General features: G+C 37.5%; 63 protein-coding genes (1 of these 63 cut by a window edge). 54 read left to right on the top strand and 9 right to left on the bottom strand.

The window, feature by feature from the left end; translation table 11 throughout:
• Positions 1–1080 precede the first annotated feature (1080 nt).
• The 5 genes from ACW2QC_RS07820 (at position 1081) to ACW2QC_RS07800 (ending at position 4779) form a co-directional block, all read left to right on the top strand.
• A complete protein-coding gene (locus tag ACW2QC_RS07820; RefSeq protein ID WP_457543418.1) occupies positions 1081–1728 on the top strand; it encodes a TetR/AcrR family transcriptional regulator in 648 nt (215 codons plus the stop codon).
• Between the two features lie 37 nt (positions 1729–1765).
• Positions 1766–2470, top strand: a complete 705-nt coding sequence (locus ACW2QC_RS07815) for a YqeB family protein (RefSeq protein ID WP_457543417.1) — start codon at positions 1766–1768, stop codon at positions 2468–2470.
• Positions 2471–2654: 184 nt separating this feature from the next.
• Positions 2655–3455, top strand: a complete 801-nt coding sequence (locus tag ACW2QC_RS07810) for an MBL fold metallo-hydrolase (protein ID WP_457543426.1) — start codon at positions 2655–2657, stop codon at positions 3453–3455.
• 374 nt (positions 3456–3829) lie between these two features.
• Positions 3830–3964 (top strand): PD-(D/E)XK nuclease family transposase, encoded by a 135-nt coding sequence (locus tag ACW2QC_RS07805; RefSeq protein ID WP_457543416.1) that lies wholly within the window; start codon positions 3830–3832, stop codon positions 3962–3964.
• Entirely contained in the window at positions 3904–4779 is an 876-nt protein-coding gene (locus tag ACW2QC_RS07800; RefSeq protein ID WP_457543425.1) for a PD-(D/E)XK nuclease family transposase, read from the top strand. Before ACW2QC_RS07805 ends, ACW2QC_RS07800 begins: the two co-directional genes overlap by 61 nt.
• Positions 4780–4919: 140 nt before the next feature.
• Here the strand turns inward: ACW2QC_RS07800 and ACW2QC_RS07795 are convergent, their stop codons facing one another.
• Entirely contained in the window at positions 4920–5819 is a 900-nt protein-coding gene (locus ACW2QC_RS07795) for a 3-hydroxyacyl-CoA dehydrogenase (RefSeq protein WP_457543415.1), read from the bottom strand.
• 365 nt (positions 5820–6184) lie between these two features.
• Here ACW2QC_RS07795 and ACW2QC_RS07790 point away from each other — a divergent pair, with 365 nt between their 5' ends.
• The 4 genes from ACW2QC_RS07790 (at position 6185) to ACW2QC_RS07775 (ending at position 9451) form a co-directional block, all read left to right on the top strand.
• On the top strand, positions 6185–6691 hold the full coding sequence (locus ACW2QC_RS07790; RefSeq protein ID WP_457543414.1) for a DnaA N-terminal domain-containing protein: 507 nt from the start codon (positions 6185–6187) through the stop codon (positions 6689–6691).
• A gap of 274 nt (positions 6692–6965) precedes the next feature.
• On the top strand, positions 6966–8072 hold the full coding sequence (locus ACW2QC_RS07785; RefSeq protein ID WP_457543413.1) for an AbrB family transcriptional regulator: 1107 nt from the start codon (positions 6966–6968) through the stop codon (positions 8070–8072).
• Between the two features lie 56 nt (positions 8073–8128).
• Positions 8129–8266 carry a hypothetical protein gene (locus ACW2QC_RS07780; protein ID WP_457543412.1) on the top strand — a complete coding sequence of 46 codons (138 nt, stop codon included), beginning with the start codon at positions 8129–8131 and terminating at the stop codon, positions 8264–8266.
• Positions 8267–8470: 204 nt separating this feature from the next.
• Complete coding sequence (locus ACW2QC_RS07775; protein ID WP_457543411.1) at positions 8471–9451, top strand: GGDEF domain-containing protein; 981 nt, start codon at positions 8471–8473, stop codon at positions 9449–9451.
• A 131-nt stretch (positions 9452–9582) separates the two neighbouring features.
• On the opposite strand, the gene ACW2QC_RS07770 is transcribed toward ACW2QC_RS07775, so the two are convergent.
• Positions 9583–10758, bottom strand: a complete 1176-nt coding sequence (locus ACW2QC_RS07770) for an N-acetylmuramoyl-L-alanine amidase (protein WP_457543410.1) — start codon at positions 10756–10758, stop codon at positions 9583–9585.
• Between the two features lie 266 nt (positions 10759–11024).
• Here ACW2QC_RS07770 and ACW2QC_RS07765 point away from each other — a divergent pair, with 266 nt between their 5' ends.
• The 3 genes from ACW2QC_RS07765 (at position 11025) to ACW2QC_RS07755 (ending at position 13541) form a co-directional block, all read left to right on the top strand.
• Positions 11025–12719, top strand: coding sequence for a methyl-accepting chemotaxis protein (locus ACW2QC_RS07765; RefSeq protein WP_457543409.1), 1695 nt, complete (start codon positions 11025–11027; stop codon positions 12717–12719).
• A 239-nt stretch (positions 12720–12958) separates the two neighbouring features.
• Positions 12959–13243: a type II toxin-antitoxin system Phd/YefM family antitoxin gene (locus ACW2QC_RS07760; RefSeq protein WP_457543408.1), complete on the top strand. Its 285-nt coding sequence runs from the start codon at positions 12959–12961 to the stop codon at positions 13241–13243.
• Positions 13227–13541 carry a type II toxin-antitoxin system RelE/ParE family toxin gene (locus ACW2QC_RS07755; protein WP_457543407.1) on the top strand — a complete coding sequence of 105 codons (315 nt, stop codon included), beginning with the start codon at positions 13227–13229 and terminating at the stop codon, positions 13539–13541. Before ACW2QC_RS07760 ends, ACW2QC_RS07755 begins: the two co-directional genes overlap by 17 nt.
• Positions 13542–13789: 248 nt before the next feature.
• Here ACW2QC_RS07755 and ACW2QC_RS07750 read toward each other — a convergent pair whose 3' ends face one another.
• Positions 13790–14272: a hypothetical protein gene (locus ACW2QC_RS07750; protein ID WP_457543406.1), complete on the bottom strand. Its 483-nt coding sequence runs from the start codon at positions 14270–14272 to the stop codon at positions 13790–13792.
• A gap of 167 nt (positions 14273–14439) precedes the next feature.
• Here ACW2QC_RS07750 and ACW2QC_RS07745 point away from each other — a divergent pair, with 167 nt between their 5' ends.
• Together ACW2QC_RS07745 and cyoE are read left to right on the top strand one after the other, a co-directional pair.
• Complete coding sequence (locus ACW2QC_RS07745) at positions 14440–14637, top strand: DUF4177 domain-containing protein (RefSeq protein ID WP_457543405.1); 198 nt, start codon at positions 14440–14442, stop codon at positions 14635–14637.
• A 169-nt stretch (positions 14638–14806) separates the two neighbouring features.
• Positions 14807–15736, top strand: coding sequence for a heme o synthase (gene cyoE, locus ACW2QC_RS07740; protein ID WP_457543404.1), 930 nt, complete (start codon positions 14807–14809; stop codon positions 15734–15736).
• Positions 15737–15795: 59 nt separating this feature from the next.
• On the opposite strand, the gene ACW2QC_RS07735 is transcribed toward cyoE, so the two are convergent.
• Positions 15796–15993: a hypothetical protein gene (locus ACW2QC_RS07735; protein WP_457543427.1), complete on the bottom strand. Its 198-nt coding sequence runs from the start codon at positions 15991–15993 to the stop codon at positions 15796–15798.
• Here ACW2QC_RS07735 and ACW2QC_RS07730 point away from each other — a divergent pair.
• The 6 genes from ACW2QC_RS07730 (at position 15949) to ACW2QC_RS07705 (ending at position 22154) form a co-directional block, all read left to right on the top strand.
• Positions 15949–16392 carry a GNAT family N-acetyltransferase gene (locus ACW2QC_RS07730; RefSeq protein ID WP_457543403.1) on the top strand — a complete coding sequence of 148 codons (444 nt, stop codon included), beginning with the start codon at positions 15949–15951 and terminating at the stop codon, positions 16390–16392. The genes ACW2QC_RS07735 and ACW2QC_RS07730 overlap by 45 nt on opposite strands.
• Before the next feature lie 282 nt (positions 16393–16674).
• The gene (locus ACW2QC_RS07725) at positions 16675–17286 is read left to right on the top strand and encodes a transporter (protein WP_457543402.1); all 612 of its coding nucleotides are present in this window, start codon (positions 16675–16677) and stop codon (positions 17284–17286) included.
• Between the two features lie 968 nt (positions 17287–18254).
• On the top strand, positions 18255–19805 hold the full coding sequence (locus tag ACW2QC_RS07720) for a BCCT family transporter (RefSeq protein ID WP_457543401.1): 1551 nt from the start codon (positions 18255–18257) through the stop codon (positions 19803–19805).
• A 639-nt stretch (positions 19806–20444) separates the two neighbouring features.
• Positions 20445–20675, top strand: a complete 231-nt coding sequence (locus ACW2QC_RS07715) for an excisionase family DNA-binding protein (protein WP_457543400.1) — start codon at positions 20445–20447, stop codon at positions 20673–20675.
• Positions 20676–20699: 24 nt separating this feature from the next.
• Positions 20700–21608: an RluA family pseudouridine synthase gene (locus ACW2QC_RS07710; protein ID WP_457543399.1), complete on the top strand. Its 909-nt coding sequence runs from the start codon at positions 20700–20702 to the stop codon at positions 21606–21608.
• Positions 21609–21647: 39 nt separating this feature from the next.
• Positions 21648–22154 (top strand): DUF6933 domain-containing protein, encoded by a 507-nt coding sequence (locus ACW2QC_RS07705; protein WP_457543424.1) that lies wholly within the window; start codon positions 21648–21650, stop codon positions 22152–22154.
• Positions 22155–22939: 785 nt separating this feature from the next.
• Here the strand turns inward: ACW2QC_RS07705 and ACW2QC_RS07700 are convergent.
• The 5 genes from ACW2QC_RS07700 to ACW2QC_RS07680 form a co-directional block, all read right to left on the bottom strand.
• Positions 22940–23938 (bottom strand): DmpA family aminopeptidase, encoded by a 999-nt coding sequence (locus tag ACW2QC_RS07700; RefSeq protein WP_457543398.1) that lies wholly within the window; start codon positions 23936–23938, stop codon positions 22940–22942.
• Positions 23939–24131: 193 nt separating this feature from the next.
• Positions 24132–25427: a tyrosine-type recombinase/integrase gene (locus ACW2QC_RS07695; protein WP_457543397.1), complete on the bottom strand. Its 1296-nt coding sequence runs from the start codon at positions 25425–25427 to the stop codon at positions 24132–24134.
• 72 nt (positions 25428–25499) lie between these two features.
• Positions 25500–26051, bottom strand: a complete 552-nt coding sequence (locus ACW2QC_RS07690; protein ID WP_457543396.1) for an ImmA/IrrE family metallo-endopeptidase — start codon at positions 26049–26051, stop codon at positions 25500–25502.
• Between the two features lie 79 nt (positions 26052–26130).
• Positions 26131–26856, bottom strand: coding sequence for a DUF5067 domain-containing protein (locus ACW2QC_RS07685; protein WP_457543395.1), 726 nt, complete (start codon positions 26854–26856; stop codon positions 26131–26133).
• Positions 26857–26914: 58 nt separating this feature from the next.
• Positions 26915–27313 (bottom strand): helix-turn-helix domain-containing protein, encoded by a 399-nt coding sequence (locus ACW2QC_RS07680; protein ID WP_457543394.1) that lies wholly within the window; start codon positions 27311–27313, stop codon positions 26915–26917.
• A gap of 155 nt (positions 27314–27468) precedes the next feature.
• On the opposite strand from ACW2QC_RS07680, the gene ACW2QC_RS07675 reads away from it, so the two are divergent.
• The 34 genes from ACW2QC_RS07675 to ACW2QC_RS07510 all read left to right on the top strand — a co-directional run.
• Positions 27469–27699 (top strand): helix-turn-helix transcriptional regulator, encoded by a 231-nt coding sequence (locus ACW2QC_RS07675; protein ID WP_457543393.1) that lies wholly within the window; start codon positions 27469–27471, stop codon positions 27697–27699.
• Positions 27699–28421: an ORF6C domain-containing protein gene (locus tag ACW2QC_RS07670; RefSeq protein WP_457543392.1), complete on the top strand. Its 723-nt coding sequence runs from the start codon at positions 27699–27701 to the stop codon at positions 28419–28421. The genes ACW2QC_RS07675 and ACW2QC_RS07670 overlap by 1 nt, the downstream gene beginning before the upstream one ends.
• Entirely contained in the window at positions 28421–28627 is a 207-nt protein-coding gene (locus ACW2QC_RS07665) for a helix-turn-helix domain-containing protein (protein ID WP_457543391.1), read from the top strand. The genes ACW2QC_RS07670 and ACW2QC_RS07665 overlap by 1 nt, the downstream gene beginning before the upstream one ends.
• Positions 28628–28676: 49 nt before the next feature.
• Positions 28677–29192, top strand: coding sequence for a hypothetical protein (locus tag ACW2QC_RS07660; protein ID WP_457543390.1), 516 nt, complete (start codon positions 28677–28679; stop codon positions 29190–29192).
• Positions 29189–29473: a hypothetical protein gene (locus tag ACW2QC_RS07655; protein WP_457543389.1), complete on the top strand. Its 285-nt coding sequence runs from the start codon at positions 29189–29191 to the stop codon at positions 29471–29473. Before ACW2QC_RS07660 ends, ACW2QC_RS07655 begins: the two co-directional genes overlap by 4 nt.
• Positions 29474–29562: 89 nt before the next feature.
• Positions 29563–29757 (top strand): hypothetical protein, encoded by a 195-nt coding sequence (locus ACW2QC_RS07650; protein ID WP_457543388.1) that lies wholly within the window; start codon positions 29563–29565, stop codon positions 29755–29757.
• Positions 29758–29938: 181 nt separating this feature from the next.
• Positions 29939–30208, top strand: coding sequence for a hypothetical protein (locus ACW2QC_RS07645; RefSeq protein ID WP_457543387.1), 270 nt, complete (start codon positions 29939–29941; stop codon positions 30206–30208).
• An 88-nt stretch (positions 30209–30296) separates the two neighbouring features.
• Positions 30297–32255, top strand: coding sequence for an AAA family ATPase (locus tag ACW2QC_RS07640; protein WP_457543386.1), 1959 nt, complete (start codon positions 30297–30299; stop codon positions 32253–32255).
• Complete coding sequence (locus tag ACW2QC_RS07635; RefSeq protein WP_457543385.1) at positions 32256–32501, top strand: hypothetical protein; 246 nt, start codon at positions 32256–32258, stop codon at positions 32499–32501.
• The gene (locus tag ACW2QC_RS07630) at positions 32494–33450 is read left to right on the top strand and encodes a recombinase RecT (RefSeq protein WP_457543384.1); all 957 of its coding nucleotides are present in this window, start codon (positions 32494–32496) and stop codon (positions 33448–33450) included. The genes ACW2QC_RS07635 and ACW2QC_RS07630 overlap by 8 nt, the downstream gene beginning before the upstream one ends.
• Positions 33451–34152, top strand: a complete 702-nt coding sequence (locus ACW2QC_RS07625; protein ID WP_457543383.1) for an MBL fold metallo-hydrolase — start codon at positions 33451–33453, stop codon at positions 34150–34152.
• A 23-nt stretch (positions 34153–34175) separates the two neighbouring features.
• Complete coding sequence (locus ACW2QC_RS07620) at positions 34176–34991, top strand: DnaD domain-containing protein (protein WP_457543382.1); 816 nt, start codon at positions 34176–34178, stop codon at positions 34989–34991.
• 12 nt (positions 34992–35003) lie between these two features.
• Positions 35004–35777 (top strand): ATP-binding protein, encoded by a 774-nt coding sequence (locus tag ACW2QC_RS07615; protein WP_457543381.1) that lies wholly within the window; start codon positions 35004–35006, stop codon positions 35775–35777.
• Between the two features lie 2 nt (positions 35778–35779).
• Positions 35780–36055, top strand: a complete 276-nt coding sequence (locus tag ACW2QC_RS07610; RefSeq protein WP_457543380.1) for a hypothetical protein — start codon at positions 35780–35782, stop codon at positions 36053–36055.
• 11 nt (positions 36056–36066) lie between these two features.
• Positions 36067–36222 carry a hypothetical protein gene (locus ACW2QC_RS07605; RefSeq protein ID WP_457543379.1) on the top strand — a complete coding sequence of 52 codons (156 nt, stop codon included), beginning with the start codon at positions 36067–36069 and terminating at the stop codon, positions 36220–36222.
• Positions 36219–36482: a hypothetical protein gene (locus ACW2QC_RS07600; RefSeq protein WP_457543378.1), complete on the top strand. Its 264-nt coding sequence runs from the start codon at positions 36219–36221 to the stop codon at positions 36480–36482. Before ACW2QC_RS07605 ends, ACW2QC_RS07600 begins: the two co-directional genes overlap by 4 nt.
• Before the next feature lie 40 nt (positions 36483–36522).
• Positions 36523–37212, top strand: coding sequence for a hypothetical protein (locus ACW2QC_RS07595; protein WP_457543377.1), 690 nt, complete (start codon positions 36523–36525; stop codon positions 37210–37212).
• Between the two features lie 49 nt (positions 37213–37261).
• Positions 37262–37666: a hypothetical protein gene (locus tag ACW2QC_RS07590; RefSeq protein WP_457543376.1), complete on the top strand. Its 405-nt coding sequence runs from the start codon at positions 37262–37264 to the stop codon at positions 37664–37666.
• Positions 37667–37702: 36 nt separating this feature from the next.
• Positions 37703–37900 (top strand): hypothetical protein, encoded by a 198-nt coding sequence (locus ACW2QC_RS07585; RefSeq protein WP_457543375.1) that lies wholly within the window; start codon positions 37703–37705, stop codon positions 37898–37900.
• Complete coding sequence (locus ACW2QC_RS07580; protein WP_457543374.1) at positions 37897–38106, top strand: hypothetical protein; 210 nt, start codon at positions 37897–37899, stop codon at positions 38104–38106. The genes ACW2QC_RS07585 and ACW2QC_RS07580 overlap by 4 nt, the downstream gene beginning before the upstream one ends.
• On the top strand, positions 38103–38630 hold the full coding sequence (locus ACW2QC_RS07575) for a dUTP diphosphatase (protein WP_457543373.1): 528 nt from the start codon (positions 38103–38105) through the stop codon (positions 38628–38630). Before ACW2QC_RS07580 ends, ACW2QC_RS07575 begins: the two co-directional genes overlap by 4 nt.
• Positions 38627–39001 (top strand): DUF7694 domain-containing protein, encoded by a 375-nt coding sequence (locus ACW2QC_RS07570; RefSeq protein WP_457543372.1) that lies wholly within the window; start codon positions 38627–38629, stop codon positions 38999–39001. Before ACW2QC_RS07575 ends, ACW2QC_RS07570 begins: the two co-directional genes overlap by 4 nt.
• 17 nt (positions 39002–39018) lie before the next feature.
• Positions 39019–39195: a DUF6011 domain-containing protein gene (locus tag ACW2QC_RS07565; protein WP_457543371.1), complete on the top strand. Its 177-nt coding sequence runs from the start codon at positions 39019–39021 to the stop codon at positions 39193–39195.
• Positions 39192–39758 (top strand): NUMOD4 domain-containing protein, encoded by a 567-nt coding sequence (locus ACW2QC_RS07560; RefSeq protein WP_457543370.1) that lies wholly within the window; start codon positions 39192–39194, stop codon positions 39756–39758. Before ACW2QC_RS07565 ends, ACW2QC_RS07560 begins: the two co-directional genes overlap by 4 nt.
• Positions 39740–40195: a RusA family crossover junction endodeoxyribonuclease gene (locus ACW2QC_RS07555; protein ID WP_457543369.1), complete on the top strand. Its 456-nt coding sequence runs from the start codon at positions 39740–39742 to the stop codon at positions 40193–40195. Before ACW2QC_RS07560 ends, ACW2QC_RS07555 begins: the two co-directional genes overlap by 19 nt.
• Positions 40196–40306: 111 nt before the next feature.
• Positions 40307–40507 (top strand): XtrA/YqaO family protein, encoded by a 201-nt coding sequence (locus tag ACW2QC_RS07550; protein ID WP_457543368.1) that lies wholly within the window; start codon positions 40307–40309, stop codon positions 40505–40507.
• A complete protein-coding gene (locus ACW2QC_RS07545; protein ID WP_457543367.1) occupies positions 40504–41040 on the top strand; it encodes a hypothetical protein in 537 nt (178 codons plus the stop codon). The genes ACW2QC_RS07550 and ACW2QC_RS07545 overlap by 4 nt, the downstream gene beginning before the upstream one ends.
• A gap of 95 nt (positions 41041–41135) precedes the next feature.
• Complete coding sequence (locus ACW2QC_RS07540) at positions 41136–41315, top strand: hypothetical protein (protein WP_457543366.1); 180 nt, start codon at positions 41136–41138, stop codon at positions 41313–41315.
• A complete protein-coding gene (locus ACW2QC_RS07535; protein WP_457543365.1) occupies positions 41308–41490 on the top strand; it encodes a hypothetical protein in 183 nt (60 codons plus the stop codon). Before ACW2QC_RS07540 ends, ACW2QC_RS07535 begins: the two co-directional genes overlap by 8 nt.
• 15 nt (positions 41491–41505) lie before the next feature.
• A complete protein-coding gene (locus tag ACW2QC_RS07530) occupies positions 41506–41991 on the top strand; it encodes a sigma-70 family RNA polymerase sigma factor (protein ID WP_457543364.1) in 486 nt (161 codons plus the stop codon).
• Between the two features lie 178 nt (positions 41992–42169).
• Positions 42170–42595, top strand: a complete 426-nt coding sequence (locus ACW2QC_RS07525) for a DUF3908 family protein (RefSeq protein ID WP_457543363.1) — start codon at positions 42170–42172, stop codon at positions 42593–42595.
• Positions 42596–42670: 75 nt separating this feature from the next.
• Positions 42671–43486 carry a phage terminase small subunit gene (gene terS, locus ACW2QC_RS07520; protein WP_457543362.1) on the top strand — a complete coding sequence of 272 codons (816 nt, stop codon included), beginning with the start codon at positions 42671–42673 and terminating at the stop codon, positions 43484–43486.
• The gene (locus tag ACW2QC_RS07515) at positions 43479–44900 is read left to right on the top strand and encodes a DEAD/DEAH box helicase family protein (protein WP_457543361.1); all 1422 of its coding nucleotides are present in this window, start codon (positions 43479–43481) and stop codon (positions 44898–44900) included. The genes terS and ACW2QC_RS07515 overlap by 8 nt, the downstream gene beginning before the upstream one ends.
• On the top strand, positions 44893–45777 hold the 5' portion of the coding sequence (locus ACW2QC_RS07510; RefSeq protein WP_457543360.1) for a phage portal protein. It continues 627 nt past the right edge of the window; the window shows 885 of its 1512 coding nt (coding positions 1–885); the start codon lies at positions 44893–44895; its stop codon lies beyond the right edge, outside the window. The genes ACW2QC_RS07515 and ACW2QC_RS07510 overlap by 8 nt, the downstream gene beginning before the upstream one ends.

Raw genomic sequence — 45777 nt, 5'->3', positions numbered from 1 at the left:
ACGCTTTTTTCTTTTTAATCTAAAATCAATACAAATTCAGGCTTGCCTAATCTTCCATCTTATATGCTTTATTCTCTACTATGTCTAATTAAAATAAACTCTTGGCTGTTAAACATAATATCCTCTTTTCTTAAATGGAAACGTGCGTTATTATAACAATTCAACTTTCGCAGCGTGAAATGGATAAATAAGCCTTGATAGAATGAGGAAGGATGGAGATTCACTGCTCAAGTTGACTTTGGATTAATCGCATTTAAATAAGCTGTGACTGCAGGACTCTTTTCTATAAGTACACGCATTTCCCACCGTCCGGGATCGTTCCGGGTGGATGCTTTCCGCGGGCACGGCCTCAGCCTCCTTGCCCCGGCGAGGGGTATGTCGACGTTTTCCGCAAAGGACGGTTTTAGTCGACCCTCCTTTTCAAACCACTCTGCGGGGTCTTCAGACACGTGCTGTTCCCGCAGGACAAGGAAGGTTTCGTCAGCGATACATCGCACGAAGAAAAAGTGCTTTTCTTTTTCGAGGAGTCACCACCCTCCACTCACCCGGACTAGTGAAGCGGTAGAATGTGGCTTGGTAGAACGCATACTACTACAGTTAATAGTAGTAAATGCAAAACCAGTGGAGGAAATACGCGGAGACTCCTGGGGGAGGAAAGGCCTAGGTGAGACCCCGCAGTGCGTTAGCACGAGGAGGCTCAACAGCCGCCCCCGGAAAGCGTAGTGTATTTCCGGAACGGCGAGGAAGCAATTTTTTAGTTACTACGCATTTTGTATATAAATCATCAAATGTTTTCAATAAAGCAAGTAATCGCAGTCTCAATCTTAACAGTCTTTAGGTTTACCAGAGTTGTCAAGGCAATTATTAGAGAGGTTCAAAGTTTTCTTCAGCTAACTGTTTGATCTTATTTTGTCGGTGCGAAAGTTGAGTAAATTATAAGTGTCGAGACTTCGATTTACTTTACTGAAAGGTGTTTTATTAAATGTGTGTTGACTACAATGAGTATTCACGCTAAAATTTGATTGACTGATCAAATAAAGAATTAAACAATTGATCAATCCATCTAAGGAGTGGTTTTACATGAACAACAATGGGGAGGAAAAAGAGGATCCTGTGCAAAATAATCAAAAAGGCAAACAGTCGTTTATCCAGGAGGCAAGGCGTGAGCAAATTATTGAGGCTGCGATTAAAACGCTTGATGAAATTGGATATGTGAAAACGAGCCTATCACAAATTGCCAAAAGGGCTGGGATCAGTACTGCGTTAATATCCTATCATTTCTCGAATAAAAATGATTTAATGGATCATTTACTAATGAATTTGGTAGGAAGTTCAACGTCTTATATTTTAGAGAAGGTACGTAAGGAAGATACGTCTAAGGAAAAGCTTGATGCATTTATAACGGCGAGCCTAGCTTATCAGGGAACACACCCCGCACGTAATATAGCTCTAATAGAAATTATCTTTAATGCTAGAACACCAGATAACATTCCGTACTATAAATTAGGTGATGATGGTGAGGACCAAATTATGTATGAACTCCAAGAAATATTAAGAGAGGGCCAGGAAAATGGGGTTTTTGGTACGTTTAATGTGGATGTTATGGCGAATATGATTCAAGGTGCAATCGGAGAGTATATGTTGAACGCTGAAATAACGAAAAAGGTTGATCTGGAAACATACAGTGATGAACTTATAACTATTGTTAGTAAGGCGATAAAAGCTTAACTCGGCTTTAAAAAGTTGAAAAAGAAGGTGAACGCAATTGACGGAATCGAAATTATCATTAAATCATGAAAAAACAGTTGTTGGATATTCAAAAACAACCGGAATCCTGCTTTATGGGGGATTCGGTGCATTGGGACTTATTCTTGGGTACTTCCTTCCAAAGATAGCAGCATGGGCGTTGACCCTTCCTTGGATTCCATTTGAAGGGATAATAAAAATTGTAAACTCTTTTGACGGATTTTGGTTATCTATTATTTTGGCAGTTATTGGCTTAATTGCCGGACTCGTATTAGCTTCAATAGCAATTTCAGAATTGCTTATTATTACGATTACTGATCGGGAAGTACACCTAAAAAAGAATGAGATTGCGCAGACGATTGCATTGAAAGATATTGATACGATATTTTTTGATGGAAAACAACTAGTAATCCTTGGTAAGTCAGGCTATGAGCTTTTTCGAGAAACGAGTGATGAATCATCAACAAAAGTAATGAGTGCTTTCAAAAGGTATGGTTATCCTTGTTCAGACGAAGATCCATTTAAAAATGAATATCGGCGTTGGGTGCTGGATACCCCGGATGTTTCACCATCAGCTAATGCTTTACTGAAGGCCAGGGAAATCGCATTACAAAAAAAGGAAGAAAAAGAAATTAAGGATCTTCGGACTGAGCTTGCAAAACTTGGCTATATCATACGTGATGAAGAAACACGTCAATACTGGCGGGAGGTACCAAGTAAATAGTGGGACGTGGGGACAGGTTAGGTGTCCCATCCGCCAAGCTTGCCGCTACGCCTAAAACGACTGGGACAAGAAACCTGTCCCCACGTCCCATTCAGAAACCTGTCCCCACGTCCCATTTAAATGAATTAAAGGAATTTCAATATTTTTCTAGAATTTAAGTATTAGGGAAGGGGTGAAAGTGACGATGATTCATGTATCGAAAGTAGAAGATGTTACTTGTGTTAAGATGGATATTATGATGGGCGGTAAGAAGGCAAATACTGTATATGCTTTTTTGGTAGATGGGATGTTAGTGGATACAGGGCCCCAAAGCCTTGAAGCTGAATTAATTCCTTTCTATGATAAGCATTCGTTTGATTTCGTAGCCCTAACACATAGCCACGAGGATCATACTGGAACAGCCCCATGGATTCAGGGAAATCGGGAAGTTCCAATTTATGTTCATCAAAAGGGGATCGAAATTTGTGCGGAAAAATATAGATATCCAAAATACCGTCAATTATTTTGGGGGAAAAGAGAAGGATTTGAAGCTTTACCAATAGGGGATACGATCCAATCTGCAAACAACGAGTGGAAGGCGATATATACGCCGGGTCATGCAGATGATCATGTTTCTCTTTTTAATGAAAAAACAGGTACATTATTCTCCGGGGATTTATTTGTTGCACCGAAAACGAAGGTAATCATGAACAGTGAATCCATTCCAACGATTATGGAGTCCATTCGAACAGTGCTCAACTATGATGTTGGATCCATGTTTTGCTGCCATGCTGGATACATAAAGAACGGGAAAAGTATGCTGAAGCAAAAACTAGATAACCTTGAGAACCTTTGTGGTGAGGTGAAATATTTGTATAATAGTGGGCTATCTGTAACTGAAATCAAAGAAAAGATTTTCCCCAAAAAGTATTCGATTATTGCGAGATCTGAAGGGGAATGGGACTCATTGCATATTGTTTCTTCCATTCTATCAGATGAAGTTTAGAATTTGCGATTTGGAATGATGATGATAAAGTAGAGGACAATATCCAACTCTATTAGAATATTAGCCTTTGATTTTGCTGAAGGTTCTATTTCAAATGAGGGGAGATTAAAATAAGTCAATAGGAACACTTGTTTGTGATAACAGGATCTGCTATACTTAGTTTAGAAATACTCCTCAGTAAGTCCTCATAAACACAAAGGGCGTGTTCATATGGCGTTAGCTGAACTACACTATGAAAATTCCACTGTATACATTGCAAGTAACGTACGAGAAGATTTTCCAAATTATAATAAACACAAACAGGAAGCAAAAGAGAATGAAAGAACGAAGCTACTAAAACGAAGCTACTAAAACGAGTACCACTTGAACGGTTGATGGATTTGAAAATTGACTATGCATTCAAGCAGCTATTTGGGAATGAAAGGAATAAGGATATAACTGTTGTGTTATTGAATGCCATTCTCTTCAGAAAACGGATAGAGGCCGAATTAAGGATGTTGTATTTTTGAATACAGAATCAGGTAGGGAATATGCTGATGATAAACTTTCAAGATTGGATTTGCTTGTGATTACAGACGCTGATGAAAGGGTTAATGTAGAAATTCAATTTACGGATAAATATGATATGGTTAAGCGCTCTATCTATTATTGGTCCAGGATATATGACAATACTTTGAAGAAGAATATGGACTACAAAGAATTGCGACCGGTTATTTCCATAAACATTCTTAAGGTTTATGACGATATTTATAATGAGCTGGAGGAGATTTCCATGAAGGATAAATCACTACGTTCAGCATTCCAAAACTGGGAAGAGTTAAGTATGGAAGAAGAACAACGCTTTGCTTATGAATCTAGGCCGAAGCAAGTGTTGGACGAAGAGGCGTATCAACGTAATAAGGAATTATTCGCACAGGAGAAGGAGACGTTTGCGGCGGAAAAGAAAGAATTTATAGATGAAAAGAAGGAACTTACAAAGGAAAAGAAAGAATTTACATATGAAAAGAAGGAACTCACAGAGGAGAAGAAAGCATTCACGCAAGAGAAGGAAGAGTTAACGGCAGAAAAGGAAATATTTATACAGAAAGAGAAGATATTTGCACAGGAAAAAGAATTAATAACACTAGAGAAGGAGTTATTGAATCAAGAGAGGGAATTATTGAGACAGGAAAGGAAACAACCAGATAGAAAATTTGAGCAGGAGCAAAAGAATTTAGAACAAAGAAAAGAAGAAATAGAGCAGAAAAGAAGAGATTTAGAGCAACAGAAAAAAAGCGTTAAGCGGTTAGATAATATTAAAAACCAACTTAATATGGAAAAATGAAATCAATAACAAATAGAACAGCTTCATTGCACGGATGATGCTGTTCCTTTTTTATAAATAAATAAGGTAAGGAGTTAAAATTAACATTTATCGGTTAATTTACCGGTCGTTGTGGGACGCGGGACCTGTCCCCATCTCCGTTAGCCTTCTAAAAAGCCTGGTTTCATAAAGGTTGGGTTTGGATAGGTGTAGAATCCTTCTCCTGTTGCCCTACCTAGTTTTCCTTTATCGATGTATTCTGTTTTCAATAACTCAGCTAATTTTTTATAGTCTTGATCACCTGTTGCTTCAGCTTTTGCAAGTGTAATATTATAAGCTGTAGTGATTCCTACAACGTCTAAAATCGCAAATGGGCCTTGAGGTGCCCCTGATGCGACCATCCACGTTTTATCGATTGTTTCTACATCAGAAACCTCTTTTAATAAAAGCATTTGAGCAGCATCTAAAAGCGGAACTAATAAAGAATTTAAAATGTAGCCAGGCTGTTCTTTATATAATGGTAAAGCGACCATTCCGATAGCTTTGGCAAATTCGATCACTTCATCGAATACTTTCATGTCAGTACCCGGATGTTTCATTATTTCTGCCGTATTGTTTTTCCAAATTTCATTAGCAAAGTGTAAGGCTAAGAATTTTTCTGGCCGGCCTGTAGCCTCAGCAAATTGGCTTGGTAACAAAGTAGAAGAATTTGATGCGAAAATTGTTTTTTCAGGAGCCACTTTCCCTAATTCGTTGTAAAAGTCAGTTTTGATTTGGACAACTTCAGGAATTGCTTCAATCACAAGATCTGCATCTTGGACTGCTTTTGATAAATCAGAGCTGAATGAAATACGGTTGTAAGCGGTATTGACATCTTCTTCAATAGCTCCTAAGTCTTCTTGATAATTTTGTTTCAGTTTCTCGATTCTTTCCTTCGCACTGTTTAATGCTTTATCATTAATGTCGTATACAAATACATGGAATCCTTTGAAAGCAATTTGATACGCAATTTGACTACCTAGAACACCGCTACCAGCAACAGTGATATTTTTAAAATTCATGGCAATTCTCCTTTTTTATCTCTAATAAACCATTTTCTTGTTACTATAAAGTATTTACCAATTTTATTATTTCACTCGGTCTCACTAGCGTCAATTTCCGAGTACTGAGGGGATATAAGGTGGGGAGTAGCTACATTTTTTGTGGCCATTTTGTGGGATGCGTCTACCTGTCCCTGTGTCCTGTTATGATATGGTATAATGACACCAATAATATGTAAGGGACGGTGTGGTTGAAGGAGATGATCGGGAGAAAATTAAATGCCTGATCGATCATGTGCTGAAGAGACAGGGCGGGGATAGATGTTTAAGTATCTCTACAATAAGTCGGAGAATCAAAAATTTGCTTATACAAGGAGGAATCTGGCATGGAAAATGATGTATGGAAGGAAGTATTGGATGTAATAAGTAAGCGCATAAGTAAGTCAACTTTTGAGACCTGGTTTAAGCCAAGTAAATTAAAAATAGAACAAACAAGCTGGTTAATTATTACCTCAAATAAGTTTGCAAAAGATTGGCTGGAAAGGAGATATGTTCCTTTAGTGAAAGATGCAATTTATGAGGTTACGAAAGAAATGCCAGAAGTGGTGTTTATTGCTGGAGAAGAGGATATGGTTCTTCCATATTCAGATCGTAAAATAGACCATATTTTAGCTCAGATTAATAATTTAAGTCGGATAGAAAAAGAAAATTTGTTTGATGTATTAAAGAAAGATTTCCTCCTATCACAAGACGAAACGGAATTTCAATTGGATAGCAAACCTCGATTTGATCAAACTAATGACCTTAATAAAGGATACGATCTTGATCGGATAGACCGTTTAGAATTCGAAGTGGAACAAATAAAAAATCAGCTTTTTAAATTAAACAATTGAGATTATAACTCTTTATGAAGCATCATTTTCGGAATAATTTACATTAACATTCTCCCATTTGGTCTCTTTGGATCGAATGTCTTTCTTTTAGAGGACATTTAAAAAATACCAAACGAGAAGTGGTAAATTCCTTCGTTGGTTTTCTTCTTTCCTGGGACAAGGGACCTGTCCCCATGTCCCACTTGTGCTGCTGATGGGTGGGCATTAGAATGGAAATGTCGGAATTCTACAGTATATCTATAATAATTAACTAACCAAAGAGGGATTACGCAATATGGAACAACGTGCTTCGAATACAACCAAACAAATCATGCTAACACTTCTTACTGCTGTCATTGGTGGTGTACTTTTCACATTACTCCATATTCCGGTTCCGTGGCTTCTTGGACCAATGATTGCTGTCTTAATTGGAACAAATGTTATGAATCGTGATTATGTTTGGCCAAGCTCTATTCGCAACGCGGGCATGATCATTGTTGGTTATACGATCGGGTTGTCCATGACATCTACCGCTTTACATAAAATGGCACTGCAATTACCGTCCATGCTATTCATGACTGTATTGTTGCTGCTATTTTGTTCGGGGATTGCTTTTATAGTTTCGAAGCTTTCTGATAGTGATTATGGTACGTCGTTGTTAGGTAGTATTCCTGGTGGGCTCACACAGGTAATTATGCTGGCTGAAGAAACGAAAGGGATTAACCTAGCTGTCGTCACGGTTACACAAGTTTGCCGTCTAATGATCATTATAATTGTTATGCCATTACTTGTTTCTATCCCGATGTTTGGGCAAGGTGAGACAACTACAGATGCCGCAATCCCTGCATCAACATCAGCAAAATGGGCGGACCTATTCCCTAATATTTTCATTTTTGCATTGGTAAGTATTGTGTTCGCAGTTGTCGGTACTAAAATAAAGTTCCCAACTGCCTACTTACTAGGGCCAATTATTGGTACAAGCATCCTTCAATTATCTGGCATCGAAGGACCACATTTGCCACCGGCCCTGATCGATGCCGCTCAGTTAATGATCGGTACCCATGTAGGGTTGATGCTCAAAACGGACCAACTACAGAGAAAATTGCGGACAATTAGTCTTGCGCTTGGAAGTGGCATTATGCTTGTGGTCGGTGCCGTTGCATTAAGTATGATCCTTACTGAACTTCACCCAATATCAAAAGCAACGTCGCTATTAAGTATGGCCCCTGGAGGGATGGATCAGATGGGGATTATTGCCCATGAGATTCATGCGGACTTATCTATTGTATCAGGCTATCAGCTATTTCGAACCTTCTTTATTTATTTCGCAGTGCCGCCTTTATTTAAATTAATGTACAAGATGATGAATAGAAAGAAAGTACAACAGAAAAGCAGTAACTGACTATAGAAAGTAAGGACAAATACCATCAGCCAAAAAGTAGATAGGTGATCACTTTTTTGACTGATGGTATTTTGTTAGTAGAAGTAGACGAAGTACTAAAACCCAATTATTGGTATATAACGAAAAAAGATGCTATATTTAAGTGGTTCAAAATGTTTATATTTCATGACCTTTTAACAGGTAATAAGACCTAATTTGAGTTTTTATTATTTCATATCAGAAAATCATTACTGAAAGCGGTAACAGGTAAACAAGATGATTTCAGATCTTCGCTATTGGTGTAGAAATCGGGAAGATAAAACTATATCCAGTTTGATAAAGTGCCCCGATGTAGTGGATATGAGCAAGAGCACGATATTTTAAATCTAAAGTAAACTGAAGTTAGGGGGATGCAAAAAATGCAATTAGAATGGGTAAATATTTCCCTTGGTGTCCTTTGTGTCGTTATGGGGATAATAGCATTCTTAATAATTGCAAAATATAAGCGTACTGAGCGGAAATCAAGAAACGAGGACGAAGAAAGAATATTTCAACTGGTAGAAAGTTCAAAGGATATTGTTTATTACTATGAAATCAAGCCGAAGTGCAGATTTTTGTATATAAGCCCTGCCATAAAAAAATTCCTGGGACAAGAAATTTTGGAGGAAGCCTTTCATAACTCAAACTCGCCTTTTGAAAGAATACATCCGGATGATTTTGAATTGTTTTCCAAAAAGGTGGCTGGAGAATTAGATTATAGTAAACCAATAATCCAACGTTGGAGAAATGACAGTGGTGACTATAGATGGTTTGAAGAATATGCTACCCCTATTTACGAAAGGGGAGGCCTAAAAGCAATTCAAGGAATCATTAGAAATATAGATGAAAAAATAAAATTACAACAGGATTTAGAATATAGAGTTATATATGATGCTCTAACTCAAGTCTACAATCGAGAATTTTTTGAACAATGTATGAATACATATGATAGTCAGGTAGATGTATCTACGGCAATTATTTTGTGTGATTTGGATGAATTGAAGTTTTTGAATGATCATTACGGTCATGAAAAGGGTGATATCTTTTTAAAAGAATCTGCAAAGTTACTCAACCAATATTCATCAGAAGATGTTGTTGTTTCAAGGATTGGTGGGGATGAGTTTGCTATCATACTTATAAATACGAATAAAGAGGAGGTTAGTGGCCTCCATGAAAATCTTTGTTCCGATATAAAACGATATAATTTAAAAAGTAAGGATTTAAAAATTAACATGTCGATGGGATACGCTTTATCCGAACATTCTTTAGGGAACATGAAAAGCCTTTTTGCCGAAGCTGATAAAAATATGTATCGAGAGAAAAACCTAAAAAAGAAACAAAATAAATTTAAAGTTAGGTGAATAGGGATGAAAGCTGAAGTTCCTTTCAATGCAGGATTAATTTAGATGAAGCAGGTACTATTAGAATACCTGCTTCTATTCATTTGTAACGAAAAAGAGCATTTATATTAACCTTGAGAAGATGTAGTGTCTTATGATTCATCATTAAAGTAATCGTCCAACCCGTCTTCTATTGCTTGAGCCACATGATTTTGATAGTCTTCTGATTGTATCATTTCCAAATTATCGGGGTTTGTCATGAATCCTAGCTCTATCAAAATAGCCGGATTATCATTTTCTCGCAGAACAAGATAATCCGATTTCCTAATCCCCCGATCTTTCATATTTATTTGTTGCATAATAGAAGAATGAAGTTTATTTGCCATACCCTTACTCACTTTATCATCATAATAGTGCGTACTAATGCCATTAACAGCAGAATCTTTAAATGCATTAAAATGGATACTGATAAATGCATTAACCTCATTCGAATTACTAATATCGACACGCTTATCAAGGGAAATAAATTTATCTTGCAATCTAGTTAGAGTAACAGTTGCTCCTGCATTCTGTAATTGGTTAGCGACCGTGTTTGCGGTTTTTAACGTTATGTTCTTTTCGTAAACATCACCGTTTACAACAGCTCCTGAGTCCTTTCCGCCATGGCCAGCATCAATAACAATGTTGTAGCCAGCTAGTGGATGATTAGTAGATTGTGTGACAGTGATAGAGTCCTTTGATATTTTGTATTTCTTTTGTTCCGCTATCTTTTTCTTTTTGACCTCTTCCTCATCTCGAATATCAGCTTCCTTAGGGAAAGAATGCCAATATTGTGGCGCTTCTTCTTTTCGTTTACTCTGGTCTTCTTCTTTCGCTTCCTCTTTTGTATCTTGTTCTGTGAGTGACTCTTGCACTTCTGGTTTTGTTTCGTCAGCAGCTTCATTTTCAGAAATCGTTTTTGCTTTTTCCTTATCTGCATCTGCGTCTGCGTCATCTGGTTCTGTGTCATTACCCTTATGATCGGTTGCCGGTTTAGTTTGCGGTTCATCATTGATTAATGTTAGAAAGTGTGATGATACCCAAACTGGCTCTCCTGTATAAAAGGTTTTAACCCATCCATCCTGTTCTTCAAAAACCATGACTTTATCTCCTTCAACAAGATTGCCAACGATTTGCGCCTCGTCTGAAGGATCTGTTCGCATATTCAATTGCGATGTATCAACCTTAAATACTTGTTCATTATCAGCTTGGACGATTGAAGCTGAACCAAAAATGAATAAACCAACCATAATCAACGTTGCCGTAATAACTTTGCCTTTCCTTATCATCCGTCGTCACCTTCTATTCCTACTAAATTAGTAAACTAGTAAAATAGCATGTCCAAATGAAATGGGGTTTAAACATGAAAGGAGATAAATTTTTGTAGATTTGAAAATTGATAGAGTTAGTAAAAATGCGTAATGAATAATTTTTCTATAAAAATTATTCATTACTACTTATGCTATGCCATTATAATTCCGATATATAATGTAGATGTACTTTTTCAAAAGCAACTGAGATTTTAAATAACAACAAGAAAATGAGGTGTATGAAAATGAAAAAACTATTTCAATTTAATAGCTTGAAGAAGAAAATATTATTTGGATTTTCTTTCGTTCTTCTATTAATTATCCTTTTAGGAGTTTATAATTTTCTCGCAATCAAAGAATTGAATAGTAATACAAATGAAATCGTGGAGGAACAACAGCCACTATTAATTTTGGACGAAAAAATAACATTAAACATCGCACAACGAACATCGTTAATACGTGGCTATTTGTTATATGGTGATCAGGAGCTGAAGGAAGAATTTCAAGCTCGTACGGATGATGGAATCGAACTACAGGAGAAAGTAATTGAGCTTAGCGATTCAGAAAAGGTTAAGGAGTTAGTTCAGAAAAAGATACAATGGGGAGAAACAATTAACAAAGTTATTAAAGAATATGATAATGGTAATGAAGAAGCGGCAATGGAAATAATGGCTACAAATGTAAAACCATTAGCAGATGAATTAACGGATGGTTTTACTGAGATGGCTACAATGAGGGAAAATAAAATTACAAATACTGGGGAGGATATCCAATCATATGGAAAGGCTTCGCTAATTGTGGACATTATTGTATCCGTTGTTGTTTTAGCAATTGCAATCGTGGTGTCACTTGTGATTGCCCGTGTTATATCAGCACCGATTGTGTCGATTATGCAACGTATGAAATCTGTTGCTAGTGGTGATTTTAGTCATGAACCATTAGAGACAAAATCAAACGATGAGATTGGCCAATTAGTAGAAGCTGTAAATGAAATGAATCATAACTCAAGAGAACTGCTTAGTGAGATACACACTGTTTCCGAAACGTTATCTAGTCATAGTGAAGAATTAACACAAGCAGCTGATGAGGTGAAATCTGGGACACAACAAGTTGCTGCGACGATGGAAGAATTGGCAACGGGCGCCGAAACGCAATCTAATCATGCAAGTGAACTGGCGTCTATTATGGGATCATTCACTACCAAAGTTGAAGAGGCCAATGCAAACGGGGAGCGTGTGCAAAAACATTCAACGGATATGTTAGGAATGGCGGATCAAGGTGCACAACTAATGGATTCATCCACTACCCAAATGACCAAAATTGATCAAATCGTTCGTATAGCCGTGGAGAAAATGAACGTTTTAGACAATCAAGCACAAGAAATATCTAAATTAGTCCAGGTGATAAAAGATATCGCGGATCAAACAAATCTGCTTGCACTAAACGCAGCGATTGAAGCAGCAAGAGCTGGTGAGCATGGAAAAGGGTTTGCCGTTGTTGCAGATGAGGTAAGAAAGCTTGCAGAACAGGTATCTACTTCGGTAAATGATATTACAGGAATTGTCTCTACTATACAAAATGAGTCGGGAGTTGTTGCTGATTCGTTAAAAGAAGGATATTCAGAAGTTGAGCAAGGGACATTGCAAATTAAAACTACGAGCGATACCTTTTATCAAATCAGTGCATCGATAAAGGAAATGGTCCAAAATATTAGAACGGTATCAGCTAACTTATCCGACATTGCAGCAAATAGTCAGGAAATGAATGGATCGATTGAAGAAATTGCCTCCGTCACGGAAGAATCAGCAGCAGGTGTTGAACAAACGGCTGCATCTGCCCAGCAAGCAAGTGGATCGATGGAGGAAGTTGCAGGAAGTTCACAGCACCTTGCAAAACTGGCGGAAGAGCTGAATGAATTGGTAGGGAAGTTTAAGTTGTAGAGAGCGAAGTAGGTAATGTAGGGGGGAGACATCTGGGTGGACCCCTCTTTTGCCTTCCCCCATTGTTTTCTATTTAAGGAAAGTACAACATTTTTAGGGTATACTACGCGAAGGCATATTCAGCCTTTTCTAAATGTCGATTTATAATAGACAGAAAATTTTATAATCCATTAACACTTGGATTGAGTTGTTATCATAATTATGATAAAATAATGCTATATTAATCAAGAGGTGGTAATATGAAACAGATTAGACCAGTCTCAGATTTACGAAATAACTTTGCTGATATTTCGAGAACTGTACATGAAACTGAGGAACCCGTGTATTTAACAAAGAATGGTTATGGTGACATGGTTGTAATGAGCATGGAATCCTATGAACGTAAGCTATTTGAAAGTGAAATATTCTTTAAACTAAAAGAGGCAGAACTTGAAGCTAAATCAACAAATAAACGTTACTCACACGAAGAAGTTTTTTCAACGTTAAGAACAAATCTTGATAGGTCTGATGAAGGCAATGCATAAGCTGAAATATCTTCCTTTGGCAAAAAAAGATCTAATGAATATAATAGACTATATTTCCGATACTCTAAAATCACCAACGGCTGCGATGGATTTGATCGATGCCCTTGATAATGCTATAATCCGCGTTTGGCAATTTCCTTTATCATGCCGAGTATTTCAGCCAATAAAATCAATTGAAATTGAATATAGAATGTTACCTGTGAAAAACTACCTGGTGTTCTATGTCGTAACTGAACATGAGGTAGAAATACATAGAATTGTTTATGCGAAGATGAATCTTGGAGAAGTTATTAAATAAAAGTTAATTGAGTATTCCCTCATTTATTTCAGTTCACTGAAAGGAAAACAAAAGTAAGGTAATCTTTTTACCTGCTAACCTATATTTTAAAGAGGTTGTTCAAAGAGCACCCAAATAATAAGCAGCGAATCTCTTCGTTGTCTTGCTTCTAATTTGGCAACTTAAAAAATAATTCGAGGAGAGGAGGGAATTAAATTAACATCTCCCTGCCTCCGTTGTGATAGTTATTTTCTGAAACGTTACTGTGCTTATTCTTTTTCCCACTCTACATCATGTTCATCAGCTAATTTGTTCAATTTCCTTCGGTAGTCACGCAGATGCCTTTTTGCCTCGTCAAGCATTCCATTGGCTTCCTCTATGATGCTTGCATCTTGTTCCTCCAATGCAAGTGTGATTTTTACAAATGCATTGTATTGAATGTCAGCACCTTCAATGTATATTTCATGTATTTCTCTTAACTCATCTGTTTCTACACTTACGTAATTTAGTTCCTTAATAAATTCATTGTAATTAGGGATAACATCATCAACCAATGCGGCATACATTGTTTCATCATCCGAATAATTGCCTCCGGAAACATTGTTATAAGCAGATATAGCAGCATCCTCCAGTTCAAAGGCGGTGTTCATTTCATGGTTTACATAGCTAAGTAAGTCATCATGTACGGGGTCGCTGAAGCATCCGGCTAGAAGGAATATAATGGGGAGTATGCCGATTAAAGCCTTTTTCAATAACTTCACCTCCATACATCACCATATGTTGCAGTGGAAGTCCAACATTACGGAAAAATTTTTTATACAATCAGCGGGGAATTTGTAAGCAGTGTGTAATTCTGGTGAAACAATTTTAGTTGGCAATCCGTAACTATAAGAGAGCAAAATATAAAGGAGACGGTATAATGGAAAAATGGGAATATATTGTAGAACCATGGAAATATGCGATTACGGATGTTGATAGCTCTGAACTTGAAGAAAAATTAAACTTCCTTGGCCAGAAAGGATGGGAGTTGATTAATATCATACCCCAAGTCGGTGGTATGGGAAATACAGTTGCAGTAGACTATAATCATCTAGTGTTTAAAAGAAAAATCGAGTAATGCGCACAAAATATTAGCACTTTCGCACCTAAACAAGGGAACTTGATTTTCAAATATATTGTGACTATTTTTTCTAGTTCAACTTACTTAAATTATAACGTTAAAACCATTATAATAGGTATATCACTTATAAATTAAAGGTGAATTCCACTGTAAAGGGAGATAATGAATGAACAAAGCGGATACACCTTCTTTACAGAAGACGAAAGAATTATCGAATGAACACAATTCCCTTATTTCTGATCTTAAGGAACTTTTTAAGGCAATTGTTTTAATTTCTAATGTATTACCGGTTTTTACAGGCTTTTGGCTGGCTCTCTATTTTACTGATTCTGCTTTTGCGGACAATTGGGGAGTATTTTTATTGACGATTGTGGGGAGCACGCTCGTTATGGCTGGTGCACTTATCCTGAATAATTGGTATGACGTCGATATAGATACGGTTATGGCTAGAACGAAAATGCGGCCAACAGTAACCGGAAACTTTTCCTTACGTGTTGTGTTAGCAATGGGAATTGCCCTATCTGTCATTGGTTTGATTCTCTTACTATTTACAACAATTGAAGCGGCCATTTATGCTTTTGTGGGCTGGTTTGTGTATGTAATTCTATATACAATGTGGTCAAAACGAAAATATACGTTGAACACTGTAATTGGAAGTGTTTCTGGGGCGGTTACACCTTTAATTGGTTGGGCGGCAATTGAACCAGCATATCATGTCGTTCCGATTGTCTTATTTTTTATTTTGTTTATTTGGCAGATTCCTCATACGTTTTCAATAGCAATCAAAAAATACGATGAATATAAAGCAGCCAAGGTTGCGATGCTTCCGGTCGTATATGGATTTGCATTTACCAAGCGGCAAATGATTGTCTATATTGCTTGTTTATTGCCACTGCCATTTTTATTAGCATCACTCGGTACAACCTTTATGGTGATTGCTACCATACTAAATATTGGCTGGCTTGTTTTAGGCTTTCAAGGCTTTTCGGCGAAAGATGATTGGAAATGGGCTCATAAGAACTTTATTTATTCGTTAAGTTATTTGACCATACTATTTGTAATGATGGTTGTTGTAACGTTGCCAGTATTTAATTGACAAGCTACTAAAGGATACCTAACTTTCTCCCTTTAGTAGCCCGGTACTTTCGACAATAACTATTTGTCATCTGAGTTGTTTGCAGGCGTTTCCATTTCATCGTTTTTTAGCTTGTTAACGTGGTAAGGATTTTTCCCGCTGTTGACGTCCGCTCGCACTCCCATTTGCACACCTGATGGGTCATTTGTAACGGTATCACGTTTGCCGTCAAAATGAGGAGAAGCTTCTCCTCCGATATTTCTCGTTTGTCTTGGCATATATATCATCGTCCTTTCACTTATAGAATGACGATAATGTTAGAAAATATGTACCGTGTTCACATTTGGTTACGCAGTGCATTTTGGGCTAATGATAAAAATGAAAGGAGCGATAGGATGGTTACCATTAAAAAAGGTGAGGGAAAATTTTTCGTAGGTGAAAATGAGGATGATCCGTTGGCAATTATCACTTTTAAGCAGACTAGTGATAACCAATTAACGGTTGATCATACGTATGTATCAGATGAGCTGCGTGGTGAAGGTGTTGCCGGGAAGCTGGTAGAAAAAGTCGTTACATATGCGAGAGAAGAAGGGAAGAAGATTATTCCTGAATGCTCGTATGCTAAAAGTAAGATTGAAAAAACACCGGAATATCATGATGTGTTGAGTGAATCGTAGTAACACAAATGATAAATACACACTCAAAAAACCTTAGCATTTTTTATTAGTGTTGAATTGAGTTTAAAATCCACGTTGCTGACGTGGATTTTTTTGTATTTCATGATAGATGAATGGATTAATTATCGGTATAGTTTGTGCTACTAATTCTTATCGTGTATATGTCATCTGGTAAAAGTTTTGTGGTACTCTTTTGTTTCAGTAAACAAGACATGCGGGTAGTCACATTGCGTGCTTTTCTAATATAATAGGAAGAGAGGGTTGTAAAGAGAGGTACGTTTTATGCAAAACATAATGAAAATCGCATATGAGGGGATAATGATTCTGCTCGTTATGCTGACAATCATTACACTTTGGACAGATAGTGCGTATAATTCAACGATAAACTGGATCATTTGGATTGTGTTTTTTGTCGACTTTTTTGTTCGTTTGGTAACTTCTAAGAAAAAGTGGACGTTTATAAAACAAAATCCATTTCTTGTTATTGCTATCATTCCGTTTGATCAATTTTTCCAGATAGCTAGAATTGTCCGCGTGATTCATTTGTTTCGAATTAAAACGATTACCAAGTATTATGTTTTCCCTTATATAGAAAAAATCACCTATCAATCTATGATATGGATCATATCGATAATTGCCGCTCTGTTAGTTGCTGAATCCGTACTTATTTGGCAATTTGAAAGTTCAATTCCAACATACGCTGATGCATGGGGTGTTCTATTGAGCCATTTAATGTTCGTTGGTCATCAACTATTTGTGATTGAAAACCCTGTTGTCATATGGGCCTTAACGGGGACATCGATTCTGGGAATTGTGATCCAGGGATTAGCGTTGCAATGGGTGTTTACTAAAATAGAATCAATTGTTAAAGATATGAGCAAGAAAAGAGTCTAAGCCATGTCCAGCTCCGGCGCCCAGCAACCATCAAATATTTACGGTGGGGCGTGAATCCCCTCGTAGCCCCAAACTTCACACTCCTTTCCTTGAAAAAGTTAATTCGCTTTTTCTTCGGGTGTTGTTACTTACGGGCGGCATGATGTAATAAGCCCCTGTGACATGGGTTCCTTGTCCCATATTTATGATACTTTGTTCGTTGGATGAGAGTGAAATGTTAGCATTTTGTTCTCCTCGGATAATATTAGAGGAAGCTTCTCATAAGTTGGTGAAACTTGTGGGAAGCTTTTTTTGATTTTATTGATACTAATGAACCAATTGATTTGGTAGTCATACAAAATAGTGAGGCCGAAATGCAAGAAGCTTTAAAGGGCTCAGAACCATCTGAAATTAAAATGTTTTTGGATTGTGGGGATTGTTTTAGATTTACAGTAGACGAGCCGAGCGGCAATTTTATCTTCTCATCCATAATGGTACTATTTATATGCAGATAAGATAGTCAGAATTATAATTAATCCTTTGAGTTTACCCAAAAATAAAGATTGACTTATTTAAAAAAATAGGCATTGAAAAAGTCCGGTGATAAAGCGGACTTTTTGATGCCTATTTTGGTCATTTTTGGACTAAATCAATCTTAATTTATTGAAAATTAAAGGAAAGAGCCCTCTTAAATGTGTTAAAATTTAAGTTGACCAAAACAAAAACAAAACACAAAAAGGAGACTCTTTCTATGACAAATGATAACATATTTAGGCAAGCTATTTATACCACAAAACGTTCCATTTTTAATTTTGCTTCCAAATTAATCCAACTTGACATGTTATCGCATAGAATGTAACCTTTAGTACTGTATTTTAATTTAAAGTGCTTGTTAAATCTCACAAAATGCTGACTATATAGTGGAATACCTGAAGTTAGCAAATGGTTATGTGAGATTTTTTTTGTATGGAATTGAGAGGAGCAGATTTTTGAAGAATTTAAAAAAGCAAGATCAAATTATTGATAAGCCAGTTCTCTTTCTAAGTGGCGGGGCATTAATTACGTTTGTGATTCTTGCGTTCCTTAATCAGGAAATGACAACGAATGTGGTTAATACAATGTTTAATTGGTCGGTAACCTATTTTGGATCAATTTATCAAGTTCTTATGGTAGGAACTTTAGTCATTGCATTAATACTTGGTTATTCCAAGTTTGGGAGGATTCGGTTAGGTAAATTAGAAAAGCCAGAGATTGGAACGTTTAAATGGATTTCCATTATTATGTGTACGCTACTTGCTGCCGGTGGTGTTTTCTGGGCAGCTGCGGAGCCGTTAAGTCATTTTTTAACTGTACCTCCTCAATTTCCTGGTGTTGAACCGGGGACGAAAGAGGCAGTAGTGCCTGCGCTTGTGACAAGTTTTGTCGATTGGGGTTTTGTTTCATGGGCAATCCTAGGAACACTAGGTACGATTGTAATCATGTATTCCCATTATCATCGGAATGCTCCTTTAAAGCCAAGATCCTTACTTTACCCGATTTTTGGAGATAAAATAATAAAGAAAAGTGCAATTGGAACATTTGTTGATGCCTTTTCTATTGTATCGGTGGCAGCTGGTACGATTGGTCCGATTGGGTTCCTTGGTTTACAAGCTGGTTATGGACTATATGCGTTGTTTGGAGTACCAAACAATTTATTCATACAGTGTCTTATTGTTGTAGTGATTGCTCTTGCAGCTGGGATTTCAGCTGCGACTGGAATTCATAAAGGAATTCAGATTCTAAGTACTTATAATATTATTCTTGCAGTTAGTTTAATGGTAGCTGTCCTTATTCTAGGACCAGCATTATTTATTTTCGATTCATATGTGCAATCATTTGGAATGTATGTCCAAGAATTTCTGACGTTAAACACCTTCCGAGCTAATAATGCTTGGCTGGGATTATGGACTGTTTTTTTCTTTGCGTGGTTTATTGGCTATGGGCCAATGATGGCCATGTTTGTTAGTCGTATATCACGAGGCCGAACGATTCGTGAACTTGTAACGGCTGTTGCAGTAATTGCACCTGTCGTTACGACGTTTTGGTTTACAGTTGTAGGTGGAACGGGAATTTTTGCTGAAATGCACACTCCTGGATCTGTATCTGAAGCCTTAAATAGTGCTGGGCCTCCAGCAGCCATGATTGCTATCGCTAAGCAGTTGCCGCTTGGTACACTTATAGGTTTCTTATTTTTATTGGCAACCATTGTCTTTGTATTAACGACGACCGATTCTATGTCATTAACCATTTCAATGGCGATTACCGGAAACGGGGACCCATCGAAATATTTACGTGTGTTCTGGGCATTTCTTATGGGGCTTGTCGCAACCGTACTTATCACTATTGGAGAGGATAGTATTGGATCCTTGCAATCATTTATTGTAGTTACTGCTGTTCCAGTATCCTTACTCATGTTAACTACATTTTGGACAGCACCAGTCGCAAGTCGTGAACTTGCTCGAGAACAAAAAATTGATGAAAACCAACGTTATACAAGTTAATACAGATAGGGGGAATGGCTTGGATGGGAAGTGCCCCTCAAAAAGTTAGGCAGCTTGTTGGGCGTGAGTTCGGTATAAACTGGATTCATGCCTTTTAATTTTACCTTTGTTCGTTCGTGTTATAGTAATCCATATATTCTTCTGCTTAAAAAGTATCAATTCGCATTATGTCGTACAATACTCAAAAGGGGAGAGCTCCTATAATATTTACAATCGGGTGTCAGTCCCCCGCTACTATACAGCGTTAAAGCAAGGTGTGCGATGGTATAGTAGCAGATATAAACAAAATTTTAGGAGAGACTGGTAAAATAATCAATTAAGAATGTTACCTGGATATCTTGATCAACTTAGTGGTAAAGGAAGAAATACTTTTATTATGCGAAATTACTATAAATCTTTTAAGTAGTAATTTTGAAACCTTAAAGATGCTAACATTTTGCTAACGCAATCTCATGAAAAACGGTAAATCCACGTTAAAGATGTTACAGCCAACAATATCCAAAACGTTGATTTACCGCACTTATTGCACCTCTCGTTAACGAAATTACACAATCTCATCTCACGGGCGGCCAATTCCTATCTTATTATGAATTTTTCCCTTATAATGAACGTAATCAAAGGAAGAAAGGACCAAGCACCGTGTACCTTACTATTAAAGAGACAGCAGAATATTTATCCATCGATGAATCAAAAATAAGAGCATTGGTTCTACAAAATCGCATACGCGCATTGTATGATGGGGAACAATACCTTATAAATAAAGAACAATTCACTACATATTTTGACCAAGTGGAGAAATACAAGAAGATGATCGAGGAGTATCTCAGTGAACCGATCCCTGAAGATATTGATGTGAAGGACGAGGATTAGACAAATGAAGGAGTATTTAAATCGATGAAACGAAAACATAATCATCCTAACAAGGGTCAGAAAAAGTCAGTTGACTATAAAGTTGAGGAACCATCTGAATTGCTACCATTTTTGTTAAAGGTAATGGCAAATCGAAGTCGCAATTCCGTTAAATCAATTCTTACACGTGGCCAGGTAACAGTTGATGATCACATGGAGACAAAACACAACTATTCCCTTCAACCGGGACAAACAGTTACCGTTTTGAAAAATAAAGCAGCTGTGAAAGAGAATCAGTTAATTGGGATGTCCATTTTGTATGAGGATGATGCTATTATTGTCATTAATAAGGATGCTGGGTTACTTTCAATCGCAACGCAAAAAGAAAAACATCGAACAGCACATCATCAACTAATGGAACATGTTCGTTTGGAAAATCCGCAAAATCGTGTTTTCGTCGTCCACCGTTTGGACAAGGATACATCTGGTGTCATGATGTTTGCTAAAAGTGAAAAGGTGAAGCGAATCCTGCAAGATGCCTGGAAAGATAAAGTGAAGGAGCGGACATATGTTGCACTTGTTGAAGGTGTAGTTAAACAGCCTAGCGGTTATGTGTCTTCATGGTTACGGGAAAGTAGTACACATTTGATGTATTCAAATCAAACTAAAAACGATGGAAAATATGCGAAAACACATTATAAAGTAATTCAAGCGAATAAGAACTTTTCATTATTGGAAGTTCAGCTTGAAACTGGCCGAAAAAATCAAATTCGTGTTCACATGCAAGACCTAGGAAATTCCGTTGTTGGTGATAAAAAATATGGTTCAACAGGTAACCCAATTGGCAGGCTGGGACTCCATGCTAAAGTGTTAATGTTTACCCATCCCGAGACAGGGAAGTTATTGCGGTTTGAAGCAGCAGTGCCGAAATCGTTTTTAACGAAATCAAAATAGGGCTGTTATCCTAAACAGGAGGAGTTATTTGTGCTTCTTATGCAATGCACGAAAAAATTGGCAGATGAATTGAAGATAAAGACGTCTAAGGATGATCTTGTTGACAATGATCCTTTGTATTCTTGGCATGCGCATATTTTTTTGTTCAGACGTAAAAAATTCAGCTTAGTCATGAACAATAAAACAAGGTATAATTTTATAATTGGTGGCCTTAGAATAAAAGACTTCAGCCAATTTGAGTCAATTGTAAAAACAGGGATACAGGAGAACTTATTGGCGGACGGGTTCGAGAAACATGTGGTAGAGTCCTATCTTAATAAATGTGACACGATCAAATATGCTCCAACAAGCAAACGGAATATCATTTCACAAATAAATGAGATGATTATGGTAGCAAAACAATATGTGGAATATAAAGGATTAAGTGGAATGGAAGAGCATGTAAATCAAATTAATCGTTCGAACAATGATTTTGTGGTGTTGACTTTACCGGATACTTACCCGCTTGTTGCTATGAAGAAAGCTCTAGCAGAAATAAAAAGGTGAGTAACATTAGATCTAATGTTACTCACCTTTTTTAATAGTATTCTATGTTTGGTAATGGTGCGCTTTCCGCTAGACTTACCACTATCGTCAGTGCACCATCACGTGCAGATTAAAAACTTATTTTAAGAAGCTGTTTAATGTCATTAAACAACTTCTTATGTTTTTCAATAGTAATTCGGGGCCCTTGCAACGAATTGAAATCTTTGGTTGATGTAATACCAACCCCTTTTTATACAAGAATCTGGCCTGAAACTCTGATACAAGAGCGATTTTCATTCCAAAAATGCTCCCCTTTGTCGAAACCTTTAATTCATTCTAAAATAGTTTTTAAATATTTTCACCCAGCCAAATATAGAAAGTATAAGCATTATTAGCCAAAAGAGTCCTAAACGCCATATCCTAGGAATGGAAAACCAATATGATACAATTCTCAATGAAGTGCTATCCTCATGATTTTTGTCATCATCTTTCATTTTACTTCCCCTTTCTTCAGTAAATGCCCGATTACTTATTTATCTGCTTTAAAAACTTCAAATCTTTTTATCAGGTATGCCACCATCAGAATAATAGCGATAACATATAACGCCACATCCACAATTTTAATATTCTTGGTGTATTCAAAGAAAGTTCCAGCCGTAAATCGAAGTACACCTATAATCACTAAATCAATTATCATTGCCCATTTATAAAACTTGTAATTAATAATAACACCCTCCGTATTCAGTTAAATGGCCGTTTGTAGAAGACTGAACTTATTGAGTATCAATCACATATGGATAACAACTCTATCCTTTTGGCAAAGGTGCTCTTTCCACAATCCGTCCTTTTCTTCCTGCCATTGTTTCTGCTTTCTTTAAAGAACGAATGACGGCTTCTTCCGTTACTTCAATTACTGCCTGAAAAAGGCTATTCATAACAGGATGATCATCACGAATACTTGTGATGGATTCTTTGTGTGATTTTGCGTAATGATTATATGTATTAGCAGTTGAAAATGCGATTGCGATATCACCACTTCCATGATCAATATGACTGCCTGTCCTTCCTAAGCCAGCAGCACATCGCTTGGCTAACCGTTTTAATTGCCGGTCATACAGTGGAGCATCAGTGGCAATGATCATCATGATGGACCCATCTGGAGTTTCCATTTCTTTTAACTCCCAATCGGCAAAGAGCGCATGATCACGTTTCCCAAAATTACTCAACACAAGGCAGCCTACTGTATATTGTTCGTCATCGACTCTGACCACACGTGAAGCAGTTCCAATTCCGCCTTTATAACCAAAACAGACCATGCCTTTTCCTGCACCAACAGAACCTTCTGTAACGGGAGCACTTTTGGCATGCTTGATTGCCTGTATGGCGTGTTCGGGTTTCACGGATTGTAGTCTCATGGAATTCAGATAACTGTCATTGCATTCGCCGACAACAATATTGATGGAGCTTGCGGAATCGCCAATTTCTTTGTTTTCCTCTAGCATGTATTGCAGTGTTCCTTGCATGACGGGTCCAACACTAAATGTATTTGTTAACATGATAGGTGATTCCAGTAACCCGAGTTCATCAACTTGCACAAGCCCGGCTGTTTTCCCGTAGCCATTAATGACGGCACTTGCAGCACGAGTCTTTTGTGTAAACAGATTTCCGCTATGTGGGAGAATAGCCGTGACCCCTGTACAGATGGTTTCCCGATCATTAACTTTTTCGTATAGTGTTACATGGCCAACCTTAACGCTTGAAACATCGGTAATGCAGTTGGAACGTCCCTTTGGTAGTGATGGCATTTTATACGCTCCTTTTTTAAAAATAATTTGAATTTATTATATCCCCTTTTACTGTTTGTTGCATTGAAAAATCCCCCGGAAACTAACAAAAGCAGATGTGCTTAATTCTAAATACTTGCGCTTTATGGAAATTTAAGTTTTAATAATAACACAAGTTCATATTGTAATTTCCTTCGGGGTCGGGTGAAAACAATTACTCGTCCCCGAATTTATTACGCTCGTCAAACGTTGATATGACAGCATTTCTTGTTTCGTTGTTTGTTGGAAAAAATGCACTTGTTGACGAATTGTTGACGAATTGACGCGGATCAAACTTATTGAAACGTTCAGCAGTACCTTTGTTCGCCTTTTTTGTAACATGCCCATAGATATCTGTCGTGATTTTTGAACTGGAATGTCCAGCTCGTTCTTGAACATTAATTAAGCTTTCACCTTCACTGAGAAGATAGGTGATCATTGTATGCCTTAGATCATGGAGCCTTATATTTTTTAATCGATGCCTTCTTTTGATTTTAGCCCAGGTACCAGTTGCGGTTTCGGGAGCATATGGAATACCATTTCCGGAGTGGAATATATATTCATCGACTCCGCCTTTCCAATCTTCATCCACTAATTGTTTTTCATTATCCCAGTACGACTTGAACATCTCCATTTCTTCCATATACCATTCAGGCATTGTAATTATACGATTATCCTCATTTGTCTTTGTTGTTTTTACATGGGGCTCTCCGTTCTCGAAAAAAGGGATACTCCTAGTTAACAAAATATATCCCTCATCAAAATGTATATCCGGCCATTGTAACGCTACTACTTCGCCACGTCGCATTCCAGATATAGCCGATGTGATAAAAAACATTCTCCAAACAATATGTTCCTTATACATTGCTTTCATAAATCTGATAACGTCTTCCTCTTCATAAAACTTCATTTTTTTCTTGCGTATTTTCGGACGCGACAACCCGTGCATAGGACTTTTCTTTATAATTTGCCATTCGACAGCCTTATTAAGAACAACACGTAATGTTTTATCAATTTCATATATAGTTGCATCGGATAGAGGTTTATTTCTTCCGCTTGCTGCAGCACCTGGCTGAGATACTTCATCAAGAAAATTAACAATATGAATCGGTTTTATTTGATCTAATTTTCTATGACCAAAATAGGGGAGTACATAATTGTTTAGTTTTTCGCTATAGTTTCGATGCGTTTTAACTGCCAAATTCTTTTCAGCATATTTTTGGTGCCAGTCTTTAACAAAATCCTCAAATCTCAATTTTTCCGGATTGATATATTCGCCTGCATCGATCTCCGCTTGAAATTTATAAAGTTCCTTTTCGATGTAATCTCGGAGCTTCTTTGTTGTTCTCAATATCTTTTCATCTTCAATATGAATTGTTCTGGTTTTCTTTCTCCGTTTCCCTTTTCCGTCATATCCAGCCTCAACTACTAATAAAAACGAATTTCTTCCACGTCTCTGATAACTAGCCATATTCTCTTTTCTCCTTTTTTAATCAAGCATAAAAGTTATCATTGTACTAATGTTCATTAAGTTTAAGACGATTTATCTTTTATAAGGTGCTGAATGCATGTGATCCTCCGAAAATGACTCGTATTTTGTCGTAGTTTCACTACATTTTAGTAATTCTTCATGAAATAAAGCTCCAGTAATTTGATTTTCATAATGTTTCAATCGCTCTGCTGCAAATTCATTGGTAACTCCGAACGTTTCAGCAACCACTGATATAGCTTGGCAACGGTACTCCGGGAAATTAATTTGCTGGAGCATGAAGGTAGGAATGCAAAAATGAAGAGCGAAATTCCTAGCTTGATACTCCTGCATTTGCCGAAACATTTCTGGCATGATTAATTGGATTCCAACATGATAAAGTACATGAGCCAGTTCATGGCCGAATATCTCTTTTAGTTTTTCTGCTGATAGCCTAGGATCCAGTACGATGCATCCTCTAGACGAGCAAGGGAAATGCTTTAAATAAATTAGATCAATATCAAGCCTTAAAGCAATGTCATCAATTGGGTGATCTGGATCCGTTACACCGATCTTTTGGTATAATTTTTTGATTAGGTCCTCTAAAGGTGTCATAACGTATTTCATAATATCCTCCTTATTTTTGAAACGTATGTTCGGTATAAATGTGTAATAAAGGGTGTACAAATTAATGTACACCAATAAATTATTTAATAGTATAATCATAATTCCCTATTACATCGTTAGGGAATATATTTTCTGTTGCAGTTAGTGTGACCGGAGTTTCTTCGTCAGTCAGTTCATAAGCCATTGAACTGGAAACCGTTCCTCCAGGTTTTATTTCTTGGTTTCCGGAATCCGAATCATCTTCATCAATCAAAATTACTAAATCTAAATCGTTCACTACATTTGGATCATTGTCTTGAACAACTTTAAAAGCAGAAAACCAAGCGGTATCTGGAGTAATTCTTGCGTCGGTTACATCTTTATCCACTGTAGTCTCGAACGAAAATTCTATAACTGGCTCTTCACTGTAATTATTATCCTCACCTGGTTGAATTACTTTATAATCCGTAATTTCAATTGAAAAGTATTGTGTAACTAGGTTAGTACCGTCAAAGTAAAATTCTTTGCCAGGCGACTGATCTCGTTTTTCTTCCGCATCTTGTTTTTGAGTATCAGATTTATTTTCTTTATTTACAAATTGTGCATTTATATTGCTATCGGCGCTTACATCATCATTACCAGCTACACCGAGCGCTAGTGCAGAAATAATACAATACACCACTAAACCCGCAGATACCCCCATACTTATAAAATGCGTTTTGTAGCTTAACCCAGCTTGAAATAGAAATTTAATTAACAGAGATATAATTGAAATGACAAGGAATAAAATACTTAAAGGCATTAAAAAAGATACTACGCCTTCCATTATGTGCATATAATCCCCCTAACTTTTAAGACAGTATGTAATCAGATACGCGTTATTTTCAATCGTTGTTCTTCTCTTTTCTTTTTCTTGCCTTATGCGCTACGTACTCAAAATGATTGCGAATTTCTTCTACATCCTCCGGGGTTAGGTTTTTCCAATCATCTATATTATGAAAGAATAGGTCCTCTATACCTAAATCGTCTACTATTTTCTTTATTTCTGCAAGGGAATCGAAATCATCTTTAACGGATTCATTTCTATTATTCGTCCTGCCTAAGAGATAGTCAGTAGTTACATCAAAATAATCAGCTAAGGATTCTAATATTTTATAATCAGGTGTCCGATTACCTTTTTCATAAGCTGTATATGCAGGTCTAGTCACGCCAATTACTTTGGCAATTTCCCCCTGAGTTCTTTTCTTTTCTTTTCTCAGTTCAACAAGTCTATCCTTCAGCATGTTACTGCCCCTTTCCCTATCCATATTTTACAGTAACAATGCGTTACTTTAAACTATATGTAACAAAATGAAACTTTATTACCGAAAACACTTGACTATGTAACACAACGCTACTATAATGAGTGTAACGAAACGTTACAAAAGGCGGTGAAAAAATGAGAACATGGCTTAAAGAAATTAGAATTCAACGCGGATTTACCCAAAATGAAGTAGCAGAACTGTCTGGAATTGAAAGAGCATATTACACCATGATTGAGCAAGGCAATAGAAATCCTAGCGTTTCGGTAGCTAAAGCAATCGCTTCGTCACTTGGTTTTGAATGGACGATTTTTTTTGATAGCAAATGTAACGAAACGAAACATAATAAACAGAAGGAGGTTATTTAATGAATCAACTAAAAGTAGTTTCACTAAATGGTCAATTAGTAACCGATAGCAGGGATGTTGCGAAAATGGTCAATCGCGAACACAACGGTCTAATGAAAAGTATTCGTAGTTATATTCAACATTTAGCCGAGGGCGAAATCGCCCACAGCAATTTCTTCATAGAAAGTTCTTATAAAGATAATAACAATCAGCCAAGACCTTGTTTCCTATTAACTAGAAAAGGTTGCGACATGGTAGCAAACAAAATGACTGGCGAAAAAGGCGTTCTCTTTACAGCTGAATATGTAACCATATTTGAACAAATGGAAAAGGAACTCCAAAAACCAAAAGCCCTAACTGAAAAAGAGCAACGTATCGAAATGCTTAAACTTTCTCTTGAATTAGAAGAAAAAGCGCAAGATCACGATAAAAGGATTTCACATTTAGAAGACACCATGCGTATTGATGGTGGTCAAGAATTTCAAATTAGGAAAAAAGTTAATCATATTGTTGTTGAAGCACTTGGTGGTAAAGAATCTCCTGCTTATAAGCAACTTAGCAGAAAAGCGTTCTCCGAGTTTTGGAGAGATTTCAAGAATCATTTTAGCCTACCAAGATACGGCGATCTTCCCAAAAAACAATTTGAAGATGGTCTAAGATTCATTGGTATTTGGCAACCATCCACAGGATTAAGAATCGAAATAGAAAACACTAATAAACAACAAACGATGAGGGTGATCTAATGCAGCGCCTCACAGTTAAAACAGCAGCCGAATACTTAGGTGTTCATACTGACACCATTTACACGATGGTTCGGCAAAAGGAAATTCCACATTTTCGTTTGCGTCGCCGGATCATGTTTTCTAAGGAAGCAATTGATAACTGGATTCGTAGCCAAGAAGAAAACAACGTCCAGGATCAACAACTTATGACTCTATCATACTACTAGATCGAGTCATAAGGATTATATAAAAAAAGACAAGATAGGAGAATGATAAATGAATATCGGAAAACCAATGAAAGGGATGCGCGAAAGAAATGAACTTTCGCAAAGCAATGTAGCAAATGATTTATTTGTTGATCAAACAATGGTTTCAAAAGTTGAGAAAGGTACCCGCAAAGCAACAAATGATTTAGCGCAAAGGAGCGTCAGTCTCTACAACGACGCCCAATACGGATTCGAAGTTGCAAGAGAAACAGCACGAGATTACATATCTCCGTTGGCGACAGGAGGCAAAGCGGTTGAGTGGCATCGTTTAGCACTTGAAGAAGTGTTCAAACGCGAAGCAGCAGAAGCGATTGAACGATTTGATGAAGTTAGCTTAGTAAAACCACCACAGTTCGTTGATGAACATGAAAAGTCACAAATAGCCGAGGGGATCAAAGAATTACTGGACGTACAAGCTACTATGAATTCATTTCTAGTCAGTCTAGAACAAGAATACGAGATATCCATTAAAGATTGTATGAAATCCAGATTACCAAAGTGGAAAGCGGAGGGATTGATTCTATGAAAATAATGAAATTGCATAATGAATTTCTTCCAGAAAACATTTACCAAGCAAGTCAAGAGTACTGGTGCGGAATGGATTTACTGTGCGTGATCATGGATAAGCTCAATAGCGGTGATTTTGAAACCGCAAAGAACATGTCTATTGATCTAACAAAGTCGCTGCATGAACTTTCACTAATGAGTGATAAGAAACGCAACCAGGACAAGCTTAATACGTTGATGGATGCATTAGTAAAACAAGGTGTCACGGTCGAATTAGTTAGGAGATACAGCCATGGATGACAGATTTTACAAGGTATTCCATGCTGCCGGTTTTATAGGAATTTTGGGATTTATATATTATGCGCTTGTCACTTGTTAGGAGGGTAGACATGGAGAAAATGGATGAATTATTGGAAAGCGCCAGAATAGTTGGTATCGAGGTCGAATTTTTGCATCAATTTTATTCCATCATGAAATCAGCGGTCAAATTGGATGTTGATCAAAATGCTGATTCTATTACGAGTCATGCAGAATGGATACTTTCGCAAGTTAAAAAAACAACTCACCGCGTCAACGATGAGTGAAAGATGTAAAAAATGATAAATGATTATTTTTATTTTATCACATTTAGGTGATAAAGCAAGGACTAGTCGGTCCCTGCTTAGTGAGTAGGAGCAGACATTATCCCCCTTTCATTTTACTGCTGCTGTTCCTGCTTACTAAGGGTGGACCAACACCCTAAACAGAGGAAAAGGAGGGTAGCTTGTGGATTTAAAAGAGTTACAAAAGCATTCAAAAGCACTTCAGCAAGCTAACAATTCAGGGGTTCATTTGATGTGGGACCAGGAGATCATTCTTGATCATGAAGTGTTCCTGTCACTTATTACGAACTATCAACTAGACACGACAACGCAATTCACTGGGGAGGGTTATCGCATCAGTTTTAGGATTAACGGAATGCTTTATCACACGTTTGCTAATCAGCAGGAATACGAACATCTTTTTGTTAAAAGTCATAAAAAAATGACCAGCTAATAGCCAGTCATTGCGGATATTCGCTTAATCAATCTCGTGATCTTATTGTAAGCGAATATCCCAGAAATATCAAGATGGAGGGGATTAAATGAAGCAAATCAAATTACAAAAGTTAGTATTAACCAATTTTAAGGGGATTAAACAATTTGAATTAAATGCTAATGGAGATGTCCTTATTTTTGGGGACAATGGCACAGGAAAAACCACGCTATTCGACGGATTTGTGTGGGATTTGTTTGATAAAGATAGTCAAAACAAAAAGGATTTCCAAATTAAAACCTTAGTTAACGGAAAACCTGTTTCCAAACTTGATCATGAGGTGGAAGCAACATTGCTTGTTGATGGACAACAATTAGTTCTCAAGAAATCTTATAAAGAAAAATGGACGAAAAAACGCGGAAATCCAACTCCAGACTTCACCGGACATACAACCGATTATTTTGTGAACGGAGTTCCAAGTAAGAAAAAGGAATTTGAAGAAAAGGTTTCTTCTATAGTGGACGAAAATATTTTCAAACTATTAACCAGTCCTAGCTATTTCAATGAACTGCACTGGAAAAAGCGCCGTGATCTATTGCTCGAAATTGCTGGTGGCGTAACGGACCAAGAAGTAATCAATTCTAACCAGGATTTATCGAAATTAACCGATGTGTTAAGCGGTCGGAGCATCGAGGATCATAAAAAAATGATTGCTGCTAAACGCAAAGAGATTAATCAGGAACTTGATCGGATTCCGATTCGAATTGATGAAATCAACCGTAATTTACCGGATGTAAACGGACTTGATAAAGCCAGGATCGAATCCCAATTAACTGAGTTAAACAACCAAATTGAAGCTAAGCAGGGGCAAATTAGCGATATTCGGAATGGAAGTGAAGTTAACAACATTCGTAAGAAAATTAGCGATATCGACTTGCAAATTGCCAATGTAAAGAATGAACATGCGCAACAAGGTCAACAACAGCTTTACAGTTTAAAGACAAAACTCCAAGAAGAACAATCAAACGTTAATATTCTTCAATCAAAAGTGAAAAACAATGAAGATCGCAAGAAAATGAACGATTCGAATGTGAACGGATATAAAGAGCAAATCCAATCTTTAAGAGATCAATGGGCCGAACAAAACGCGCAGGAATTTGATCACGGATCCAATTGCAATTGCCCTACGTGTGGACAAGAACTTCCGGAAGAACAGTTGGAAGAGGCTAAAACCAACTTTAATCGCAATAAATCAAGCCTGCTTGAGACCATCACAGAAAAGGGTAAGTCACTTGGCGTTAAGGTCGAACAATTGAAAAACGACAATATGGCCATTGATCTGGAGATCCAAAAGCTAAACGAACAGATCAACCATAAACAAGAACAAATCGAAAAGTTGCGAAAGCAAATAAATGATGCAGAAATCAACGTCCAACCGATTGAAAAAAATGCATCTTATCAAAAGCTTATGCAGGATAGACAAGCCCTAGAACAACGAATCAATGAAATGCAGAAATCAGTCCAAGAATCGGTCCAATCAGTCCAACAAGAAATTGGTTCACTTATAGAAAAGCAAAGTGTAGTGCAAGTTGATCTAAGCAAACTAGCACAGTCTGATCAATCATTGAAGCGTATTGCTGAACTTGAAGAGCAGGAAAAGGGCTTAGCAGAACAATTCGAACAGCTGGAACATGAATTATATCTGACGGAAGAATTTATCCGGACAAAAGTTAATCTCCTTGAAGAAAAGATCAATAGCAAGTTTAAATATGCACGGTTCAACCTATTCAAGGAGAACATTAACGGTGGGCTTGAGGAAGTTTGTGAGACCACTTTTGATGGAGTTCCTTACGGATCCGGATTAAACAATGCTGCTCGTATCAATGTTGGATTAGATATCATCAACACGCTGTCACAACATTACGGTGTACAAGCTCCAATATTTGTCGATAACGCTGAATCTGTCACTAGGTTGATTGATATCGATGCACAGGTGATCAGCCTGGTTGTTTCAGAAACTGATAAGGAATTGCGGATTGAAAATAAAACGAAAGTTGAGGTGGCTTAAATGATTGTCAGAGATTTAATTATCGAATTGTTAGATTGCGATATGGACGCAGATGTAAGCATCGAAATTGATACCGATGAAGAATCAATCGATACAGAAAATTACTACATCGATTCGACAAGAATTAAAGGTCGTGAATACGTCAGTTTGAAACACGAAACAAGTGATCAGGTACTTATCGAGAAAGGTGAGCTGCACGCATTAAAAGAACGAATTGAAGAATTGGAGGAACTGACAAATGAGTAACCAAAATCAATTAGCGTTGATCAAAAAAGATACAGTCGATGTAGTTGCAGGCAAAGTAAAGCAGTTTCAAGAGGCAGGGGAACTTCATTTCCCTGCTGACTACAGCCCGGAAAACGCAATGAAATCAGCCTGGCTAACACTACAGAATACAAAGTCAGGGAAACAGGATGGTTATCGTCCAGCACTTGAAGTTTGCTCCAAGGATAGTATTGCTAACAGCCTGTTGGACATGGTTGTGCAAGGATTAAATCCGGCTAAAAAGCAAGGATACTTCATTGTTTACGGTAATCAGCTAACATTCCAACGATCTTACTTCGGAACAATGGCTGTCACTAAAAGAGTAGCAGGTGCAAAGTCAATCGATGCAGCTGTCATTTACGAGGGTGATGATGTTGACTACGAAATGGTAAATGGACGGATCAAGAACTTGTCTCATAAGCAGAAATTTGGAAATATCAACAAAGAAAGCATTATTGGTGCATATTGCATCATTGATTTAGGAAACGACAACGTCTACACGGAACTTATGACAATAGACGAGATCCGGCAGGCATGGTCTCAATCACAGATGTGGGGTAAAGATCAGAAACAAGAGCGAAAAGGATCCACACATGATAACTTCAGGCAGGAAATGGCGAAAAAAACAGTCATCAATCGTGCTTGCAAGAAATTCTTGAATAGTTCTGATGACAGAAGCTTAGTGATGAATCATTTTAATCGCCAAGACGATGCTATTGAGGAAGCAAAATCCCGGCAGGAAATAAATGAGAATGCAAATAGTGAAGAACTTGACTTTGATCAGTCAAAGCAAAATGTCAATAAAGAAACTGGTGAAATTGAAGATGCTGAATATCAAGAGCTGCCGGAGGAAAAACCAAAGGGTGACGTCGATCAAGTCATGCAAGATATGGAAAAGCAAGAAAAAACAAAAGACGAGGTTCCTTTTTAAATGATTGAAATTAAAACTATCGCTTCTGGATCAAAGGGTAACTGCTATCACATTACTGATGGCAGGACCCCCTTACTTCTAGAGTGCGGAATACCATTTAAAAACGTCAGAAAGGCATTGAATTTCAACACTAGCAATCTAGCAGGATGTTTAGTCACACATGAACACAAAGATCACTGTGCAGGCTTAAATGATGCATTAAGAGCAGGAATCGATTGTTACATGTCCGCTGGAACCGCAGAAGCAGTTGAAATTCAACATCACCGAATTAAAACAGTACGAGCTAAGCAACAATTTAAAATCGGCACATGGACCATATTGCCTTTTGACGTTCAACATGATGTGTCGGAACCATATGGATTTTTGCTTCGAAATAAAGCCGGTGAGAAGCTTTTATTCGCAACTGACACCTATTACATTCGATACAAATTCAAAGGGCTCACACACCTTCTTTTAGAGTGTAATTACAGCATGGATATTCTTTTAGAAAACATTGAATCCGGGCGAGTCCACAAAGGCATGAAAAAACGTTTAATTAAATCACATTTTAGCCTAGAAAACGTCAAGGAATTTCTAAAGGCAAATGATTTATCGAAGGTCCAGGAGATTCACTTGCTGCACTTGTCGGATAGCAACAGTGATGCGGCGAGGTTCAAAAAGGAGATCCAGGAGCTTACCGGGAAAGTCGTCCATATAGCTTAATTTGATGGAAAGGAGGTACTCAATTGAGTGGTTGGATAAAGTTTCACAGAAAAATACTCGACAACGAATTATGGTATGACGTAACTACTTTTCGGTTATTTACTCTACTCCTTTTGAGAGCATCACATAAGGACGGGTTGAAGGTAAAAGGTATTGAAATAAATCGAGGGCAGTACCTCCGATCCTATTCAAAGTTAGCCGAAGACTTGGAATTCAAAGAAGGGCGAGGGTACAAAAAGGTGTCAAAAAGTACAATTAAGCGTTCCGTTCAAAAATTAATAGACGATGGAATGGTCACTGTTCGCGAAACGGATAGCGGAACGGTATTCAATATAGTTAAATACCATGAGTATCAAGGCTTAGACGATCATCAAGAACCAATTAACAGAACGGATAGTGGCACTTTAACAGAACGAACCCAGAACGAAGGCGGAACGAACCCAGAACAAGAACAAGAATTAAAGAATTATAGAATTAAAGATCTTAGTAGTAGTAGCGATACCGAATTTGCTGAAGTAATGAAATTCTATCAATCAAATTTGCAAAAAGGTGTCTCCGAATCTCCGTTCAATAACGAACTGATCGTCCAGTGGTTTGATGAATGGGGTCATGAGTTATTAATTTCCGCTATGAAAGTTGCGGCTAAGGCAGAAGCGAAAGGTGTCAACATGGTCGAGGGTATTTTGAAAAAATGGAAAGAAGCTGGTGTTAACGACCTAGATGATGCACGGAAATACGAAACGGAATTCAGAAATAAAAAGAAACCTAATAAAAACAACAATGTGATCTCTATGAAAAATAGAGAAGAACAATACGACGATTATGATTACGGATTTTAGGAGGATCTAACATTGGAAGCTATAAACATAACTAGTCCTAAACAACGCTTAATTAAAACATATGTCTGCGAGGGTTGTAATAGAACCGTACAACAAAAAGAATTAGAAATTCCACGCGGGCCAAGACAAGGTGAAAAGGTAGTTGCTAACTACGGTTGCAAGTGCGCTGATATCAAACTGGCAGACGAAGCCAAGAAAACACGCGACCATTTAAGAAGTGAAAAGATGAAACAATTCTTTGATTATTATTCGCTAATAAATAAAGCACTAAAAGATGCAACTTTAGAAAACTATGATCCTACCAGTGAAGAACTTGCAAAAGCAAAACAGGCCGTAACGGATTATATTAACCATTTTGACGAATCAAAGAACCTGTTATTGCACGGTACCTACGGAACAGGGAAAAGTCATTTATCGGTATCCGTCACCAAGAAGCTGATGGAGAAAGGGAAAGAGTGCTTATTTCTTTCGTTGCCTAAGTTGCTAACAAAAATAAAAGAAACGTACAACAATAAGGGCGTTACAGAGGATGAGCTGCTAGAAGCCATACAACGTGTTGACCTATTAGTCTTGGACGATATTGGAGCAGAACATCATACGGAATGGGTAAATTCGAAGCTGTTTGAAATACTGGATGATCGTTCAGGTAAAGCAACGATCTATACCACAAACCTAAACAGCAAGGAATTACGGGCATCCATCAATGAGCGTAATTTCTCTCGGATGATGGAGAACACGGAAGTTATCAAAATGGACGGCAGAGATTATCGGAGGAGGGAGTTTTAATATTGATTACTCTTGAAAAACAAACGATCTATCAATGCGAATATTGTGGCAAAAGGTTGTTGTCGAAGAATGGAGCAAAAATTCACGAAGAACAATATTGCAATCAATCTCCAATGGTAAAGCAAAAAAGAGATGATGTAATCAAGATGTGCAATCACGATATGGATACTCATTGGGATTACATTCCAGGAGAAGCGGTATTGGAACCGCAATATAGTTATTGCATTAACTGCGGTGCTGATGAAATGGAAATAAGAAAGTTAGGCGGTGAAAACTGATGTGGCAAGGCATGAAAAGCGTAATGGTATTTGATCCAAAAGATTCGCAAGCAGAAACAGAACGCAAATGGCTGGAGTGGAACAATCACAAAAGCGCCGTCCAGGATAAGGCGGTGCCGAACGCTGAACAAACAAGGAAGTACTTGCAAGAACGTGGTCTAGGATGAGTGCTGCATCAAAAATTAATCGAACCTACAAAAGCAGAAAAGAACGATTGGCAGACGGAGCCCTTGTTTATTGCTTATCTGATTTAGAAATAATCTTTTCGGAGGGATTGATAAAAGAGGTAACAGATCTGTACGAAGCAGGCCATTGTCCGGAAGAAATTGGACAAGCAATTAATCGGGATCCTGATGAAGTTTTTATTGCTCTTTTTCATCAAGCTAGGCAAGGAAAGATTGACCGAGCGTTTGCTAAGAGGTTGTGAACATTTGACGGAAAGTGCGACATAAGAGAGGAGAAAGGAAATGGACTATATAGAACAAGTTAAGCAAGAAATAAAAAAGAATTGGTTCGATAAGCACGTTGCTGAAGTAAGAGGGGGAGAAGGATTGCAAGTGATCGAGTGGGGCGAACCGGGAACAAATATGTACAGAACTAAATATGTGTTATCAGGAAACAACGTGTTTATTTCCGGTGATATAGGTGAAGCAGTCTACTCCCTTACTTGTGCAGCAACATTAGAAAATATTAAGGATTTTAATTTAGGATATTTCACAGGTAAATTAGAAGCATTCTGTGAAGATCGTTGGGATTTTGACCAAACAATGGCTAAGAAAGAACTTATAGAGCATTGGGATGAATGCGAACTTGAAAATTATTATGAAGATCCCAGAGAAATCTACAGAGGTATCTTATCTGCTATAGATGAAAGTACCTCAATGGAATCATTTAGAGCGTGGCTAATGCCTGTATATCAAGACACTTCTGTTGATTCAGATACAATGGAATACATTTGGGACTTAGGTAAGGTAATGCCCCCTCGTTTGATTGGATATTGGGTAGGTTTGCAAATGGTAATTGAACAATTGGAAAATGAAAAATGTGCAAGGTGCGGAAAAGTTATTGACCCCGAATCCGAGACAACAGAAGAAGTTATGAATGATGATGTTTGCTCAGAATGCGAAGGCGAAATATATACTTTGAACCGCATCTGACTATTACGCATTCCGATAAAAATGCGACGTAACGAAAGGAGAAAACAAAATGGAATTTAATTTTTATAAAGCACGTTTGAAAACGTCAGGCAAAATTCCTGAACAGATAAAGGCCGATTATGATGGAGAACTTGGGCCGGCGCCAAGCAAGGAAGACGTTCAAAGTTGGATAAAAGTTTATGACTTAATTAGTGGCATTGAACTAATTGTTATGAAAAGCCCAATTACCGATGGATATGTCCCTGCATCATATGACAAAAAGGACGATTGGAAAATTAGAGATTTTGTCTATCAAGCAGAACAAGATCCATACTTTGGAACCTATATTAATGATCGGGAAGAGTTCTTAGAAGATTGGAAATCAGGCGATTACTCTCCGATGGGTTCACTAACGTTTAGCGGTGATGACATTGAGATTATCGAGGAATTAAAGGGTGAAAAGTCAAGTCATTGATCAACATAACGATTAAACCCAAAGGATGTGAAACTCATGAAAAAAGGTGAATTCTACCGTAAGCAAACAAATAGTCAGGGTGTTTACTGTTATAACGGCAAAGTAGAGCACATGGATACAGGTGAGGAATTAGCTGTACTAATGTCATTTAAGGATAAAAGGACTTACGTGATTAATAAAGAATGGTTTGAAGCGCTAGTAAATGCCGGAGATTATGTGAAGGTGGAATTATGAGCAAGAATCCGGTGTTGCAAGACAAATTCAAAGAAGGCTATTCGGCAGGTTATCTATCTGGAGCGGAATACGGAAAAAGCGTTACGTTGAAGTTTTTGGCAGAACGATTCAATGGACTATATGATGTTCCGGGGATCGGGCCGAAAACGATCAAGAAAATAGAACAGCAGTTGGGTGAACAGTATTTTAGGGAGGGAAACAAATGAATCTAAACATTTTATTCAAACCACAAGCAGAATTAGATAAGCACATCGAGGAAGAACACAATTTGCAAGGTCAAAATCTACTCAAAAAGAAAACAGTAGCATTGCTTACAGAACTATTCGAGTGTGTGAATGAAGCTAGGTTCTTCAAGTTTTGGAGTCGTGATCAGAAGCCTAGAAAGGAAGATTGGTATCCGGTAAGTAATGATGTTGGTGTTCAATGGAAAAATCCACTCCTGGAAGAATACGTGGACATCATACACTTTGCTTTATCGATAGCAAATGATTTAGGTTATCACGAACATAAATATGTGGATCCAGGTGGTTATGATCTAAATGATTTAACAATAGGATTAGCAAATTTAATTACCTTGCTACCTGAAACTAAGTATCATCGCCACATAGAGGTAGTATTCAATTATTTAATCAAATTAGGGTATTCGTTAGGGTTTGATGAAAAAGACGTCACACAGGCTTATTTTGAAAAGAATAAGACGAACCATAAAAGGCAGGCGAATGGATATTGAATAGAGCGGAGCGAAAACGGAAGGAAAAAGGGCACCAAATTTTAGGGTGGTCAAAACATCCGTCACCTAAACAATTGAAACAAGGCAATGGTTGGTTTGCTGAATTAGACAGAACATATCGTAGGAATGATGGGAAAGTTGTCTGTATGATGCGGGATTTACAAACTGATTGGGGCAAAGTGACCCATCTAACGATAACAGCTCACTATCAGCCGAATTGGATGGAAAAACAACAGATTAAAAATGATTTATTCGGCAAAGAAAGTTTTGCTATAGAGGTATTTCCTAAAGAAAGCGAGTTAGTTGATAAGGCTAATATGTACCATTTATGGGTTTTGCACGATAAGCAGTTACCTTTCGGAATTGACTAAGGGAAGGAGTGATCAGATTGGAAGGCACGACAGAAACCTGCAAACGTTGCAACAGAAAACTAAAAACGCAAAAAAGCATTGATAAGGGATATGGTCCTGTTTGCTACAAAAAGCACCTGCAGGAGGAAGCGGAGAGGGAATTTGAAAAGAATCAGATAACGATTGATGAAGCTATTAAGGGAGTGGGAGCATGATTGAATTTGTTATTCCAGGCGATACCATCTGGAAAGATATAAAAGGCTATGAAGGATTGTATATGGTTAGTGCGGCGGGAGATGTAAAAAGTATAAAAAGAAGTGGCACTAAAGGAGGGGTGCTTATCGGCAATATTGCTAAAGGTTATAAAAGAGTTTTGCTCAAGAAAAATAATAAAGCGAAAAAATTCTTTGTCCATAGATTGGTTGCTGATGTCTTTCTAGATAAACAAAAGGATAAAAATTTTGTTAATCACATTGATGGTAACAAACTAAATAATCATGTAAATAATTTAGAATGGTGTAACAGATCCGAAAATCAGTTGCACGCATACAAATTGGGGCTTCAAAAAGTTGATGTTACTAAAGCCCATGCAGTAAGACACGAAAAAACAAAAAGAAAAATAATTCAATTAAGCATGAGTGGAGAAGAAATAAAAATATTCAACTCTATAAGAGAAGCAGCTAAATCATTAGGAATGAATGATGGCACTCATATCTCGGCTGCGGCAAAAGGAAAAAGAAAAAGTTGCGGGGGATTCAGATGGAAATACATTTCGTAATACCTGGACCTTGCGTTCCACAAGGAAGACCGCGCGCAGGGAAAATTCAGCGTGGCAGTAAAAAGGGAAGAACGGTCCTCTATGATCCGCAAAAATCAAGAGAATACAAACGGTACGTGTCCATTGTCGCCAAACAATACGCACCGAAAGAACCAATAGAGGAACCGTTATGCGTTCACATTAAAGTATACCGTCCTATTCCGGCAAGTATGACTAAGAAATTAAGACAATTATCTGTCGCTGGAGTAAACAGGCCGATAACAAAGCCGGATAATTCAAATTACGCAAAAGGCATCGAGGATGCATTGAATGGGATTATTTATAAAGACGATTCACAAATTGTGGATTTACAAGTTTCTAAGTTTTATAGCGACAATCCAAGAGTGGAGATCATGATCAAAGAATTAGATCCAATAGATTATACCGAAATTAGTTAAATTGGGCTTAATACAGACGTCTTATAAGCAGATTGGTGCAAGTACATACAACAAGAATAGGACGTCTTGTGATGGCCTTGATGCAGTCAGGAAAGCTAGGAGGGATCCTAAGTGAGATTAAAAGATTTAGAAATCGACCCTAGTACTATGAGACTAGATATTGATATAATGGAACAAGAGGGGTGTTTTGCCATTGTGGTGAGTGAAGGCAAAGCTAGGCTAGCTGAATTACCTTCACATGGTGAAACGAAGATCGTTACTCACCAAGGAAAGGTTAAGAGAGTGAAGTGGGATGAGGGGGAAGAGTTTTGAACGAAATTATTGAAAATGTTTTAAACCATTCCTTGACGGCAGTTCCGTCCGCTGTTGTTGGGGCGGTGGTTGGATTCTTTGTAAAAGGATCATTAGAAAATAGAAAAAACAAGAAAAAATTAAAGGAAAAGTCTATTGAAGCGGTGAAAGAAACAAACTCCGTTATTTCATCACTAAATCTTCAAATTGGCAGAGATATAAGAATGTATATCCATACCACAAAGATTCTTAAGGATGAAGCTGATGTTAATAAACCTTTTCTTAATGACTATAAAGAAATGATAGAGTTGAGCAAGGTTAGATTGTCTGAAAACTGCAAAGTAATTATCGATTTATCTGTGTCAGATTTTAAGAAATTATACCCAGAGGCAGCCGAAGAAATAAAAAAGTTTCAGAAAACCTGCCGAGATTTAAAAAGAATTGTTGAAATAAAAACTATAGATAATCAGAAATTATCACTTTTAGAAAAGATTGATAAAGAAATAATGGATCATTACCAAAAGATAATGGACGCAACTAGATCGGTATATTAATAAAGTTCTACCAGCCATCTGGAGGACACTGATTACAAGCTGTTAAATCAGCTGTAGTTGGTGTCCTTTTTTATTTGCAAAAGAGGAGTGATTACATGGTTTTTATAACTGCATATTGGATTGTTGGTTTTTTGTTAGCGATTGCTAAAAAAGAGCCTGTCAATGGCAGTAGACAGGAAAATTCAATGTTTATCTTCTTGTTAATTTTCATTGTTATCGCATGGCCATTGTATATTTTCATCCGTCTGTTGATCGGAGGGAGAGCCGATGTCTGAACAGTTACGAAAACAGTTAAAAAATTGGTCAAAGAAAAATAGATTATCCTCTAAGAAGAAAAAACACCACGAAAAACAAACAGAGAACCTCACTGAAGAAGATCTAATGGAATTGATGGGCGTTAATCGTCCGACGTATAGAAGAAAGCGTGGAGGATCATTTAAACAGAAATGAAGGGTGATAGTTGAAATGTGGGCAGATGAACTTATATTACAATACGAACAAGGGCGAAAAGGGTTAAGCGAAAAGAAACGTGATTTAAGCAATGAAAATTTACGTGATAAATCCGATAAAAGCCAAATTAATAGCATGATTTCAACTATGACAGAATCTATTGAATGGATGACGACAGGCAGAGAACCTGGTAAATTCAGAGGCGCTGATAAACGTTCTGCATATCAACGCAGATCGATGGAGGACATGGATATGTTCCCTTCTTTGGATATTGTTCCTGAAGAAAAGTCGTTAAGCAATGATGAAAAACAGGCGGTTTTTGATATTTTATCCGAATTATCACCTAGGGAAAGGCAATGTTTTTTGTTGCATAAGGTGTATTTTATGACGTACGCACAAGTATCGGAGGAATTGAAAATAGGCAGAAGCACTGTGCAAAAATATGTTGAACGGGCAAAAAATAAAATTTCTTGTCGTGCAAGTGTCGTGCAAAGTTCTTAGTTAGTGAGAAGGGCTGTTAATGAGAAGGGCTCTTTTATAGAGCTCTTATCTAGTATGAAGCGTGTTCTTTTTAAGACCTCACGGTCTTTTAGAATAATATTATATATAATTTGTTAATAAAGCAGGAAAATAGTCCTCCTTTGCCGAAATGTATAGGTAAAAAGGAGAAGTGGATAGCATGAGTTTGGATTATAGAGAAGTATCAAACAATCTATATCAAGTAAAGTTTGCGGATGCCATAGGGAAAGATTTGCTGAATGAGTATTTACATTACACTAAAAAACCTAAATTCGTGGAAAATCATAAAATATTTTATCCAAAAGGAATTTTTACCGACGAAGGATTAAATAGCTATTATTTTTTCACTGAAACAAAGATAGCAAGAATCTCTTTTTTAGAAACAATTGATACTCAAATATGGAAGTTTAGCCGAATTTCAACTTATAAATTATCTATGACTGATAGTTATAACCTGAAACTAGAGATACAATTTGATAACGGGGACGTTTTACTATTTGATAGTAAGAACGACACTAACAGTCATAGACAAGTAACATTAAAGAAAAAAATAGAAAGCATCTATAATTTAATTGACGAATTGTAATATTTAGCACCCAAACGTGGTGCTTTTTATTTTGCTCAAAACAAACGAATATGTTGGAGGTGGGTGAGAATGTAAATGCCTAGGAAAAGAGATCCACGGCGCGATGAAGCATTTGGAATTTGGAAAAAACACAATGGTGATATTACAAATCGTTCTATTGCTAAAAAAATAAATGTTCCAGAAAAAACAATCTCCGCTTGGAAAAGTCGTGATAAATGGAATGTAGTATTACAAAATAATGATCGTAGTACTACAAAGGGGAAACAGAGCACTTCAAATAATGATGAATCACCTAAGAAGCGCGGGCCAACTAAAAAGCAGCAGAAAAACCGTAGTGGCAACCCTAACCCGTCTCATAAATTCCCGAAACACAACAGCTTTGCTGAAAAACACGGCTTCTACAAACGAGTATTACCGGAAGAGCTGATGCAGATGTTCGATGAGGTTGAAGATAAAATTTCGGAAGCTAATATGTTGTGGGATCAAATTAAACTGCAATACCTGGCTATTATGCGTTCGCAATCAATTATGTTCGTTGAGTCAAAAGATGAAATGATCAAAGAATTGAAGAAAGAAAAGACGTCAATAGATTCAGAAGAGTACGAATGGGAATTTCAGTTTGCTTGGGAACGTCAAGCACAATTTTTAAACGCCCAATCAAGAGCAATTAGCGAGTTAAGAAATTCTATCAATCAATTCATTAGAATTACGGATGAAACAGATGAACGAAGGTTGAAACTAGAACAAATGCAATTGGGTATTGAAAAAACAAAAGCAGAGATCGAAAACCTTTCTGGTAATAACGATAACCAACAAGCAGAAGACTGGGTTGAAGCACTTAAGCAAGTTGCTGATAAACGTCGCAAACAAAATGGTGAAGCCGATGAGTAAGCCTTATAACGTTATCGTTGACCTACTAGATTTATATTGGGATGATCCAGTTTCTTTTGCTGAAGATATGTTGGGATTTACGCCGGATAAGTTTCAAGCTGCAATATTAAATGATCTGGCTAACAACCCAATGGTAAGTGTTCGGTCCGGTCAAGGTATTGGAAAAACAGGTATTGAAGCAGTAGCGGCTATTTGGTTTTTGACATGCAGACCGAATCCTAGGGTCGTATGTACGGCCCCCACTAGACAACAGTTGAATGATGTGCTTTGGGCTGAAATAGCGAAGTGGCTAGAAACATCAAAAGTTAAGAATCTATTAAAGTGGACCAAAACAAAGGTATATATGATCGGGCATGAAAAGCGTTGGTTCGCTACTGCCAGAACAGCAACGAAGCCGGAGAACATGCAGGGTTTCCACGAGGACTACATGTTGTTCATTGCTGATGAAGCTTCTGGCATTGAGGATAAGATTATGGAAGCAATACTAGGTACCTTATCCGGTGAAGAAAACAAATTATTGATGTGCGGAAACCCTACTCGAACGAGCGGGGTTTTTTATGATTCTCACCATAAGGATAGATCGAATTACAAGACTCATAGGGTTTCATCTAGGGATAGTAAACGGACTAATAAAAAGAACATTGCCATGATTGAGCGTAAATACGGAAAAGATAGTGATGTTGTTCGGGTTCGTGTTGATGGAGAGTTTCCTAAAAGCGAGCCAGATACATTTATTGCGCTTGAATTCGCTGAAAAGGCAGCAATGCGAGATGTATATCAAGATGACGAATTCGGAAATCTCGTCATTCCTGATAATGCCGAAATACAGATTGGGGTGGACGTTGCCCGTTTCGGTGATGACGAAACAACAATCGTTCCTAGGGTAGGCAACCACGTCCCGTATTTCAAGTGGTATAACAAGCAAGACACGATGACTACTGCAGGTAATGTCATCCGTATAGCTAAAGATATGATGCGAACATACGGAGTCAATAAATGCACGGTGAAAATTGATGATGACGGTGTTGGTGGTGGCGTGACAGACCGATTAAGAGAAGTGATCAGTGAAGAAGGATTATATATTACTGTTGTAGATTGTCACAATGGTGCCACGGCAGATGATGATCATTACTTTAATTGGGGCACTGAATCATGGGCATATATACGGGATTTGTTACATGAAGGAGTTATTAACATCCCAAACGATGAAGATATCATAGGACAGTTAACAACTAGAAAATACACGATCACGTCAAAAGGAAAAATAAGAATTGAGCCTAAAGAAGATATGAAAAAGCGTGGCTTAAAATCACCGGATAGAGCGGATGCGCTTGTATTAGCGTTTGTTCCAACACTAGGACAATTTGATGATGATTCAGCTGCGTTATTGAGAGGGGTGAAATTATATGGCTAAATGGATTGATAAGGCAGTCGGAGAAATGTCTAAATTACGCAATAAACTAGGTAAATTAGGCTGGAATATGGTCGGAGGTACATTCACATCCTCTTATAAGCTGGATTCATCAAGGGTTGATTACGAGTTATCTCGGCAGTTATACAACAATACGAACGATGATTACAAGTTGGGCGCTGGATTTGCCAAGCCTGTTGTTAATGCAACGGTTGGCTTCATGGGTGTTCCGAGTCCGAAGATCGAAGACGAAAAGGCGCAGGGATATCTGACAGACTTTTTTAACGACAACAAATCGAAATTGCAACGAACACTACGCAATTCCGGACGTGATGGTGATGTGTTTGTTTGGGTTACTCGTGAAGATGTCGAGGACAACAAGTTATATCCTGAACAGGGCAAAAGGCTTGTTTATAATATCATTCCGCCGGAGCAGGTGAAAAAGATCAATAGGGATCCACTCACGAATAAGCCAAGGGAATATATTCTTGTATCTAGCCATGATTGGGAAGACGAAAACGGAAATGCCAGGCAAACCGAGATTACTCAACGAATCGGTAAAGACTATCGAATTATTAAATGCCAGGGTGATGTTCCGCTGGGTATTGAGGAAGGGGAATTCCCAAATAAGTGGGGATTTATTCCGATTGTCCACTTCAAGAATGAAAGTGATGAACATGAAGAATTCGGGAAATCAGATCTCGAATCAATTGAGCCATTCATGAAGGCTTATCATGATGTAGCGTTACATGCTATCCAAGGTTCTAAGCTTCATAGTACGCCAAGGTTAAAGTTAAACGTTAAAGATGTCGGTACCTTTTTAAAAAATAACTTTGGTGTCGACGATCCGGCCAAGTTCATCAAAGAAGGAAAGGGAATC

This window comes from Virgibacillus sp. FSP13, from assembly GCF_054048505.1.
This window is presented reverse-complemented; position numbering and strand designations above follow the sequence as displayed.

Excerpts from the sequence above, each read along its gene's own strand:
- ACW2QC_RS07805 (WP_457543416.1), top strand. The coding sequence starts at position 3,830 with ATGGATTTGAAAATTGACTATGCATTCAAGCAGCTATTTGGGAATGAA.
- ACW2QC_RS07670 (WP_457543392.1), top strand. The coding sequence starts at position 27,699 with ATGAATCAACTAAAAGTAGTTTCACTAAATGGTCAATTAGTAACCGAT.
- ACW2QC_RS07735 (WP_457543427.1), bottom strand. The coding sequence starts at position 15,993 with ATGCCAAGACAAACGAGAAATATCGGAGGAGAAGCTTCTCCTCATTTT.
- ACW2QC_RS07770 (WP_457543410.1), bottom strand. The coding sequence starts at position 10,758 with ATGATAAGGAAAGGCAAAGTTATTACGGCAACGTTGATTATGGTTGGT.
- ACW2QC_RS07685 (WP_457543395.1), bottom strand. The coding sequence starts at position 26,856 with ATGGAAGGCGTAGTATCTTTTTTAATGCCTTTAAGTATTTTATTCCTT.
- ACW2QC_RS07585 (WP_457543375.1), top strand. The coding sequence starts at position 37,703 with ATGAAAAAAGGTGAATTCTACCGTAAGCAAACAAATAGTCAGGGTGTT.
- ACW2QC_RS07660 (WP_457543390.1), top strand. The coding sequence starts at position 28,677 with ATGAATATCGGAAAACCAATGAAAGGGATGCGCGAAAGAAATGAACTT.
- ACW2QC_RS07665 (WP_457543391.1), top strand. The coding sequence starts at position 28,421 with ATGCAGCGCCTCACAGTTAAAACAGCAGCCGAATACTTAGGTGTTCAT.
- ACW2QC_RS07640 (WP_457543386.1), top strand. The coding sequence starts at position 30,297 with ATGAAGCAAATCAAATTACAAAAGTTAGTATTAACCAATTTTAAGGGG.
- ACW2QC_RS07785 (WP_457543413.1), top strand. The coding sequence starts at position 6,966 with ATGGAACAACGTGCTTCGAATACAACCAAACAAATCATGCTAACACTT.
- ACW2QC_RS07525 (WP_457543363.1), top strand. The coding sequence starts at position 42,170 with ATGAGTTTGGATTATAGAGAAGTATCAAACAATCTATATCAAGTAAAG.
- ACW2QC_RS07605 (WP_457543379.1), top strand. The coding sequence starts at position 36,067 with ATGAAAAGCGTAATGGTATTTGATCCAAAAGATTCGCAAGCAGAAACA.
- ACW2QC_RS07810 (WP_457543426.1), top strand. The coding sequence starts at position 2,655 with ATGATTCATGTATCGAAAGTAGAAGATGTTACTTGTGTTAAGATGGAT.
- ACW2QC_RS07600 (WP_457543378.1), top strand. The coding sequence starts at position 36,219 with ATGAGTGCTGCATCAAAAATTAATCGAACCTACAAAAGCAGAAAAGAA.
- ACW2QC_RS07760 (WP_457543408.1), top strand. The coding sequence starts at position 12,959 with ATGAAACAGATTAGACCAGTCTCAGATTTACGAAATAACTTTGCTGAT.
- ACW2QC_RS07745 (WP_457543405.1), top strand. The coding sequence starts at position 14,440 with ATGGAAAAATGGGAATATATTGTAGAACCATGGAAATATGCGATTACG.
- ACW2QC_RS07650 (WP_457543388.1), top strand. The coding sequence starts at position 29,563 with ATGGAGAAAATGGATGAATTATTGGAAAGCGCCAGAATAGTTGGTATC.
- ACW2QC_RS07535 (WP_457543365.1), top strand. The coding sequence starts at position 41,308 with ATGTCTGAACAGTTACGAAAACAGTTAAAAAATTGGTCAAAGAAAAAT.
- ACW2QC_RS07790 (WP_457543414.1), top strand. The coding sequence starts at position 6,185 with ATGGAAAATGATGTATGGAAGGAAGTATTGGATGTAATAAGTAAGCGC.
- ACW2QC_RS07515 (WP_457543361.1), top strand. The coding sequence starts at position 43,479 with ATGAGTAAGCCTTATAACGTTATCGTTGACCTACTAGATTTATATTGG.
- ACW2QC_RS07630 (WP_457543384.1), top strand. The coding sequence starts at position 32,494 with ATGAGTAACCAAAATCAATTAGCGTTGATCAAAAAAGATACAGTCGAT.
- ACW2QC_RS07555 (WP_457543369.1), top strand. The coding sequence starts at position 39,740 with ATGGAAATACATTTCGTAATACCTGGACCTTGCGTTCCACAAGGAAGA.
- ACW2QC_RS07695 (WP_457543397.1), bottom strand. The coding sequence starts at position 25,427 with ATGGCTAGTTATCAGAGACGTGGAAGAAATTCGTTTTTATTAGTAGTT.
- ACW2QC_RS07705 (WP_457543424.1), top strand. The coding sequence starts at position 21,648 with ATGCAATGCACGAAAAAATTGGCAGATGAATTGAAGATAAAGACGTCT.
- ACW2QC_RS07700 (WP_457543398.1), bottom strand. The coding sequence starts at position 23,938 with ATGCCATCACTACCAAAGGGACGTTCCAACTGCATTACCGATGTTTCA.
- ACW2QC_RS07635 (WP_457543385.1), top strand. The coding sequence starts at position 32,256 with ATGATTGTCAGAGATTTAATTATCGAATTGTTAGATTGCGATATGGAC.
- ACW2QC_RS07580 (WP_457543374.1), top strand. The coding sequence starts at position 37,897 with ATGAGCAAGAATCCGGTGTTGCAAGACAAATTCAAAGAAGGCTATTCG.
- terS (WP_457543362.1), top strand. The coding sequence starts at position 42,671 with ATGCCTAGGAAAAGAGATCCACGGCGCGATGAAGCATTTGGAATTTGG.
- ACW2QC_RS07710 (WP_457543399.1), top strand. The coding sequence starts at position 20,700 with ATGAAACGAAAACATAATCATCCTAACAAGGGTCAGAAAAAGTCAGTT.
- ACW2QC_RS07755 (WP_457543407.1), top strand. The coding sequence starts at position 13,227 with ATGAAGGCAATGCATAAGCTGAAATATCTTCCTTTGGCAAAAAAAGAT.
- ACW2QC_RS07595 (WP_457543377.1), top strand. The coding sequence starts at position 36,523 with ATGGACTATATAGAACAAGTTAAGCAAGAAATAAAAAAGAATTGGTTC.
- ACW2QC_RS07625 (WP_457543383.1), top strand. The coding sequence starts at position 33,451 with ATGATTGAAATTAAAACTATCGCTTCTGGATCAAAGGGTAACTGCTAT.
- ACW2QC_RS07540 (WP_457543366.1), top strand. The coding sequence starts at position 41,136 with ATGGTTTTTATAACTGCATATTGGATTGTTGGTTTTTTGTTAGCGATT.
- ACW2QC_RS07675 (WP_457543393.1), top strand. The coding sequence starts at position 27,469 with ATGAGAACATGGCTTAAAGAAATTAGAATTCAACGCGGATTTACCCAA.
- ACW2QC_RS07680 (WP_457543394.1), bottom strand. The coding sequence starts at position 27,313 with ATGCTGAAGGATAGACTTGTTGAACTGAGAAAAGAAAAGAAAAGAACT.
- ACW2QC_RS07575 (WP_457543373.1), top strand. The coding sequence starts at position 38,103 with ATGAATCTAAACATTTTATTCAAACCACAAGCAGAATTAGATAAGCAC.
- ACW2QC_RS07655 (WP_457543389.1), top strand. The coding sequence starts at position 29,189 with ATGAAAATAATGAAATTGCATAATGAATTTCTTCCAGAAAACATTTAC.
- ACW2QC_RS07795 (WP_457543415.1), bottom strand. The coding sequence starts at position 5,819 with ATGAATTTTAAAAATATCACTGTTGCTGGTAGCGGTGTTCTAGGTAGT.
- ACW2QC_RS07820 (WP_457543418.1), top strand. The coding sequence starts at position 1,081 with ATGAACAACAATGGGGAGGAAAAAGAGGATCCTGTGCAAAATAATCAA.
- ACW2QC_RS07560 (WP_457543370.1), top strand. The coding sequence starts at position 39,192 with ATGATTGAATTTGTTATTCCAGGCGATACCATCTGGAAAGATATAAAA.
- ACW2QC_RS07590 (WP_457543376.1), top strand. The coding sequence starts at position 37,262 with ATGGAATTTAATTTTTATAAAGCACGTTTGAAAACGTCAGGCAAAATT.
- ACW2QC_RS07775 (WP_457543411.1), top strand. The coding sequence starts at position 8,471 with ATGCAATTAGAATGGGTAAATATTTCCCTTGGTGTCCTTTGTGTCGTT.
- ACW2QC_RS07690 (WP_457543396.1), bottom strand. The coding sequence starts at position 26,051 with ATGAAATACGTTATGACACCTTTAGAGGACCTAATCAAAAAATTATAC.
- ACW2QC_RS07765 (WP_457543409.1), top strand. The coding sequence starts at position 11,025 with ATGAAAAAACTATTTCAATTTAATAGCTTGAAGAAGAAAATATTATTT.
- ACW2QC_RS07530 (WP_457543364.1), top strand. The coding sequence starts at position 41,506 with ATGTGGGCAGATGAACTTATATTACAATACGAACAAGGGCGAAAAGGG.
- cyoE (WP_457543404.1), top strand. The coding sequence starts at position 14,807 with ATGAACAAAGCGGATACACCTTCTTTACAGAAGACGAAAGAATTATCG.
- ACW2QC_RS07725 (WP_457543402.1), top strand. The coding sequence starts at position 16,675 with ATGCAAAACATAATGAAAATCGCATATGAGGGGATAATGATTCTGCTC.
- ACW2QC_RS07730 (WP_457543403.1), top strand. The coding sequence starts at position 15,949 with ATGAGGAGAAGCTTCTCCTCCGATATTTCTCGTTTGTCTTGGCATATA.